Source organism: Paenirhodobacter ferrireducens, from assembly GCF_004022265.1.
In the GTDB taxonomy this organism is placed as follows: domain Bacteria; phylum Pseudomonadota; class Alphaproteobacteria; order Rhodobacterales; family Rhodobacteraceae; genus Rhodobacter; species Rhodobacter ferrireducens.
The window spans coordinates 56,631-102,355 of the sequence record NZ_SAVB01000023.1 but is presented as its reverse complement, the minus strand read 5'-3'; the positions used below and the strand labels follow the sequence as shown (position 1 = coordinate 102,355).

The 45,725-nt window shown below is 67.0% G+C and carries 43 protein-coding genes, 2 tRNA genes and 2 pseudogenes (1 of these 47 only partly in view); 19 read left to right on the top strand and 28 right to left on the bottom strand.

What is annotated here, in order from left to right:
- Window positions 1-414 precede the first annotated feature (414 nt).
- The 4 genes from EOW65_RS16110 (at window position 415) to EOW65_RS16095 (ending at window position 5,395) form a co-directional block, all read left to right on the top strand.
- Window positions 415-1,113, top strand: coding sequence for a sugar transferase (locus tag EOW65_RS16110; RefSeq protein WP_128151164.1), 699 nt, complete (start codon window positions 415-417; stop codon window positions 1,111-1,113).
- A 193-nt stretch (window positions 1,114-1,306) separates the two neighbouring features.
- Complete coding sequence (locus tag EOW65_RS16105) at window positions 1,307-3,358, top strand: YjbH domain-containing protein (protein WP_164880128.1); 2,052 nt, start codon at window positions 1,307-1,309, stop codon at window positions 3,356-3,358.
- Complete coding sequence (locus EOW65_RS16100) at window positions 3,355-4,002, top strand: YjbF family lipoprotein (protein WP_128151160.1); 648 nt, start codon at window positions 3,355-3,357, stop codon at window positions 4,000-4,002. Before EOW65_RS16105 ends, EOW65_RS16100 begins: the two co-directional genes overlap by 4 nt.
- Window positions 4,003-4,027: 25 nt before the next feature.
- Window positions 4,028-5,395 (top strand): polysaccharide biosynthesis/export family protein, encoded by a 1,368-nt coding sequence (locus EOW65_RS16095; protein ID WP_369407176.1) that lies wholly within the window; start codon window positions 4,028-4,030, stop codon window positions 5,393-5,395.
- A 69-nt stretch (window positions 5,396-5,464) separates the two neighbouring features.
- On the opposite strand, the gene EOW65_RS16090 is transcribed toward EOW65_RS16095, so the two are convergent.
- Window positions 5,465-5,695 (bottom strand): hypothetical protein, encoded by a 231-nt coding sequence (locus tag EOW65_RS16090; protein WP_128151158.1) that lies wholly within the window; start codon window positions 5,693-5,695, stop codon window positions 5,465-5,467.
- 517 nt (window positions 5,696-6,212) lie between these two features.
- On the opposite strand from EOW65_RS16090, the gene EOW65_RS16080 reads away from it, so the two are divergent.
- Entirely contained in the window at window positions 6,213-7,385 is a 1,173-nt protein-coding gene (locus EOW65_RS16080; protein ID WP_128151156.1) for an IS5 family transposase, read from the top strand.
- 125 nt (window positions 7,386-7,510) lie between these two features.
- On the opposite strand, the pseudogene EOW65_RS16075 reads toward EOW65_RS16080, so the two are convergent.
- Both EOW65_RS16075 and EOW65_RS16070 read right to left on the bottom strand, forming a co-directional pair.
- A pseudogene (locus tag EOW65_RS16075) lies at window positions 7,511-8,014 on the bottom strand (integrase core domain-containing protein); the annotation flags it as partial.
- A gap of 577 nt (window positions 8,015-8,591) precedes the next feature.
- On the bottom strand, window positions 8,592-8,774 hold the full coding sequence (locus EOW65_RS16070; RefSeq protein WP_128151154.1) for a ribbon-helix-helix protein, CopG family: 183 nt from the start codon (window positions 8,772-8,774) through the stop codon (window positions 8,592-8,594).
- Window positions 8,775-8,892: 118 nt separating this feature from the next.
- On the opposite strand from EOW65_RS16070, the gene EOW65_RS16065 reads away from it, so the two are divergent.
- The 5 genes and pseudogenes from EOW65_RS16065 to EOW65_RS20460 form a co-directional block, all read left to right on the top strand.
- On the top strand, window positions 8,893-9,432 hold the full coding sequence (locus tag EOW65_RS16065; protein ID WP_128151152.1) for a hypothetical protein: 540 nt from the start codon (window positions 8,893-8,895) through the stop codon (window positions 9,430-9,432).
- Window positions 9,433-9,570: 138 nt separating this feature from the next.
- Window positions 9,571-10,509: a GIY-YIG nuclease family protein gene (locus tag EOW65_RS16060; protein ID WP_240664740.1), complete on the top strand. Its 939-nt coding sequence runs from the start codon at window positions 9,571-9,573 to the stop codon at window positions 10,507-10,509.
- 78 nt (window positions 10,510-10,587) lie between these two features.
- The gene (locus EOW65_RS16055) at window positions 10,588-12,747 is read left to right on the top strand and encodes an AAA family ATPase (protein WP_164880127.1); all 2,160 of its coding nucleotides are present in this window, start codon (window positions 10,588-10,590) and stop codon (window positions 12,745-12,747) included.
- Window positions 12,748-13,575: 828 nt separating this feature from the next.
- A complete protein-coding gene (locus tag EOW65_RS16050; protein ID WP_128151148.1) occupies window positions 13,576-13,875 on the top strand; it encodes a plasmid mobilization protein in 300 nt (99 codons plus the stop codon).
- Window positions 13,875-14,174: pseudogene (locus tag EOW65_RS20460) on the top strand (hypothetical protein); the annotation flags it as partial. The gene EOW65_RS16050 and the pseudogene EOW65_RS20460, both read left to right, overlap by 1 nt.
- 18 nt (window positions 14,175-14,192) lie before the next feature.
- On the opposite strand, the gene EOW65_RS16045 reads toward EOW65_RS20460, so the two are convergent.
- Window positions 14,193-14,495 carry a hypothetical protein gene (locus tag EOW65_RS16045; RefSeq protein ID WP_128151146.1) on the bottom strand — a complete coding sequence of 101 codons (303 nt, stop codon included), beginning with the start codon at window positions 14,493-14,495 and terminating at the stop codon, window positions 14,193-14,195.
- Window positions 14,496-14,691: 196 nt separating this feature from the next.
- Here EOW65_RS16045 and EOW65_RS16040 point away from each other — a divergent pair, with 196 nt between their 5' ends.
- On the top strand, window positions 14,692-15,027 hold the full coding sequence (locus tag EOW65_RS16040; protein ID WP_128151144.1) for a hypothetical protein: 336 nt from the start codon (window positions 14,692-14,694) through the stop codon (window positions 15,025-15,027).
- A gap of 279 nt (window positions 15,028-15,306) precedes the next feature.
- Complete coding sequence (locus EOW65_RS16035) at window positions 15,307-15,546, top strand: hypothetical protein (protein WP_128151142.1); 240 nt, start codon at window positions 15,307-15,309, stop codon at window positions 15,544-15,546.
- Here the strand turns inward: EOW65_RS16035 and EOW65_RS16030 are convergent.
- The 4 genes from EOW65_RS16030 to EOW65_RS16015 all read right to left on the bottom strand — a co-directional run bounded on the left by EOW65_RS16030 (window position 15,533) and on the right by EOW65_RS16015 (window position 18,783).
- On the bottom strand, window positions 15,533-16,804 hold the full coding sequence (locus tag EOW65_RS16030; RefSeq protein ID WP_128151140.1) for a tyrosine-type recombinase/integrase: 1,272 nt from the start codon (window positions 16,802-16,804) through the stop codon (window positions 15,533-15,535). The genes EOW65_RS16035 and EOW65_RS16030 overlap by 14 nt on opposite strands.
- A gap of 147 nt (window positions 16,805-16,951) precedes the next feature.
- Window positions 16,952-17,041, bottom strand: a tRNA-Ser gene (locus tag EOW65_RS16025).
- A gap of 149 nt (window positions 17,042-17,190) precedes the next feature.
- Window positions 17,191-17,814, bottom strand: a complete 624-nt coding sequence (locus tag EOW65_RS16020) for an FMN-binding negative transcriptional regulator (RefSeq protein WP_128151138.1) — start codon at window positions 17,812-17,814, stop codon at window positions 17,191-17,193.
- 60 nt (window positions 17,815-17,874) lie between these two features.
- A complete protein-coding gene (locus EOW65_RS16015) occupies window positions 17,875-18,783 on the bottom strand; it encodes a LysR family transcriptional regulator (RefSeq protein WP_240664738.1) in 909 nt (302 codons plus the stop codon).
- Between the two features lie 57 nt (window positions 18,784-18,840).
- On the opposite strand from EOW65_RS16015, the gene EOW65_RS16010 reads away from it, so the two are divergent.
- Window positions 18,841-19,773, top strand: a complete 933-nt coding sequence (locus EOW65_RS16010; RefSeq protein WP_128151134.1) for a DMT family transporter — start codon at window positions 18,841-18,843, stop codon at window positions 19,771-19,773.
- Here the strand turns inward: EOW65_RS16010 and EOW65_RS16005 are convergent.
- From EOW65_RS16005 to EOW65_RS15990, 4 genes are all read right to left on the bottom strand, one after another.
- Entirely contained in the window at window positions 19,767-20,738 is a 972-nt protein-coding gene (locus EOW65_RS16005) for a Csu type fimbrial protein (RefSeq protein ID WP_128151132.1), read from the bottom strand. The genes EOW65_RS16010 and EOW65_RS16005 overlap by 7 nt on opposite strands.
- Entirely contained in the window at window positions 20,735-23,086 is a 2,352-nt protein-coding gene (locus tag EOW65_RS16000; RefSeq protein ID WP_164880126.1) for a fimbria/pilus outer membrane usher protein, read from the bottom strand. The genes EOW65_RS16005 and EOW65_RS16000 overlap by 4 nt, the downstream gene beginning before the upstream one ends.
- Window positions 23,087-23,111: 25 nt before the next feature.
- Window positions 23,112-23,774 carry a fimbrial biogenesis chaperone gene (locus EOW65_RS15995; protein WP_206364087.1) on the bottom strand — a complete coding sequence of 221 codons (663 nt, stop codon included), beginning with the start codon at window positions 23,772-23,774 and terminating at the stop codon, window positions 23,112-23,114.
- Window positions 23,775-23,839: 65 nt separating this feature from the next.
- A complete protein-coding gene (locus EOW65_RS15990) occupies window positions 23,840-24,373 on the bottom strand; it encodes a Csu type fimbrial protein (RefSeq protein ID WP_128151126.1) in 534 nt (177 codons plus the stop codon).
- Window positions 24,374-25,651: 1,278 nt separating this feature from the next.
- On the opposite strand from EOW65_RS15990, the gene EOW65_RS15985 reads away from it, so the two are divergent.
- Window positions 25,652-27,460 carry a histidine kinase N-terminal 7TM domain-containing protein gene (locus tag EOW65_RS15985; protein ID WP_128151124.1) on the top strand — a complete coding sequence of 603 codons (1,809 nt, stop codon included), beginning with the start codon at window positions 25,652-25,654 and terminating at the stop codon, window positions 27,458-27,460.
- A gap of 184 nt (window positions 27,461-27,644) precedes the next feature.
- Here the strand turns inward: EOW65_RS15985 and EOW65_RS15980 are convergent.
- Window positions 27,645-27,721 (bottom strand) — tRNA-His (locus EOW65_RS15980).
- Between the two features lie 128 nt (window positions 27,722-27,849).
- Here EOW65_RS15980 and EOW65_RS15975 point away from each other — a divergent pair.
- Window positions 27,850-28,086 carry a DUF6324 family protein gene (locus EOW65_RS15975; protein WP_128151122.1) on the top strand — a complete coding sequence of 79 codons (237 nt, stop codon included), beginning with the start codon at window positions 27,850-27,852 and terminating at the stop codon, window positions 28,084-28,086.
- On the opposite strand, the gene EOW65_RS15970 is transcribed toward EOW65_RS15975, so the two are convergent.
- From EOW65_RS15970 to EOW65_RS15945, 6 genes are all read right to left on the bottom strand, one after another.
- Entirely contained in the window at window positions 28,070-28,540 is a 471-nt protein-coding gene (locus EOW65_RS15970) for an MmcB family DNA repair protein (RefSeq protein ID WP_128151120.1), read from the bottom strand. The genes EOW65_RS15975 and EOW65_RS15970 overlap by 17 nt on opposite strands.
- A gap of 317 nt (window positions 28,541-28,857) precedes the next feature.
- Window positions 28,858-29,208, bottom strand: a complete 351-nt coding sequence (locus tag EOW65_RS15965; protein ID WP_128151119.1) for a hypothetical protein — start codon at window positions 29,206-29,208, stop codon at window positions 28,858-28,860.
- A 119-nt stretch (window positions 29,209-29,327) separates the two neighbouring features.
- Complete coding sequence (gene nusB, locus EOW65_RS15960) at window positions 29,328-29,828, bottom strand: transcription antitermination factor NusB (RefSeq protein WP_128151117.1); 501 nt, start codon at window positions 29,826-29,828, stop codon at window positions 29,328-29,330.
- Complete coding sequence (locus EOW65_RS15955) at window positions 29,825-30,376, bottom strand: 6,7-dimethyl-8-ribityllumazine synthase (protein ID WP_128151115.1); 552 nt, start codon at window positions 30,374-30,376, stop codon at window positions 29,825-29,827. The genes nusB and EOW65_RS15955 overlap by 4 nt, the downstream gene beginning before the upstream one ends.
- 1 nt (window position 30,377) lies before the next feature.
- The gene (gene ribB, locus EOW65_RS15950; RefSeq protein ID WP_128151113.1) at window positions 30,378-31,511 is read right to left on the bottom strand and encodes a 3,4-dihydroxy-2-butanone-4-phosphate synthase; all 1,134 of its coding nucleotides are present in this window, start codon (window positions 31,509-31,511) and stop codon (window positions 30,378-30,380) included.
- Window positions 31,508-32,104: a riboflavin synthase gene (locus EOW65_RS15945; RefSeq protein ID WP_113898917.1), complete on the bottom strand. Its 597-nt coding sequence runs from the start codon at window positions 32,102-32,104 to the stop codon at window positions 31,508-31,510. Before EOW65_RS15945 ends, ribB begins: the two co-directional genes overlap by 4 nt.
- A gap of 291 nt (window positions 32,105-32,395) precedes the next feature.
- Here EOW65_RS15945 and EOW65_RS15940 point away from each other — a divergent pair, with 291 nt between their 5' ends.
- From EOW65_RS15940 to EOW65_RS15930, 3 genes are all read left to right on the top strand, one after another.
- Window positions 32,396-33,607, top strand: a complete 1,212-nt coding sequence (locus EOW65_RS15940) for a capsule biosynthesis protein (protein ID WP_394342753.1) — start codon at window positions 32,396-32,398, stop codon at window positions 33,605-33,607.
- An 80-nt stretch (window positions 33,608-33,687) separates the two neighbouring features.
- A complete protein-coding gene (locus EOW65_RS15935) occupies window positions 33,688-34,818 on the top strand; it encodes a polysaccharide biosynthesis/export family protein (RefSeq protein WP_128151109.1) in 1,131 nt (376 codons plus the stop codon).
- Window positions 34,818-36,845 carry a capsular polysaccharide biosynthesis protein gene (locus EOW65_RS15930; protein ID WP_128151107.1) on the top strand — a complete coding sequence of 676 codons (2,028 nt, stop codon included), beginning with the start codon at window positions 34,818-34,820 and terminating at the stop codon, window positions 36,843-36,845. The genes EOW65_RS15935 and EOW65_RS15930 overlap by 1 nt, the downstream gene beginning before the upstream one ends.
- On the opposite strand, the gene ribD is transcribed toward EOW65_RS15930, so the two are convergent.
- The 5 genes from ribD to EOW65_RS15905 all read right to left on the bottom strand — a co-directional run bounded on the left by ribD (window position 36,842) and on the right by EOW65_RS15905 (window position 39,693).
- Window positions 36,842-37,930, bottom strand: a complete 1,089-nt coding sequence (gene ribD / locus EOW65_RS15925; RefSeq protein WP_128151105.1) for a bifunctional diaminohydroxyphosphoribosylaminopyrimidine deaminase/5-amino-6-(5-phosphoribosylamino)uracil reductase RibD — start codon at window positions 37,928-37,930, stop codon at window positions 36,842-36,844. The genes EOW65_RS15930 and ribD overlap by 4 nt on opposite strands.
- A complete protein-coding gene (gene nrdR / locus EOW65_RS15920; RefSeq protein WP_113898914.1) occupies window positions 37,927-38,394 on the bottom strand; it encodes a transcriptional regulator NrdR in 468 nt (155 codons plus the stop codon). The genes ribD and nrdR overlap by 4 nt, the downstream gene beginning before the upstream one ends.
- Window positions 38,395-38,533: 139 nt before the next feature.
- Window positions 38,534-38,950, bottom strand: coding sequence for a secondary thiamine-phosphate synthase enzyme YjbQ (locus tag EOW65_RS15915; protein WP_128151103.1), 417 nt, complete (start codon window positions 38,948-38,950; stop codon window positions 38,534-38,536).
- Complete coding sequence (locus tag EOW65_RS15910; protein WP_128151101.1) at window positions 38,950-39,270, bottom strand: hypothetical protein; 321 nt, start codon at window positions 39,268-39,270, stop codon at window positions 38,950-38,952. The genes EOW65_RS15915 and EOW65_RS15910 overlap by 1 nt, the downstream gene beginning before the upstream one ends.
- A 57-nt stretch (window positions 39,271-39,327) precedes the next feature.
- Window positions 39,328-39,693, bottom strand: a complete 366-nt coding sequence (locus EOW65_RS15905; RefSeq protein WP_128151099.1) for a winged helix-turn-helix transcriptional regulator — start codon at window positions 39,691-39,693, stop codon at window positions 39,328-39,330.
- Window positions 39,694-39,798: 105 nt separating this feature from the next.
- Between EOW65_RS15905 and EOW65_RS15900 the strand changes: the two genes are divergently transcribed.
- The gene (locus tag EOW65_RS15900; RefSeq protein ID WP_128151097.1) at window positions 39,799-40,662 is read left to right on the top strand and encodes an SDR family oxidoreductase; all 864 of its coding nucleotides are present in this window, start codon (window positions 39,799-39,801) and stop codon (window positions 40,660-40,662) included.
- Between the two features lies 1 nt (window position 40,663).
- Here EOW65_RS15900 and EOW65_RS15895 read toward each other — a convergent pair whose 3' ends face one another.
- The 4 genes from EOW65_RS15895 to dnaG all read right to left on the bottom strand — a co-directional run.
- Entirely contained in the window at window positions 40,664-41,056 is a 393-nt protein-coding gene (locus EOW65_RS15895) for a hypothetical protein (RefSeq protein WP_128151095.1), read from the bottom strand.
- Window positions 41,057-41,169: 113 nt separating this feature from the next.
- The gene (locus EOW65_RS15890; protein WP_128151093.1) at window positions 41,170-41,682 is read right to left on the bottom strand and encodes a mismatch-specific DNA-glycosylase; all 513 of its coding nucleotides are present in this window, start codon (window positions 41,680-41,682) and stop codon (window positions 41,170-41,172) included.
- A gap of 31 nt (window positions 41,683-41,713) precedes the next feature.
- Window positions 41,714-43,729: an RNA polymerase sigma factor RpoD gene (gene rpoD, locus EOW65_RS15885; RefSeq protein WP_128151091.1), complete on the bottom strand. Its 2,016-nt coding sequence runs from the start codon at window positions 43,727-43,729 to the stop codon at window positions 41,714-41,716.
- Between the two features lie 135 nt (window positions 43,730-43,864).
- Window positions 43,865-45,725, bottom strand: partial view of a DNA primase gene (gene dnaG, locus EOW65_RS15880; protein ID WP_128151089.1) — the 3' portion only. Its footprint extends 134 nt past the window's final position; only the last 1,861 of its 1,995 coding nucleotides appear in the window; its start codon lies off the right edge, out of view; the stop codon is at window positions 43,865-43,867.

Genomic DNA, 45,725 nt, shown 5'->3' with positions numbered 1-45,725 from the left:
GTAGCTGAACAGCGACCCGCTCGTCTCGTCCGATCCCCGCATCGCTTTCCCCCGCCAAACCGCCCGGAAAGTGAATCATGTTCCGATTTCGGCGTCCAGCGTGGGGTTTTTCAGCAGCGTGTTAATCCCCGCCGCAAGATAATGAACCGGCGCGGCAGGGGGCGTTAGCAATTGCACCTGCCTGTTTTTTGTGCGAACGGCAGCATTGTTATGATTGATCCAGTCGCACCCCGAGGCGTCGCCAAGATTCTAGTGTTACAAAGATTACACAAGGGATTTGTAACGTTTGCCAACTATCAGCCCGTGCCCGATCACAACAAGAGGTGATACACGTTGCTGTGGGGCTTCTACTGAAAGTAGAAGCAGCCCGTAATTTGGAATTTGCAAGCGATTTCCCACCAAGGAGATTTGGGCATGACCTTTCATGACACCCCCGCAACTGATGGCGTTTTTCCGGCTCCGCACCCGGAAGTCGACGGTAAGAGGCGCCGTCGGCAAGGGCTTTATGCCACCTCCGGCAAGCGAATCATCGATCTGTTGATCAGCATGTTGCTCCTGCCCATGCTTCTTCCGGCGATGCTGGCAATCTGGTTCGCGATCCGGCGCGACGGCAGCTCGGCGATTTTCACGCAGCCGCGCGTCGGGCGCGACGGCCGGATCTATGCCTGTTACAAGTTTCGCACCATGGTCCCGAATGCCGAGCAAGTGCTGGAGGAGATGTGCGCCCGCGACCCAAAGATCGCCGAGGAGTGGGGCACCTATCAGAAGCTCTCGAACGATCCGCGCATCACCTCGGTCGGTCGCATTCTGCGCAAGACCAGCCTTGACGAGCTGCCGCAGATCCTCAATGTGATCAAGGGGGACATGAGCCTCGTGGGCCCCCGCCCCTTCCTGCCCGCACAACGCGAGATCTACGATCGTGCCGGCGGCCGCGCCTATTACGCCCTGCGCCCGGGTGTGACCGGACTGTGGCAGGTGCTCAGCCGTCACGACACCACTTTCGCTTCTCGCGTGCGTTTCGACGAGGCATATGGCGCCAATCTCTCGATGCTTGCGGATTTGAGCCTGATCCTGCGCACCGCGAAAGTGGTCCTGCTGCGCACCGGAGTCTGAACGGATCATGACCTGCGGCGAGCCTTAAAATAGCATGCTCCGAACCTCGGAGCAGACTCGCAATCAGGCTCTACCCATGCTACCGGAACACAAGCCATGCCGTTGAAACTACTGTTCGGATTGCCTCCAGCGAATGCTTGATCTTGTCGAACCGCGTCTGCGGCCCATGCGTATACTGTGTTGTTCGGCAGCTATGGCGATTGCGCTCAGCGCGGGCGCACAGGCCGACGGGATTTCGAGTTACGGCACCCCGGGGCTGATCGACATGCCCAGCGCCACCACCCCCCGGGATGGCACGCTAACATGGACCACCTCTCACCTGTCGGATCACACGCGCAACACGCTTCATTTTCAGATCACGCCGCGGCTGTCTGGGGTGTTCCGCTACTCGATTCTAAATGGCTACTTTCCGCCCAACGGCGATCTGAAGGACCGCAGCTTCGACCTGCATTACCAATTCCGTGACGAGAGCACCTTTTTCCCTGCTCTTGCCATGGGTCTGCGCGATTTTGGCGGTACCGGCATTTTCGGGGCCGAGTATCTGGTGGCATCGAAGCACTTCTACGACAACCGCCTGACATTGACCGGCGGCATCGGCTGGGGTCGGCTCGGCTCTTATGGAAGTTTCTCCAACCCGCTCAGCGTATTCGGCGACCGCTTCGATCACCGTCCCGGCTTTACCGGCATCGAAGAGACCGGGCGCGTCTCGTTCAACCGCTTCTTCCGTGGCGACGCGGCCTTGTTCGGCGGCATCGAATACCAGGCCAGCCAGCGGCTGCGCCTTGCGGTGGAATACTCTTCCGATGCCTACACGGAAGAAGTGAAGCGCATGGGCTTCGAACATCGTACGCCGCTCAATTTCGGTCTCGATTACCGCACCACGAAGAACCTGACCTTCAACGCCTTCGTCATCGGCGGCGCGCAGGCCGGCTTCGGCTTCACCTATGTGATCGACCCGCGCGCGCCGCAATTCCCCGGCGGGATCGAACGCAACCCCCCTGCCCTGATGCCACCAGCCGACATCTCCGCGCTCGGCTGGAAAGCTGGCGACATCGACAGCAGCCGGCCCCGGCTGTCGAGGGCGCTGAAGGCACAGGGGCTCGAGCTCGAAAGCTATGCCGAAAGCGGTGCCACGGCACGCGTGGTGCTTGCCAACCCGACCTATCCCAACACCGCCGAAGCTCTTGGCCGCGCCGCGCGGGTGATGGCCAACACCCTGCCCGCCACGCTTTCCGCCTTCGAGATCACGCTTACGGTCCAGGGCATGCCGACCTCGCGCAGCACCTTCCGCCGTGCTGACCTGCATGCGCTCGAGACCGCCTGGGACGGCAGCTGGCAAAGCTTCGTGCGCGCCGACATCGCGGATGCGCCGACCCGGCTTGCCCCGGACGCCGGCATCTATCCCCGGCTCGACTGGGCGCTCACCCCCTATTACAGCACCGAACTCTTCGACCCGGACAATCCCCTGCGCATCGACGTCGGCGCGCAGGCCAGCCTGCAGTACACCCTGGCCCCGGGCCTGTCGCTGACGGCGATCATGCGCCAGAAAGCCTTCGGCACGCTCGACCAGTCGATCCGCCTGTCGGATTCGGTGCTGCCGCATGTCCGCTCGGATGCGGCGCTCTACGACAAGTTTTCCGGGCCGCGCGTCTCGATCCTCACCGCCGATTACCTGTTCCGGCCGGCCCCCGCGCTCTATGGCCGGCTTTCGGCCGGCTATTTCGAGGCGATGTTCGCAGGGGTTTCGGGCGAGCTGCTCTGGTATCCGCAAGGCAGCCGCCTCGCCCTCGGGGCCGAACTCAATTACCTCGGCCAGCGCGATCCCGAGAGCCGGCTCGACCTGACCGATTACCGCGTGGCAAGCGGTCACCTCTCGGCCTATTACGACTTCGGCCAGGGCTACCGCGGCGAAATCGACGCCGGGCGCTACCTCGCCAGGGATTGGGGCGCCACGATCTCGTTCGATCGCGAGTTCGACAACGGCTTCCGGGTCGGCGCCTTCTTCACCCTCACCGACGTGTCCTTCGACGACTTCGGCGAGGGGTCCTTCGACAAGGGCATCCGGCTGTCGATCCCGATTTCCTGGCTCTCAGGCGAACCGGGCCGCGGCGCGCTGTCGCAAACCGTCCGGCCAATCCAGCGCGACGGCGGCGCCCGCGTCGAGATCGCGAACCGGCTTTATGAGCAGGTGCGCGTCACGAACGAGAGCGAGATGCAAAACCAGTGGGGCAAGTTCTGGCGATGAGACCAATCTTCCTCGCCCTCGCCGCGGTGCTCCTAGCCGGATGCGCCTCGGATCCGCAGCTCGACGCGCGCTACCGGAACCTGCTGCCGCTCGGTCGATCGGCCGAACGCCTCCCCGTACCCGAGTTCCTTGCCGCCCGGCAGGCCCGCGCCCCGAGCCTCGCCGGCGCGGTCGAAAGCCGGCCCGAGACGATCGGCATCTTCCTGCGCCAGCGCCGCGCCAATGCCGCCGGCGTCAGCACCTGGATAGGCACCGACGGCGCGCAGCTGCTGCTGCAGGATGGCATCCTGGTCGGCACCCGCGGGTTCGGGGCCGATGTGATGGCCTCGGACGTGTCCGAGAGCGCAGCCCTGATCCACGGCCTCGGCAGCGGTACCACGACCCGGGTGATGACCCTGCTCGACGGTGACGATCACGCCGTCAGCCGGGCGCTGCGCTGCACCATCGCGCCCTACGGCACCGACACCGTGCCGCTGCGGGATCGCACAGTCACCACCCGCACCATGACCGAAACCTGCCGCAACGCCGACATCCAGTTCTCGAACTATTACTGGGTCGTTCCCGGCAGCGGCGAAATCCTGCAGTCCAGCCAGTGGGCTGGAGAGTTGACGCAAAAGATCTCCCTGCGCGTCTACGCGCGATGACAGCCCCGCCGACGGAGGATTGACCGTGAGAAGACTGACGATTGCCCTGCTTTCCAGCGTGGTGGCCCTGCCGCTTGCCGCCTGTGGCGTGGTCTATCACACCACGTCGGTCTCGCAGGGGATCAGCTCGGAAGGCAAGGTGCGGGTGCTGCCGCTCACTGCGGAATCGGTTCTGGTGGCGAACCGCGCCCCCTATCAGCCGCGCCAGCTGCCGGCCTATTTCAACCAGAGCGCCGGGATGTCGGGCACGATGTCGGGGCCGGTCACGGCCCCGACCGGCGCCTTCGAACAGATCGCGCGCACCGATCAGGTCGACACCCGGCTGCCGCCGCCCCTGCCGCCCTCGAGCTACAAGATCGGCGTCGGCGACGTCGTGCTTCTTGCGACGCCGAAAAGCGGTTCGACGGTCGAACAGCTCACCGGCATTCTCGCCGCGCAGAGTTCCCGCCAAGGTTACACCGTGCAGGACGACGGCTCGATCTCGATCCCGAATGTCGGGCGCGTCATGATTGCCGGCCAGACCGTCGACGATGCCGAGGCGACGCTATTCCAGAAGTTCCTCGACAAGCAGATCGACCCCACCTTCTCGCTTGAGATCGCCGAGTTCCACTCGAAGAGGGTCGCAGTGGGCGGCGATGTCGCCGCCCCCACCGTGGTGCCGATCACGCTCACCCCGCTCACTCTCGACGAGGCGCTGGCCGCCGCCGGCGGGGCGCGCACGGCGGACACCAACACCGCCGTGGTGCGGCTCTATCGCGCCGGCAAGCTCTATCAGATCCCGCTGAAATCGCTCTACGACGGCAATGCCCGGATCCAGCTTGCCCCTGACGACAGCATCTTCGTCGACAGCGCCTATCAGCTCGACAAGGCCGCGTCCTATTTCGAGGAACAGATCAAGCTTGCCAACTTCAAGCAGGTCGAGCGCACGAGCCGGCTGCAGGCGCTCGAGACCGAGGTCACCCTGCGCCGCGCCGAGCTCGACGAGAAGCGACAGACCTTCAACACCCGCCTGCAGCTCGAGTCCGAGGCGCGCGACTACGCCTATCTGACGGGCGAAGTGGCCAAGCAGTCGCGCTTCCCGCTGCCCTATGACCGCAAGGCATCCCTTGCCGATGCGATCTACGGCTCGGGCGGTGGCCTCGTGACCGCAAAATCGGACCCCAAGCACATCTACGTGCTGCGCGGCTCTGCCGAACCGATGGAATACGACTCCATCACCGCCTGGCACATCGACGCGCGCAATGCCGCCTCGCTGCTTCTGGCCACCCGCTTCGAGTTGCACGCGAATGACGTCATCTTCGTGGCGACCCAGCCGGTGGCGCATTGGGGCAATGTGGTCAACGCGATCACCCCCTCGCTCATCGTGTCGAGCGCAAACGCAGCCGCGAACTGATCCGCACCATGCAACGGAAAACGGCGCCCGAAGGGGCGCCGTTTTCATTCCGTTTGCGGCGCTTTCGCCTCAGTTCGTGGTCGAGGGCGTCGACGTGGTCGAGTTCGTCCCGCCATTGCCGGCGATGATCAGGATGCCCAGAATGCCCAGGGCCGGGGTCAGATCTTTCAGGTTCTGCTCCATGTCATCGGACAGAGGCCCGCCCGGCAGCACGGTATTCGGCGCGGGATCGGCGCTCACGAACGCAGGCGCCACGGCAAGGATCAGGCTCAGGGTCGTCGCAGTCAAAATCCGGGTCATTGCGGCCCCTCTCAATGAATTGCACTTACATCTATAGTGTGTAGCAAATATTGAAGACATGTCTACGAAAAGAACGCAAAAGCGCCCGCCCCAAGCTCAAGTTTTCCTGCTGCTTTGGCTGTGATGGTGTGACCGCCCCCCGGCGGCATCGATGTGCCAAGGTGGATCTGCGACGATCCACAGAGGAGGACGGTCATGTCGGAGATTACTACGGCCGGGCTCGATCTGGCGAAGAATGTGCTCCAGGCACATGGGGCTGATGCCTTTGGACGAGTTGTGCTTCGGCAGAAGCTTCGGCGCGACTAGGTGCTCGACTATTTCGGCCGGTTGCCACCTTGCGTCGTAGCGATGGAAACGTGCAGCGATGAGTGCCCCTAGTTTCCTAGACGCCCGCGGCGTTGATGATTGATCCGCACCCCAGATCTCTACCGCCCTTAGCAGGGTGCTGAAAAACTCCGGCCTCGACGCGCTTCGTGGAACATGATTCATCGCGACCACGGCATGGACGGAGGTGGCGATGCGTGGATCAGACCAGGTTACGGGATCGCTGTTCAGCTACGTCGATCTCGAGGAGCGCATCCCTGCGCGCCACCCGCTGCGCAAGATCAGGTCCGTGGTCAACGATGCGCTGCGCTCGTTGGATGCTGAGTTCGACCGGCTCTATGCCGGCGAGGGCCGTCCCTCCATCGCGCCGGAGCGGCTGATCCGGGCGAGCCTCTTGCAGATCCTTTGCTCAATCCGGTCCGAGCGACAGCTGATAGAACAGATGGATTACAACCTGCTGTTCCGTTGGTTCGTGGGCCTAGGTATCGACGATACCGTCTGGGTCCCTACGTTGTTCACGAAGAACCGCGACCGGCTGCTGACGACGGACATGTCGCGCAAGATCATGGCTGCTATCCTGGCACATCGCGAGGTGGCGCCGCTGCTGTCCGACGATCACTTCTCGGTCGACGGCACACTGGCGAAAGTGTGGGCCTCAATGAAGAGCTTCCAGCCGAAGGTCAACGAGGCACCCAACAGGGGCGACGATCCGGGGGATCCGCCAGATGACCGTGTATCGCCAACATCCTCCCCTGACCAATCCACCGCCGAGCCCGAACCGATGACCCGTCCAAGACACCGCAGCCGCAACGCCGAAGTCGATTTCCGGGGTGCAAGGCGCTCCAACACGACCCATGCGTCGATGACCGATCCCGAGGTCCGGCTGTTCAAGAAGTCGCCCGGCGCAGGCGCGGTGCTATGTTTCATGGGGCATAGCCTGATGGAGAACCGCTCCGGCCTGATCGTGCAGGCGGAACTGACGCAAGCGAATGGTCACGCCGAACGCCGTGCCGCCATCGACATGCTCCACCGCCACGCGCCCGGTTCAACTCGACGTCTGACCCTGGCTGCGGATCGGGGTTATGACAGCGCCGACTTCGTTGCCGAGTTGCGCCAGATGGTGGTGACGCCACATGTCGCACAGAAGTCTCGGCACTCCGCAATCGACGGCAGAACCACCCGGCACCCCGGCTATGCCAAATCCCAGCGGCGCCAGAAGAAGATCGAGGCCCCCTTCGGCTGGGTCAAGACCGTCGGAGGGATGGCCCAAACCATGTATCGCGGTATCGATCGGGTGCGCGCCCGCTTCACGCTGACAATGGCGGCCTGCAATCTGGCAAGGCTCCCGAAACTGCTTGCGGCCTGACGAGGGAAGCCGCCGCTAGGGCTGATCGCCCATGATCGAGCACCACCCAGTATCAGCGTAGAGAGAAGCCGTTCCTCACAGCGGACTTTTTCAGCACCCTGTTAGGCAGAGTTTCCCGGCTTTGCTCAGGGTGACGGGCTGGTGACGCCCCCCGTTTTCGTCAGCGTGATCGGGGCCTTGTTCCCGATCGCGCCGTGTGGTCGTTCCTCATTGTAGTATCTACGCCAAGCCTCCAACTTTTCGGCCGCATCCACAAGTGTGAGGAACCAATGCTGGTTCAAGCACTCGGTCCGGAACCGGCCGTTGAACACTTCGATGAATGCATTGTCGGTTGGCTTGCCGGGGCGCGAGAAGTCGAGGGGCAGGCCACGCTGATAGGCCCAGAGATCCATGTCGCGAGACACGAACTCGGTGCCCTGATCGACTCGGATAATCTTCGGATAGCCTGTCTGTCGGCACACCCGGTCCAGCGTTGCGACCACGTCCTCGCCGCGGTAGCTGAACCGAACATCGAGCACTGGCACGTAGCGTGAGAAGGTGTCAATGACTGTCAGAACCCTCAGCTTCTTGCCGGTCGCAAGCTGATCGTGAACAAAGTCCATTGCCCAGACGTCGTTCGGGCCGCCCGCCTCGGCCGCAATAAGTGAGGGAGGTGCTCATGCTCCTGCCCTCCCTGCTAGTTCCGAAATCCGGCTTGCCTAGCGGCACACCGCACGGTAGGTTCAGCTACGGAGTGATTTTCCATTTGGTCGTCGGAGCGAGGTGCAGCCCTCTGGCGACTTTTTGTTTTGGGATCCTTTCATCCAGAAAAACGCTTTGGAAAAGCGTTCACCGCATCCTGATTTTCTTTAATGAAATCAATTGGCGTTTTTTTCGGGTTCACCACTCCAAGCCATCGGATTTAGAAAGCTTTTTACTCCCTCGAGGTCCCCCAGGGATGCGGTTCCGGTGATGCCGTAGTCAGGACTGATGCCGACGCGGCCGAGCACGCCAATGAGATGGGCACATCGGAAGTGCATTGAACCAGCATCATGTTGGCGGCCATCGCGCCGACCACGGACCGAAGCATGCCCCCGGGATGATCTCACAAGAAGAGGGCCGAACAGAACGGCCGCCGAAATTAAGAGGCAAACCGCAGCCCACGCGGCCGGCGGCGCATGCGCAAAACCGCTTGCCGGAGGCGGCCCCGTTACCGAAGTCCCGAGCCTAATTGTCTTCGGCCCCGGTCAGCTCCAGCCACTGCAGCAGTGCCCTGCGGATCATTTCCGGCCGTGTCGGCAGGTCAGGCTCGATCCGTCGCCGCTCGTCAATCGCATCTATGAGTTCGCGGGGCAATCGCAAGTTCACTGCCTCAGAATCGACGCTAGGACGTCCTCGCTTCTTTTCCATCGCCAGTATTTTCCATCTTGATTTTTCGGTTTTTTAGAACCATATAATTCAGGCGAGGGCAAGGGCTCCTACCCCCTTCCCCACGCCCTGACCCTGAATGATCACTCGGAGATCACCCATGGCTACATTTTTGGCTAACACGCCTTCGCCTGCGACGGAAGCGTGCGACCGTTTCTCGCACAGCCTCATCTCTCTCGCGTTCACGCAGCTGAACGCGGCCGTGGCATTGTACATCGAGTGCGAGCGCGACCTCGAGCATGCGGATTGCTTCGACCCGGCATTCCTGTCCTGGAGCGCGGACGCGGAGGAGGCCCGGGCTCGGGTGCTGGGCCTCGCCGCGACGATCACGGCGCAGCCGATGATGCGCGCGTCAGACAAGCCGCTCAAGCGCAGCGCCATGCTGACGCGCCTGCTGATCGAGAGCGACAGCGCCGCGACGTTCACCTCCCTGCTCCGCCTTCCCGGCAGCCATGCGGAGCTGTTCGCCTGCTGCGACGCCGGCGCGGTCGGAGCACGGGTGCGGCAGATGCTGGAGACCCATCAAGTGCAGCTCGAGGCCCTGGCCGACCTCGACGAGTTCGACGATGTCGGGACGCATTGGCCTGATGCCCCCGCTGCCGAAATGCCGGAACCGCTGACCGTCGCCTGCGCGCTCTGATCCAGTCACCCTGACGCATCCAGGCCCTGCCCGCGCTTTCCGCGCCGGGCTCGGCCCGCTTGCCCAATCCCTGTCCGCGTCCCGCCCCAGCACCTGCCATGGCTGCGGCCGGATGCGGCTTGCCCGGAGGTATCCGCCATGAACACTCATCCGCACGTCTCCCCCGACACCCCTCACGACCGCCCGGTTCCGATCGGCATGCCGATCCACGAGCACTGGCACGCCACGGCCGCGGCGAAGGGCTTCGAGATCACCTGCCGCGTCGACGACCGCTATCACCTGATGCTGCGCTGCGAGGCCTGCGGGCAGGAGCATCGCAGCAAGCTCCATGTCCTGATGACGAGCCAGCCACTCTGCCCGCATTGCATGGACGCGCGCTGGCGGGCGGACGCGGAAGCGGCAGGCCTCGTCTGGCTCGGGCGTGACCCGGAGGATCGCCATTACGGCTTTTACCAGGCGCCCTGCGGGCACAGGCTCCGGCGTCAGTTCGAACTGGTCAAGCGGATCGCAGCGGGGGAGTGCGCGCATCGCTGCGAACGATGCCAGAACGAGAAGGAAGAGGCCGAGGCGAAGGCACGGGGCTGGTCCCTGATCGGCCCCGCCCCGACGAAGGGGCCGGGCCACCGGCGCTATCGCCACAGCTGCGGCCACGAGCAGGAGATCGCACGCGCCAACATGCAGTCCGGGCGCTTCAACTGCGCCAGCTGCGGCGAAGGCTGGTCCACGGCGCCGAGCTTCATCTACTGCATGCGCTTCGCGCTTCCGGGACTGGCACCGCTCGTCAAGCTCGGGTTTTCCCGGAACCCGGACAGCCGACTGCACTGGCAGCTGAAGCGAAGCCCGGATCTTTCCGGACACATCCTCCGCAGCGTCCCGATCCGCAACGGCCACACCGCACAATCCCTGGAGAAGAAGATGCATGCCGCGCTCAGGCGCGACCATCGGGACAGCGTCATCCCGTCAGAGCGGTACCGTCCCTGGCTGCGCGTGAAGTCGGAGATCTACGCGGCAGGGCTGCAGCCCGTGATCCTGAAGCTGCTGGACGACCTCGACACCGGCCTTCGCGCCACCGACTGATCCCGCCCCTGCTCCCCCCCTTTTTCCGGAATGAACCGGCGTCAGCCGGTTCCCTTTCCATGCCATGGAGGCAACGACATGCCTAAGATCTCCAACACACATCCCCTTTGGGCGCCCTATGCGCGCAGCCTTCTGCGCCGCCTGCGCCAGGCCGAAGCCGAGAGCAGCTTCGATCCCGATATCGACGCGGAGGGCGAACGGATCAGACCGGTATTCGGCGGCAAGACACCTTCCGCCGCCGGCCTGCTGGGCGAGCTCGAGCACAGCCAGCACCAGGACTCGCGCGACATTGAAGACATGCGGGCCGCCGGTATCGATGGCTATGCCATGGATGATCGCGGCTCGGATCGGCCAAAGGTTGTCATTGCTCCGGACAAAATCCTCATGACGTTGCGTCTGGCGGCGACTTTCGGCAGCCGGGAGCGGTTCGGATCCGCGCTCGATCAACGCGCCTGCACTGTCATCACAGGGTTCGAGCCCATCCAGCTCTCTGGCGCAGCCACCGCGATCGGCCGTCTTTTCCTGCCGGACGGCTGGACATCGCAAACGCGCCCCCCGCGCCACAGGGACTCCGCTGTGCTCCAGCTGCTGCGCCCGACGGAGACCGGCAGCAACAAGATCACCGAGCACGCGATCGCGAAGATCGAACACGAGATCCTCGCAGCTTTGGCGCGGCCGTATCCGCTGATGATCCTGCTTCCTGATACGGCATCGCTTCCGGCCAATCTCCGGCGCGTACTGCCGCCTGCCCTGCAGTTGCCCCCCATTGACCGGGAGATCATGCTCCGGCTGCTCGGGCAAACGCATTCCGCCACCGGTAAGGTTGATCGCACGCTGATCACTCCGCTTTTGCCGGAGAACGACGCCCTCGCGACCATGGATATGCCGAGCCTGATGTCCGCCTTGCGCGAGCCGAACGCGCCGGCTGCGGCCCGCAAGCTGGCGGCGCTTCTGGCGCCGATGGCCAATGCATCTTCCGACATGACGCTCGCCGAGATCGGCGGGGACAGCCCGGCGCACCGGGCCGCGGCCGATCTCGTGGCCGACCTGACCGCATGGCGGCAGGGCACCGCCCACTGGAGCGAGCTGTCGCACGCGCTCCTGCTCTCGGGCGAGCCCGGGACCGGCAAGAGCGTGCTGGCCCGGGCCATCGCGACGAGTGCCGGCGTGCCCATCGTCGAGGCGTCCTTCGGCATCTGGCAATCGCATGGCCATCTCGGCGACATGCTGCGCGAGATGCGCCGCAGCTTTGCCGAGGCCATCCAGCGGCGTCCCTGCGTGCTCTTCATCGACGAGATCGATGCGGTCGGATCGCGCGACAGCGCGGACCGGCACGCGACCACGTACAGAGCCCAGGTCATCAATCAGTTCCTTGCCGAGATCGATCAGCTCAATCGCGCCGAGGGCGTGCTCCTGGTGGGCGCCACCAACCATCCCGAGGCATTGGACCCCGCAATCCTGCGCCCCGGCCGCTTCGATCTGCACGGCGTGCTCGGCCGGCCGTCCCTGCAGCAGATCCGGCACATGCTGCGGCGTGCGCTCCCGGAGGCCGGCGAGGCCGATCTGCAGGCCCTGGCCCGAGAGGTCGCGGGCGAGACGCCGGCCGCGATCGACGCCCGGCTCCGCGCCGCCCGGTCGGCGGCACGGCGCGCGGCACGGTGCTGTGATGCCGCCTGGATCCGGGCCAGCCTTCCCGCCCGGGATCCGCAGACGCAGGCGCGCGACCGCCGCATCGCGCTCCACGAATGCGGCCACGCGATCGCCGCCACACGTCTGGGCGCCGCTCCCGTTCACCGCATCCAGCTGTCGGCCAATGGCGGCGCGACCAGCCGGCCCCACCTGATCCGGGAAGGCACCGTCGCCGAATTCGAGGCCGAGCTGACGATCCTGCTGTCGGGCCGCGCCGCCGAACGGCTCGTCCTCGGGTCCATCAGTGCAGGCGCGGGCGGCGGAGAGGGCAGCGACCTCCATCTCGCCACCCGGCTGCAGCTGCGGATCGACCGCGAGGCGGGCCTGGGCGTGAATGGCGGCGCATGGCTCGGCCCCGCGGACATGCGGCGACTGTCGCCGGAAGAGCGCAACCGCGTGCGGGTCAGGCTCGACGTCTTCGAGCGGCGCGCCCGTCAGCTTCTCGAGCTGCAGCGGGACCGCCTGGAGAAGATGGCGGATCATCTTCTGCACCACCGCGAACTGAATGAAGAGGAGCTGAAGCCCTGGCTCGCCGACCTTGGCCCCTGATCGCGCGGCCCGCCCCCTGCCGCCAATCCGGCGTGTCAGGGCCCGGGGGTGCCATAAAGGAATTCGCAAAAATGGTTGGCGCGGATGCTGCCCCCCCCTTCGACCTGAGCTTTCCGTTTTGCGGGTCGCGAGGCGCGCCAGATCCCGCGCACATCCTTTCCCTTTTCCGCAAGTGACCTGCCCGTGACGCGCCGGGGGTTTCCCGACAGACGCAGATCGCCAGCGCGCAAGAATGCATCTGGAAAAGGCAGAGCGCCGTGCCACCCGGCTTCTTCAGCCCCATACGCCCGCATCACAAAGCCCGCAGATGCGACGGGTGAGCACGCGTGAGATGAAAGGTACAGAGCTGGAAGGCTGACCTGCACCGGCCCTCAATCGCACCACACCCAGAGGCGCCTCCATTGATCTCGGACAGACCGAACCAGCCCGTGGAAAATCCGGATTTTCCGCGGGCTGCGGTCTGTTCCGGACGTTGCTGCGCGCACCGTATCTCTCCCAGCCGTCGCTCCGGGACCACCCAAAGTTTTTCCTGGAGAGAGCCTTCCGGAAACCGGGCGAGGTTATCCACATGTTTGGGGTTTCGCCTGACAATATCAGCCTTATCAGTCAGTTACCCAGCATTATTCTGAGAGCATGACCCGCCTCCCCGACACGGTACATCTCTTCATGCTCCTTGCGACACGCACAACTCGAAATCAGCGCCGACCACGAAACGGGCCCTCCCCCTTTAGGTTCTAACGCGCGCGTCGCCCCGGACGCTCGATAAAAAACGCTCCACGCCCTCCCGGCCCGAACGCAGATGTTCTGCGAAAGGAGAAGATCATCCAAATGACCGCCAAGAGTAATTCCGATGCCCACCAGCGCCGCACGATCATTGCAAAGGTTCGACTGAGCGCGGCCGAAGCCCGTGAGATCGATCAGCGAGCCCAAGCGACAGGGAGCGGAAAGCGGGCAGATTATCTGCGCAGCTCCGCTCTTCAGGGCGGTGGCCATGACGCACTCGCCGGAATGATCGGCCAAGTGGGGCTGAGCCTCAATCAACTGGAGCACGCGCCCGCGCGGAGCATCGGGCGCATCTCCCGGCAGCTCGACGAGATCATCGCCCTGTTGCGCGGAAAGAGCATGTGATGCGCGCCCATACAGTCGTACACACTGACTCGAAGTTCATCGAAAATTATGACCTGCGCGATGGCGCGGAGTTGATCGGCGGCACGGTTCCCGGCCTTGGCCGCCATGATCTGCGCAACCGGTTCGATCGGCTCTCGAATGGCACCGGGTTCTTGCACATCACATTGTCCTTGCCCGAAGGCATCAAGGCAAGCCGCGCGCAATGGCTGATGGTTGCGGCATTCCAGCTGCAGCTGATGGGGATCGATCCGACCAGGACGGGGTGGATCGCGGTGCGTCACACCGACAGCCGCTGCGATCACATCCACATCGCCCTGTCACGTCGAGCGTTCAGCGGAGTGATCGTCTCTCCACGCCTGTCTGCCCTGCAAACCGAGCGCAATCACGTCAGGATGGCCACTCGTCTCGGTCTGGATCGGCCGGTCTATTTTGATCCCGCAGTTCCCACCCTCACACCGCCGGTTCCGGCACGGCGACTGCGCGATCCACGCGCGGCGAAACTGGCCACCGATCTGGAGCAGGCCATTCGCCGGCATTGGCCATGCAACCTCGATGAACTCGATGCCTGCCTCGCGCATTGTGAGCCTCCGGTTCTGCGCCACGTCAGTCAGAACCGCCATGGCCGCGCATCATGGAGCTTTGAGCAGGGCGGTTTCACCTGGCGTGGCGGGGCGCTCGGCCCCGCGTTCGAGCCGCGCCACATCAGGGCCCGGCTCACGCTTTGCAAGGCCCTGGATCGCACGCGCCTCGCTCTGGACCTCGAACAGCTCTTGTCTGCCGTCGCTCCGTATTCTGCAAAACTCAAGGGACTTTCTGATGCACATCACCACCGAAACGCTGATCTTGCCCAAAGAAGCCGAGATCCTGCTGTCAGCGCTGCAACTGATGGATGGGAAAGTGGACCGGCTCCTGCCGCTCCTCGCTCTCCTGCAGGCCGAAACCGGGGAGCGGTCGGAACTGGGCGAGGCGCTCCTCAATGCGTTGCATCTGATCCAGAGGGAGCTCAACGCATTCCAGATCCTGCGTCAGGATCTGGAGAAGCGCATGGCTTCCCTGACCGGAGCGCTGACCGCGCTCGAGGCCGAACACCGCAAGACCGCGGAGATGATCGGCGAGATGCACGGCCTTCTGATGGCACCGGCAGAAGACTGAGCTGGGGCCATTGGCTCGGGCACCTGCTGCGACACCTGAGGCGCGACTTCAGCGGCTGGCACTGGCACCGCGTTTCCGGGCAGAGGATCCGGGTATGCTTTGGAGACCGAAGTGAAGTGCTCTGCGTGCCGGGTGAGATCACGCAGAACATTCCGGGAAACGACGCGCAAGCATTCCGGGAATCGGTTTCGCCGGGGGCTCTCGAGCACACCCCCTTCCCGGAAACACCCTCGCCGGGCCCGTGAACGCCCCCGAACCAGAGCTTTCCCGCCTCGAGAGATGAGCATTGATCCGCGCATAAACCGGCCCTCGGCCTGCAGCTGCGAGAGCGATCTCGCCCGGCTTCAGGCGGCACTGCAGGTCGTGGCCCGTCTGTTGCTCGATGATCTGGCCTATGTACCGCTTTTCGAAAGGCTGGAGGAAGACATCCGTCAGGAGGAGGAGCGCCAGTCCAACGGGCCGCAAGCCCGGGCTCGCGCGTTGCTCGCCCGAACCGAGGTGGATCTCAAAACGAGATAGGCGCGAGACGGTTGGCCACATCGGCCATGGAGCCGCCCTGACCATAGCGCACCCGACCAAGCGCATGCCCCATGAGATCGCGCCGGATACGCTCGTCAATGTGCGCCGCGAGCATGCGATCCTCGAATGCGTGCCGCAACCCGTACATCGTATGACCGTCCGTCTCTTTCAGGTCATTGTTGCGCAGGAACTTGTTGACCGTTGCGCTCAGCGTCGCGGAATTCGTTCGATACCGATCAAACCCTCCCGGGAAAGCCCTGAGGGCCTCAAGAGACACCCCGAGAAGCGGGATCCTGCGCTCGGCATTCGCGCTCTTGAGCTGTCGGTTCTCCCCTTCGATCGTGATATAGGGTGTCGTTGCATGAAGGTGGATCGTCTGCGCACTCAAGGCTGCCAGCTCACTCGGCCTCGCGCCCGTATTGATCATCACCAGGAAGATCGCCCGTGCTTGATCATTGAGCCCGTCGAGCGCGCCCGGTGCCAGAAGGTGATCGCGGATCCACGCGGATGAAAACGGCAGGCGGGGGCGCGCCTTGCCTTCCTTGAGCGACAGGTCGCTGAGCGGCAAGACCAGCCCGAGACGCTTCATCTTGTTGACCGTCTTCAGGACATCGCCCAGATGGATGAGATCCTTGTTCGCGGAATTGGCGCTGAGCCCTTCGTCGTCGATCCGGTCGAGCCACCAGGCGCGAAAAGCCAGCATGTCATCACCCGAAATCGCCGGGATGGGCTTGTCTCCGATGAGCGTGATGAGGTTCCGCACAGCCTTGATCCGCGGGTTGCGCCAGCGACGAAGTTGATCCGGGGACTTGTCGGTGACCCGGTCGCGGGTAAAGCCCCAGTAGAGGTCAAGCGCGCGTGACACGGTGATCTCCGGCGCCGACACTGCCCCGAGGATCGCGGCGGCCTCCTGGCGGTTCGGGACCTGCCCATGGGCAGGGATGGCCTCGATCCGCTCGAGAAGCTCCTCGCGCGGCAGACGCGTCACATCCTTGAGCGGCAGCCATGAGAACCCGCGTTTGGCGGCCAGATCCTGCGCGGCCTGAAATCGCCTCTCTGCATCCTCCGATGCCCCGGCCAGGCGTGCCTCCCAAGCCTCGATCTGCGCCCGCCAGATCGCGGGGGCCTTGGCCTCGGCCTCGGCTCTCGAATCCGTGTGAAGGCTCAGCCAGATCTCCCTGCGCGGCTCAACTTCGCCGTAGCGGACCGGCACACGCTTGCGCAAATTCCACGTCGCCCCGCGCAACATGACTGCCATGTGCTACCCCTGCCGAAAACCTCGTGTCAGAGCAAAATGTGGGGCAAGTTGTGTAGCAAAACAAGGCGCCAAGCACGTGCGATCAAGGCCGCACAAATCTAACGCACTGTATTCGCATGAGAAATAGTTGCGCCCTACAGCGGGCGATGGCGGAGACGAAGGGATTCGAACCCTCGAGACCCTTCCGGGCCTGCACCCTTAGCAGGGGTGTGCCTTCGACCACTCGGCCACGTCTCCGCCGACCCGTTTAGCGGCACACCGCACCGTCGGCAAGTCGAAATCGTGCACCGCCGGCGTGTCGCGTCGCCGCGCGAGGCAACCGCACCCGGCCGACCGGGTCAGCGGCAAGGCAACGGTCCGAAACCGCCACCGCCAGATCCGGGCGGTCACTCGCTGCGGGGCAGGCGGGCCTCCATGTCGGCGGCCATCGCGGCGTGGCCGGTGCGACGCAGGCCCTCGATGGTGCCGCGGTAATCGCGCGCCTCGCGGTTCTGGCTCAGCTTCGCCTCGGTTCGCGTCACCGCGATGCGGAAGGCAACGATTCCGGCCAGCATCTGCGCCATGTACTCGGCCGGCGCATCGGCCATCCGCCAGGCGTCCTTGCCGTTCACGCGCCGCTCGTGGCTGCGCGTCAGCAGCCCGACGGCCGCGCGCCTGGCCTGCTCGTCGTGCTGGAAGGTGATCGTGCCATGGACATGGACCACCTCATAATTCCAGGTCGGCACATGCCGGTGATGCTCGGGCTTCGAGGGGTAGAAGCCGGGCGAGACATAGGCATCCTCGCCGCGAAAGATCGCCAGAACCTCGCCCCCCTCCGGGATCAGCCGGTGCATCGGGTTCGCCGCCGCGACATGGCCGATGAGCGCCCCGTCAGGCGCCCTCAACACGGGGATGTGGTTCGCGATCAGCCCGTCCTCCGTCTGCGCCACGATGCAGGCAAGCGGCGCGGCCTCGATCAGCGCAGCGATGCGATCTGCATCAAGTTCCTGAAACTGCGGGGGAACATACATCGGAGCCTCCGTCTGGCCGGAGCCGCAGCATAGGACAGTCTTGCGGACCTGTCGCCCCCTTCAGGGCTCTTCCAGCGCGCGGCGCTGCGCGGTGATCGCCGAGGCGATCGCATCGGCCACCGCCCGCACCCGGCGCGAGGCGGCGAGATCGGCGTGAATCGCCAGCAGCACCGGCCGCGCCATCCGCCCGCCCTGCGGCAGGGTCTCGGCAAGCAGCCTCAGCCCGGCACGGCGGGCCAGGAAATGCGGCAGCACGCCAACCCCCAGCCCCGCCGCCACCGCCGTCACCTGCGCCTCGAGCGTGTTGACGGCGAAGCGGCCGCCCTCCCCCGCCCCGAAGGCGCGCGACCAGGCGAGCGGCGTGCCGAGGCTGGCAAGATCGGGCCAGCTCACCTGCCGCGCGGGCCGCGCCCCGTCCGCCGGGCCGTAAAGCCCGAAGCCCATCACCGCGAGCCGCCGCACCGTCAGATTGCCGCTTTCCGGCTCGACCATGCGCAAGGCAAGGTCGGCGTCGTGGCGGTGCAGGTTCACCGTCATCGGCGAAAAGCTGATCTCGACATCAAGCCCCGGATTCGCGGCCAGAAGCGGGGCGAGCGCCGGCACCACGAAGGGCGAGATCAGGCTCTCGATGCTGGCCAGCCGCACGAGGCCGCGGATCTCGACCTGCGCCTCGGCCTCGCGCCGCATCTGCTGGGCGGCAAGTTCCATCGCCTCGGCCCGCGGCAGCAGCGCCGCGCCCTGATCGGTCAGGTCATAGCCCTGCTGATGGCGCAGGAACAGCGGCAGGCCCATGCCCTGCTCGACCCGCTCGATCCGGCGCGAGATCGTCGCCACCCCAATGCCAAGTTGCCGCGCCGCCCCCGACAGCGTTCCGTCCCGCGCCAGCGCCAGAAAAATGCGGATGTCGTCCCAGTTCAGCCGATCCATGGTCTTTCCGTTTTCGGAAAACAGGTGAAAGAAGCTTGCCATATTCAGCACACGAACGGAATGGCAGACAGGGGCATTCCCACCTGATGGAGACCCGAGATGTCCCTCACCGACCTGACCGACAGCCCCCACGCCGAAACCCGCCGCACCGAAGGCTCCGCCTTCGTGCTGAGCGCGCTGGCCGCGGTGTTCTGGGGCTCGAATTTCGAAGCGACGCGGATCGTGCTGCAGGAGCTGCCGCCCTGGACAGCCGCCGCCGGGCGCTTCGTCTTTGCCGCGCTTGGCATCCTGCTGTGGCTGCGCCTCGCCGAGGGGGCGGGGCTGCGGGCGCTGCGGCGCAATGCCCTGGCCTTCCTCGTGCTGGGCGTGGTGGGGGTCGCGGGCTTCAACGCCGCACTTTTCCTTGGCATGCGCACCTCGAGCCCGGTCACCGCGGCGCTGATCATGGGGACGAGCCCGCTCACCACCAACCTGCTCGAGGCGCTGATCGGCCGACGCTGGCCAGCCCCGCGGGCGCTTTTCGGCATGGCGATCAGCCTGATCGGCGTGGCGCTGACCGTCGGTGCCTTCTCCGGCGCGCGCTTTGCCCCGGGCGATCTGCTGATCTTCGCGGGCAGCCTGGCCTGGGCGCTTTACACCATCGGCTGCCGTCGCTGGGTGCGGGACGCCAGCCCGCTCGAGACCTCGGCCTGGACGATGCTCGCCGGGGCCGTGACGCTGCTGGTCGCGGCCTTCGCCCTCGAAGACCCGCTCGCGATCGCCACGACCGCCTCGCCCACCGCCTGGGGCGCGACGCTGTGGATGGCGCTGATCGGCTCGGTGCTGGCCTATCTGTTCTGGCAGGTCGGAATCTCGGTGCGCGGCCCCGCGGCGACCTCGGTGCTGTTCAACCTGGTGCCGGTCTCGGCGCTGCTGATCGCCGCGGCCTTCGGCCGGATGCCGCACCTGACGCAGGTGATTGGCGTCGCGGTGGCGATCTTCGGCGTGCTGCTGGCAAGCGGGCGGATCGGCCGTCGCCCGCGCGCTCAGTAGGTCACCGTCACCACGACCGTATCCGAATAGGCGCCAGGCGGCGGTGTCGCCTGCGCCGGGACCCGGCCGTAGACGGTGAAGGCCTGCGCCGCGCCCTGCCCCGCGCCGGCCTGCGCCAGCCCGTCGGCAAGCGTGCCCCAGTCGAGGCTGCGCGCCGCATCCCGGTAAAGGCGATAGCTCACCGCATCGCCCGCGGTGCTGCGCATCTGCCGGTCTCCCGGGCCGCTGCCGTAGAACCCGTAGTTCAGCCCGACATCGAAGGCCGAGCCGAGCGTGCAGGTGACGCTGATCGCACTCGTCGCATCGAGCGCGGCACTCAGCACCCCGGTCGTGCCGAAGTCGAGATCGCCCGCGGTGACCAGACAATCGGGCGGCACCGTGGCCGAGACGGTGAAGCTGAAGCTCGCGCTACGGTTCACACACAGAAGCAGCAGGTTGCAGGTGCGATAGTCGACACGCACATCGGTCGGATCGCGACTGAAGACCGAGGCATAGCTGCCGGGTGCTACCCCGGCCTGCCCGCCCGACACCCGGCCGTAAATCGGGATATCGAGGCCGGTGGTGGTCAGCAGATTGAGCAGCGAAGCATCGTTGAGGGTGATCGGCGCACCGCCGTAGCTCCAGTAATTCGAGCCGAGCACCTGGCTGCGCGCCGCGTCGCGATAGAGCTGATAGTTCAGCGCCGTCGCGGTGGTGCCGCTGACCATCTGCCGCGCGCCGGAGCTGGCGCCGCCCAACCCTTCGCCGATGCTGATTGTGAGGGTGATCGAGGACAGGAGACCGAGGAAGGTGGAGCAATCCGCGTGGATGATGCCGCTGCTGTCGGTGGGGCTGCCGCCCAGCACATCGACCGCGCCGAACACCACATCGGTCGCGGAGAAGCTGCAGCTCTGCGCCCGTGCGGCGGCGGTGGCGCCAAACCACAGCAGCAGGGCACTCAGCAAAGCAGCGATCGCGCGTCTCATTGGCACAGCACCCCGCGGATCTCGGGGATCGTGCCGGGCGTGTCGACATAGGGAAACCGTGCACGGCAGCTGTGGCCGTCGGGATAGCTCACCGCGATCTCGTTCTCGGCACCGAGGCCAAGCGCGTAGACGAGCCCGTCATAGCCCACGAGGATCGGCTCGCCCGTGCCATTGACCCGTGCCGCCCCTCCCACCGGCAGCGGCACGCCTGCAGCATCGATGAGGCCGATGAGCGCGCCATGCGCCTCGGTCTCGACGCCGAAATCGACGGTGACGCCGTTGCGATAGGCCGGGCGGACAATGCGCCGGGTCTCGCCTGTCACCGCATCCAGCGGCAGGCTCGCGGTGTCGATGGCAAGGCTGTTGCCCTCATAGGAACGCAGGTCCGGCACCAGAAGCCGCCCGCCCGGCCCGGTGCGGCCGACGGCGCGGTTCTCCGCCTCGACCGCGACACCCGGCGCGCCGGCATCGACCACGGCGAAGGCATCGTCGATCCGGCGCGACAGGAACAGCCCACCCCCCGCCGCGACCAGCGCCCCTTCAAGCCGCAGCCCGGCGCCCGAGCTTTCGCCATAGCGGCGCAGCGCCACCTCGGCGCGGCCGAGCCGGCCGGTGCGCGCCAGCCGCGCATCGGCGAGCGCGCCGCCATCGGTGTGGCCAAGCTGTCCGCGCCAGTCCCAGCCCTCTTCGCGCAGGCCGCTGCGACCCGAGGCATAAAGGGTGCTGCGCGCCGCGCCGCCGCGGCTTTCGGTGTTCGCCCCGGCGCTGCCGCGCCGCCCGAAGGGCAGCGACAGGCCAAGCCCGACCACGGTGTCGGCGCCGTCGCCCTGCACCGAATAGGCCGAAAGGTTCAGCGAACCCTCGGCCAGGATCGGCCGGCTGTAGCTGAGCCCGAAGCTGCGCTCGGCGCTGCCGTCGGTGCGGCCGAGATCGGCAGCGAAAAGGCTCATGCTCGTCCCGCCGGCGACGGTGAGCGGCACCGAGAGCGCAACCTGCCCCAGATGGCGCAGCGGCGCCGAACTGACGCTCCCGGCCACGGTTTCAGCGCTGACCGAGGCAATGTCATCGAACTGCCCCCAGCTGCGCTGGAACCGGCCAGAAAGCTGCACCCGGCCAAGATGGAACCGCCCCGAAACCTCGGCAAGGCGGCCGTGATCGGTGGCGGTGCGGCTGTCGGCGAAGGTCAGCCCAGCGGTGCCGCGCGTGCCGATGCGGAAGGTGGCGCCCAGCCCTGCAAGCTGCAGCCCCTCGCCCGCCTCGCCGTGAAACTGCAGCGTGACCGCATCGCTCAGCCCATAGCGCAGCGAGGCGACGCCATATTGCCCGTCGCCATAGCGGTCCTCGCCGGTACCGAGCCCGAGCCGCGGCCGGCCGAACGCCAGCGCGTAATCGAGCGTGCCGTGGCGCAGCAGCTCGTCCGAGACGAGGAAGGGCAGCGCCACCTGCACCTCGTGGCCGGTGACGTCGCGCAGCACCACGGTCGCGAGCCCCGAGCCCGTCGGCAGCGGCAGATCGGAAATCGAGAACGGCCCCGCCGGCACGTCGGCGGCATAGGTGCGGATCGAGCCAGAATAGACCTCGACCGTCGAGGGCACCTCGGCGCTGCCGGAATAGGAGGGCAAGGGCAGCGTCACAAGATCGGGGCGAAGCGCGAAATTGCGCTCGATCATCACCCCGCCAAGGCGCACCGGGCGCGACCAGCCCGGGCCGCGGCTGGTGACATCCCCGAATTGCAGCTGCGCGGCGCGGCCCGGAAAGGCCGAGCGCCAGAAGGTCTCGAGCCGGCGATAGGCGGTTCCCGCGCCGGCGTCGCCGGTCAGCACGAAACCGTGGCTGATCGCCCCGAAGGGGGTGAAGAGGCGGGCATCGAACGTGCCGGACTGGCTGCTGTCGCTGCCACCGGCCCCGCCATAGGTCTCGAAGTCGAGCTGGTAATTCAGCACGAGCCCGGTGCCGGTATCGACCGGAGGCAGCCCCTCCTCCGCGGCCAGCGGGTCAGGCGCGCGGGCATTGAGGGCGCGCGGTGCGCGCGCGGCGGGCGCGGCCTCGAAACGGATCGTCTGCGCCGGCTCGTCGAGCGTCCAGTCGAGTCCGGGCAGCGCGTCGAGCGGCACGAGGCCGCTGCGCGCCACCGCGTCAGGCAGGATGCCGCTGTCGCGCAGCTCTCCGGCCTCGGCGCACAGCGTGCCGTCGACGCCCTCGCGGAACTCCGAAATCAGGTTCATCGGCGCGCCGTTGACGAAAACCTCGAGATACAGCGCGCGGGCCTGCAGATCGGCGCAGGCCGCCTCCTCGGCGCGGGCCGGGGCAGCAAGGGTCAGGGCAGCAAGGGACAGGAGCAGATGCACGGACAACACCCGAGGGCGCTGCCGCTCACTCCCGCCCGAGCGGCACATCGAGCGTTCCGAAGTTGGTCTGCGCCCTGAGCCGCATCGCGCCGCTGCCCAGCCGGCCCGAGCCGATCGGCCATTGCATCACCGAACCGCCGAGCACGTAGCCGAGCAACCCCGGCCGTCGCACCGCACCGCCAAGCGTCACATCGGCGATGCGCAGATGCAGATCGCCCGTGTTGCGCGCGACCAGAACAGCGCCCGCACCGCTGCCGCGGATCGACCAGCGCAGCTGTGGCGCCGTCGCACCGGCACCGACGAAGAACACCGGCAGCCGCAGTTCGGTGGCGAAATTCACCCGCCCGCTGCGGGTCATGCGCCGGTCCGGCACCTCGTCGACGATAACGCGATAGGCCTCTTCGCCGCGAATGCGTCCCTTCGCCGTGCGCACCACCCGCAGCGTCTGACTCGCGCCCGGGGCGATGCGGGTCATCGGCGGGCTGACCACCACATCGCGCGTCGGCTCGAGGCGCTCGGTGCCGTTGCGCTGCACCCAGCGATAGACGCGGGCCTGAACGGTCATCACCGCGCGCCCCTCGTTGCGCAGCATCAGCTTGCCCGCCGCCGCAGGTGCCGCCACCTCGAGCAGCACGGGCGCCACCCGCAATCCCTCCGCCGCCGCGGCAAGCGGCAGCAGCGATGCCAAAACGGCCGCGCAGACTGCGCGGCACAGAAACGACAGCCTCCCCATGTCTCCTCCGGGCCGTTGTCTCAGAAGGTTACCGTGACCGTCACGGTGTCCGTGTAGGTCCCCGTGGCGGGCGTGGCCTGCGCCGGAACCCGGCCATAGATGGTGAAGCTCTGCGTCGACCCGGTGCCGGTGCTGCTCACCGTATCGGTGGCCACGGTGTCGCCCCAGTTCGTGGTGTGCGCCGAGTCCGAGAACATCTGATAGTCAATGGTTGCGCCGCCGCCGGTCATCTTGCGCGTCGTCGTCGTTGCCCCGCTGCCGCCGCCCGCGCTCAGGCCGATGTCGTAGGCGGTGCTCGGCGTGCAGACGACATCGAGCGTGCTGGTGGTGTCGACCGCCGCCGTCAGCACGCCCGTAGTGCCGAAATCGAGGGTATTGGTCGCGGTGATCTGGCAGTCGCTCTGAATGGTGATGGTGACGCCGAAGCTGTCGGTCACGGTCGCCGCTGACGCGCCGGTTGCCGCGGCCAGCAAACCAGCCACAACGACCGTCGTCCTCGGGAGGGCCCCGGCCAAGGCGGCAACGCCGGGAAGCACTTGTTCAAGGGGTTTCATGGGAACTCCTGTTCGCGAAGAAAATCCGTCGGGCACAAAACGCGCGCCATGCTTACAAACCTGTGGGAAGCTTACCCCCAAAGCCTCCCGCTTGGCCAGAAGTTGCCGCAAGGGAAGGCAATTCCCAGGCACTGCAGCACGGCGGCATCACCCGGCCCGGTCACGCGAAGAGGCCGCCCTGCGCGCCAGATCGGGCTGGCAGCTTTCGCACCCTGCCGTCCCGCCGAGCAGCCGAGCAGCCGAGATCCTCGAGGATCGGGCAATCGGGCCAGTCGCGCCGCAGCAGGCCTCGGCGAGATGGCACAGCGTCGCCAGACGCCTGCACCCGCCCGAAGCCGGGACCAGCACCAGATCGGTGAGCTGCGACCGCCCCCTCGGTCAGGGTGCCGGTCTTGTTGAACGCCACCATGCCGACGTCGTGCAGCCCTGCAGCGGCTCGCCTGCGAGGCGCGCCCCTTCACCCGCCCCCCCCCGCCCCGCGCCCGAACAGGATCGGCGCAACGAGAACCGCCGCCGCGACGGCCCGGATCAGCGCCGCGCGGTCAAGCCCATGGCCCGAGACAGCGGCCTGCTCGGTCGTAAGGTTGACCGGGACCGCGAAGCCCCCCGGGACCGCCGTAAACGCCCTTCCCCCCGCCCGAGAGGTCAAGGTGAAGACCACGGTGCCGGCCGCGGCGCTGGCAGATGCCGGGTTCGCCCCCGCCGAAGCCTGAGCCGTCACAGCGCCGACGCGCTCTCCCGGAACGGCGGGGGAGAAAGGGGCCGGGGCTTTCACCGCACGCCGGCGACACGATCACGCCAGGATCGCCAGGGCCGATGGCGAGAGGCGCGCGCGGACGCCTGCGCCGTACCGACCGGACATCTTCGGGCTGCGCGGCACAGGCTGCTGCCGCGGCCGTCCAAAGTCGCGGTGAAAGCGCGCTGACGGCGCATCGCGGCAGGGGCCGGCCGGGGCCGCGACACACAACCTGTCGAGGAGTGGCCGCCCCCGGCCAAAGCCGCCCGGGCCCGCATATCCGGACCGGAAAAGCGCTCCGGACCATACCCGAGAATCGGTCGCGGCCGCATTTCCGACCCGCGAGAAGGCCCGCATGAACTGGCCTTTCTGCCTTGTTTTCAAAACCTTCGCGCTGTACCGTCGGCACCGTTGACCCAACGGCATCAGGCCCCGCATCTTGCATCCGAGGCGAGAGGTCTCTGGTGCCAACCCAAAGAAATCTCGACATGATCTCGCCTCCACACTGCCCAACGTGCAAACCTAGGTTGTCGAAGTAGACCATGAGCTGCCTGACGAGTCTGGAATTCACCTTCGCATCTGCGTTTGCGGCGGCGCTGTGGGCGGCCTGCGCCCTCATCCTGGTCTGGGTCGTCAGGAACAACCGTTTCGCCGGCAGACCCGCCTTCATCCTGACATTGCTGGCGATGCTGTGGTGGCTGTTCACCGTCACCTTCGACCTGGCCTCGCCAGACGAGACCTGCAAGGTCGGCTGGTCGCTGGCCGCCTGGCCCGGGATCACCCTGCTGCCCATCGCCTGGGCGTTCTTCGTCTTCGACTACACGATGAACACCCGCCCGGGCCGGCAGCCGGTCCGGCTTTTGCTCTATCTCGGCCTGCCATCCCTCGTCAGCATCATCGCCCTGACGAACAGCCAGACGCACCTGCTCTACGGCACCGGAACCCGGCTTGTGACACAAGGTGCGCATCGGTTCGTCTTCTTCGACCACGGCCCGCTCTTCTTCGCCGTCGCCGCCGGCCTCTATATCTTCGTGAGCAGCGCCCTCGGCGTGCTCGCCTATGCCTTCCTCAGGGCAAAGAAGATCATCCGCCCCTTCCTCGGGGTCCTGATCGGCATCACCGCCGTGCCGCTGGCCGGCAACCTCGCCTATGTCGGCTGGGGGGTCACCATGTTCGGATACGACCCGACGCCGTTCATGTTCGCGGTCGCGCTCATTGCCCTGAGCTGGCTGCTGCTGAACAACACGATGATGGACACTGCCGCGCAGGGTCGGAACCTGCTGTTCTACGCCACGCAGGACCCGGTGATCATCCTCGACGCCGAGGGGCGGTTCGCCGGCGCGAACCCCGCCGCCAAGGCACTGTTCGGCAAGAAGATCCCGCGGCGGGGCGAAACCCTCGATCAGCTGGAGAAAATCGGCCCGGTCCTGAGCCCCTTCATCCGCACCGGCGAGCTCGGGAGTGCGGATCCGATCCGGCTGCGGGGGCGCGCCTTCGACCCGCGCGTTCTGCCGATTGAAAGCCCGATCCAGACCAAGCGGCCCCTGCTCGGCTGGTCCGTCTCGCTGGTGGACATCACCGAACGGGAACAGTCGGCGGAGGCGCTGCGCGAGGCGCTGGCCCGTGCGGAAGCCGCCAATCATGCCAAGTCGCAGTTCCTTGCCATGATCAGCCATGAATTACGGACCCCCCTGACCTCGGTGAAAGGCGGGCTGGATCTGGCACTCCATGGCGCGGCGGGAGAGGTCAGCCCTGCACTCATGACCTTGCTGACCATCGCCCAGAGGAACAGCCTGCGGCTGCTGAAACTGGTGGATGATGTCCTTGATCTGCAAAAGCTCGACCTCAGCACGATCACCCTGAGGCTGCAGGATCTGGACGCAGACGCATTCCTGCGCGACGTCATGGAGGAATACGAGGCCTATGCCGCGGAAACCGGCGTCCGGCTGACCACCACCTCGGCGCAGGTGCACCGGCAGCTGCGCGCCGACCCAGACCGGCTGAAACAGGTCGTCGGCAACGTGATCTCCAATGCCGTCAAATTCTCCCCCGAGGGAGGGCAGGTTGCGTGCTCGACCCGGCTGATCGGTTCGCGCCTGCGGATTTCCGTGCAGGACAGCGGGATCGGCATTCCGGACAACAAGGAAGACCAGGTTTTCGGACGGTTCAACCAGGTCGAGAGCGGTTCCTCGAAAGTGTCCGGGGGCTCGGGGCTCGGGATGCATATCGCCAAGATTCTGATCGAGCGGATGGACGGCGCGATTTCCTATGAAAGCCGCCTCGGCATCGGCACCACCTTCCACATTGATGTCCCGCTTGGCCCGCAGACGCACGCGCCAGTAACCGCCTGAGCCCGGGGCCTGTCATCGGCCCTCCCCCGCGACGGGGCGAGCCCCGGAGTGCCGGGCCGACCGGCGCCGCGCGCGGTGCGTTCCGGACGCACGGCGACAACCGGCCTTTGCAAACAGTCTGCAAACCGTTTCCCGGTCAACCGGCAACGGTCCTCGCAAAGCCAGCACAGTGTGAGGAGAGAAATGGTACCGCCTTCCCGGTTCGAACGGGAGACCCCCAGATCCACAATCTGGTGCTCTAACCAACTGAGCTAAGGCGGCACTGCGCGAGGATTTAGCGGCAGCCGCGCGGGATTGCAAGGGGCGGAAACACCCCATTCGGCATTTTCCGTTGCTTCGCGCCCGGCTTGGCGTTAGCCGTCGGGCTCGAGAGTTGCGGAGGCCACCCCATGAGCATCAACAAGCAAAGCGACATCGCCGGTGACCTGCAGATCGGGCCGACCGATCACGGCATGGTGCGCATCTACATCGTCGGCGAGGATTTCGAGTTCCCCTTCGACTTCGACCCCGAAGAGGCCGAAGACATCGCCGAAGAACTGATGGCCGCGGCCGAACAGGCCCGCGCCATCGCCGAGGACCAGGGCGGCAAGTCCGCCAAGGGCCAGAAGCCTAAGGGTAAAAAGTAACCCCCGCCGGCCCCGGCGCCAGCGGCAGGCCGGGGTCTGTGCGCCCCTGCAGCCGCAGCGCCGCGGTGCGGGCAAAGCCCTGCGTCACCGCCTTGCGCCGCGCCGGCGCCAGCCGCACCTCGGGCGCCATCCGGGCGATCTCGCCGCCGAAGCGGTCAGCACGGATCAGCCCGGTGTCGGCGGGCAGGATCTCGGCCGGGAAATCGGCATCCACCGCCCAGAAGAATCGGTCGGCATAGTCGAGATAGCCGCGCCACTTGTGGTCCGAGGTGAAATCAGCCCGCCCCGACTTGCATTCGACCACCCAGATCTCGCCCTTGCGGCCAAGCGCCATGACGTCGACGCGGAGCCCCGGCTTCGGCACCAGCTCTGTGACGCAGGCAAAGCCGTGATCGACAAGGCAACGGCAGGTGCCGCGGGCGAGAAGCTGACCGGGGGTGAGATCCTGGGACATGGGGCGAATGTGAACGAAACGTAAACATTTGTCCAGCCGGCAAAGCGCGTGCCCTCCCCCTTGCCGAAGCGGCATCACGCGCCTATCTCTGGCCTCGGCGGTTACTGCTCTTCGCGTCAATGGGGCCCTTTTCCAGTGGCCGATAACCATTCCTGAGGGGGCTGGCTCTGTCGAGATCCTGGTCTCGTTACCTGGCCCCCACCTGACTTGTCAGGCTCTCGGGAAATTCACGCCCCGACGGTCGCTGCGGTTTCCGCCACCCAATGAAAAAGCCCCCCGCAGCGCGGAGGGCTTTTTCGTTCCGGGGTGCGCCGGCATCAGCGCGGCAGGCGCTGTGCCTTGCGGCTGGCCTTGACCTCGACCGGCACCGGAATCGGCGCCATCTGCACCGCGGTGTCGAGCCCGGCCGGGATCGCGTCGCGCTTGCCGCCGCCCGGGGGCGTCTCATCCTCGGCCATGCGCATGATGGTGATCGCGAACTGCACGCCGGCAAAGACCACGGTATTCGCCAGGAAGAGAATGGCCAGCGCGATATAGCCGATGTCAGACGACAGGATCAGGTGGCGCAGATGCGCGACGTCGAAGCCAAGCAGCAGGCCGACGAAGGCCGCCGAGAGGCCGGCGCCGAAGATGATGTTGCGGATATAGAGGCGGACGAGTTCGGGCATGACGATTCCCCTTTCGTTACATGCAATGTAACGCATGTCTGACGGATTCAAACAGTCCGGAATGCCGCAGGGGAAAATTCTTTTCCCCGATGCGGCAGATGCCCGCCAGACGGGCAGGCTCAGAACGCCTCGGGCCGGATCTCGCGCGCCATGTGGTCAAGCACGGCGTTGACGAATTTCGGCTCCTTGCCGTCCGGGAAGAAAGCGCGGGCGACCTCGACGAACTCGTTGATGACGACGCGGGCGGGCGTCGCCGGGTTCACGAGTTCCGCCCCCGCGGCGCGGAACAGCGCCCGCAGCACCGGGTCGATCCGGTCGATCGGCCATTTCGCCACCAGCGCACGGTCGGTCGCCTGGTCGATCTTCGCCTGCCACATGACCGCATCGTCAAGCAGCCGGCGGAACAGGTTCATGTCGCCTTCCGCCAGCGCCTCCTCGCCCTCCTCGAGGGCAAGGCCGAAGCGATAGCTCTCGAATTCGAGCGCGACGCGGTCCACCCCCTGCCCCGAGGCCTCCATCTGGAACAGCGCCTGCACCGCATAGAGCCGCGCGGCGGATTTCATCCGGCGTTTCTCGTCAGAGGTCAGCTTCTTCGGGGTCTCGGGGGCGGTATCGGTCATGCTTGGCTCGGTCCTTCGGTCTCGCCGGCAAGGCGGATCGACTCACCCTGCGGGCGGAAGCCGATCCCCTGCGTCCGGCCCGCCCATTTGCGCGACAACGCGACAAGATGCAAGGCCGCAGCAGCAGCACCGCCACCCTTGTTCTGATCGGCCGGGTCGGCGCGGACCTCGGCCTGAGGCCGGTTCTCGACGGTCAGGATGCCGTTGCCGATGCACACGCCCTGCAGGCCGAGCATCGTCAGCCCGCGCGAGCTGTCGTTGCACACGGTCTCGTAATGCGTGGTCTCGCCGCGGATCACGCAGCCGATCGCGACGAAACCGTCGTAATCGGCCATCCGCGCCGCCATGCCGATCGCCGTCGGGATCTCGAGCGCGCCGGGCACCTCGATCACATCGACACTCGCGCCGGCCTCGGCCGCAGTGGCCTTCGCGCCGGCGATCATGTTGTCGGCGATGTCGCGATAATAGGGCGCGACGACGATGAGCAGACGCACCGGCTTGTCGAAGACCGGCAGCGGCAGGGTGTAGTGCTGTTCGTTCGCCGCCATCTCAATACCCCCGCGTGCCGTCGATCTCGAGCCCGTAGCCATCCAGCCCCACCACCTTCGGCAGGCCCGAATTGGTCAGCAGGATCAGCTTAGACAGGCCAAGCGCCGACAGGATCTGCGCGCCGAGCCCGTATTGGCGCAGCGTCTGCGGCGAGGTCTCGCCGGGCTGGGCCATCTTCATTGAGGTCTCGCGCAGCAGCACGACGACGCCGCGCCCCTCGGCCGCGATCGCCTCCATCGCGCGCCCCATCTCGCCGGCCCTGGCCGGGGTGAGGCCCAGAACGTCGGCCATCGGGTCGAGCGCATGCATGCGCACCAGAACCGGTTCGGGCGTGGTGATGTCGCCCTTGGTCAGCACGATGTGCTCAGCGCCCTCGGTCTCGTCACTGAAGACGCGCATCGACCAGTCGCCGCCGAAAGCCGAACGCACCGGCTTCTGCGCTGTCTCGCGCACCAGGTTGTCATAGCGGCGCCGATAGGCGATCAGCTCGGAAATCGTGCCGATCTTCAGCCCCTGACGCTGCGCGAAGGCAACGAGGTCGGGCAACCGCGCCATCGTGCCGTCTTCGTTCATGATCTCGCAGATCACGCCGGCGGGGTTCAGCCCGGCAAGCCGCGCGATGTCGACCGCGGCCTCGGTATGGCCGGCGCGGACGAGCACCCCGCCCTCGCGGGCGCGCAGCGGGAAGACATGGCCCGGCGTCGCGATATCGGCCGCGCCCTTGGCCGCATCGATCGCCACCGCGATGGTGCGGGCGCGGTCATGCGCCGAGATCCCGGTGGTCACGCCCTCGCGCGCCTCGATCGAGGTGGTGAAGGCGGTTTCCTGCCGCGAGGAATTGTTCGCGCTCATCAGGCTCAGCCCGAGCGCATCGACGCGCGCCCCGGTCAGCGCCAGGCAGATCAGCCCGCGGCCATGCGTCGCCATGAAGTTGATCGCGTTCGGCGTCGCCATCTGCGCCGGGATCACGAGGTCGCCCTCGTTCTCACGGTCTTCGTGGTCGACAAGGATGAACATCTTGCCGTTCCGCGCATCCTCGATGATTTCCTCGATCGAGGAGATCACGTCGGAATAGCGCTTTTCCACCGGACCGGGCGTATCGTGAAGGCCGGACTTGTCCACCGGTTGGGTCATGCGTTCCACTCCTGCAGCCGCGCGACATAGCGTGCGAGCGTGTCGATTTCGAGATTGACCGGGTCGCCGGGCTGCGCCGCGCCCCAGGTCGTCGCCGCCTTGGTGTGCGGGATGATGTTGACGCCGAAGGTAGTGCCTTCGACCTCGTTCACGGTCAGCGAGGTGCCGTTGAGCGCCACCGAACCCTTCGGCGCGATGTATTTTGCCAGCGCCTCGGGGGCGCGGAAGGTGAAGCGGGTGCTGTCGCCCTCGTCGTGCATCGCGACGATCTCGGCCACGCCGTCGACATGGCCCGAGACGATGTGCCCGCCAAGCTCGTCGCCGACTTTCAGCGCCCGTTCAAGGTTGAGCCGCCGGCCAATGTGCCACGAGTTCCGCCCGATGCTGGTCTTCGACACGGTCTCGGCCGAGATCTCGACGTCGAACCAGTCCGCGCCCTTGGCGATCACCGTCAGGCAGACGCCGTCGCAGGCGATCGAGGCGCCGATGTCGACGCTCTCCATGTCGTAGTGGCAGCCGATCCGCGCGCGCAGATCGCCCGCCTGATCGAGCGCCCGGACCTCTCCCATATCGGTCACGATTCCGGTGAACATCCCATCCCCCTTGTATGGCTGCCCCTGCCTAGCCCGCACCGCCCCGGCACGCAAGACCTGCGCCCCGGGCCCGCCCCGCACAGCCCCTCTGCAAAAACGCCGGCATTGTCCCGGTCTTGCCGCATTGGTGCCGCGAACCGGCGCGAGACTGACAAGAATTCCCCGTGACAGCTGCGGCTTTTCGGCCCAGAAGAAGAAGAGTTCCGGAACCAGTTCATGCATCGTCACTCCAGTCACACCTTCCTCTTGCTGCAGGGTCCGCACGGCCCCTTTTTTCACCAGCTGGGGCGGATGCTCGGGGCCGCCGGTGCGGGCGTCTGGCGCGTCGCCTTCAACCGCGGCGACGAGGCGTTCTGGTTCAACAAGGCAACGCTGATCCGCTACACCGGCACCCCCGAGGACTGGCCCGCCCGCATCCGCGCGCTGCTGGCAGAAAAGGGCGTGACCGACCTTGTCCTTTACGGTGACACCCGCCCGATCCACGCCGAGGCGATCGCCGCCGCCCGCGCCGCCGGGGTGACGGTGCATGTCTTCGAGGAAGGCTATCTGCGCCCCTACTGGGTAACCTACGAGCGCGGCGGCTCGAACGGCCATTCGCGGCTGATGACCCTCGGCGTCGCCGAAATGCGCGCCGCGCTTGCGCAAAGCGAGATCGAGTTCCCCGAGGCCCCGCCCCGCTGGGGCGACATGCGCCACCACATCTTCTACGGCGCGCTCTACCATTTCTTCGTGATGGCGCTGAACCGGCGCTATCGCGACTTCCGCCCGCATCGCGACATAACCGTAATCGAGGAGTTCCACCTCTATCTGCACCGGCTGCTGCTGATGCCCGTCTACCGCATCGAACGGGCGCTCGCCACGCTGCGGGTGCGGCGGGGCGGCTTTCCGGTGCATCTGGTGCTGATGCAGCTCGAGCATGACTCGAGCTTCCGCATGCACTCCTCCTTCGCCTCGCAGACCGAGTTCGTCGAACTGGTGATGGAGGGCTTCGCCGCCGGCGCCCCCGCCCATCACCATCTGGTCTTCAAGGCCCACCCGCTCGAGGACGGGCGCGCACCGATCACCCGCGCGATCCGCGAGGCGACGGTGCGGCTCGGGCTTAAGGGGCGGGTGCATTTCATCCGCGGCGGCAAGCTTGCGGGCCTGCTTGCACAGGCGCGCAGCGCCGTCACCGTGAACTCGACCGCCGCGCAGCAGGTGCTGTGGCGCGGCCTGCCGCTCAAGGCCTTTGGCCGGGCGGTCTTTGACAAACCTGAATTCGTCTCGGCCCAGCCGATTGCCGAATTCTTCGCCAGCCCCCGCCGCCCCGACACCCGCGCCTATCGCGACTACCGCCACTATCTGCTGGAAACCAGCCAGGTGCCGGGCGGGTTCTACTCCACCCGCGGCCGACGGATCCTGCTGCGCCAGGTCGTGGACATGATGCTGTCACCCGAGGACCCCTATGACGCGCTGACCGCGGGGAACGCGGCGCCCCGGCAACAGTTGCGGGTGGTGCGCTGAACAGACTGGTTTTTTCTTGCGGTTTTCGTTAACTTCAGCCGCAAAAGCCTAAAAGCGCCCCCGCGAGAGGAGCACGAGCAGTGAACGTCAATCCGTCCCGCAGGACCCTTCTTCTGGGCCTGTCTGCGGCTCTTCTGGGCACCGCCTCCTGCGGCCTGCCCCGGTCCGGCCCGAACAAGCGCGAGATCTTCGCCGGCTCGGTGATGAAGCAGGGCGACGCCTTCGTCGTCACCGTCAACGACCACGTGGTGCGGGCGACCGCGGTGCAGCCGGCACTCGGCTTCACCTCCTCCTTCATCAAGGCGGGCGTGCTCGGCTCTGACACCATCAACCCCGGCGACACGCTGACCCTGACGATCTGGGAAAACGTCGACGACGGCGTGATGAGCAAGAAGGGCGTGCCGACGCAGCTGACCGAGGTGCAGGTTGACGGCGCGGGCTATATCTTCATCCCCTATGCCGGACGCATCAAGGCCGCGGGCAATTCGCCCGACGCGCTGCGCAAGGTCATCACCGAGAAGCTCGATGCGCAGACGCCGGACCCGCAGGTCGCGGTGGCGCGCGCGCCCGGCGACGGCTCGACCGTCTCGGTGATGGGCGCGATCGCCGGTCAGGGCGTCTATGCGATCGAACGGCCGACCCGCACCCTCTCGGCGATGATCGCGCGGGCGGGCGGCGTGACCGTCAAGCCCGAGGTCGCGAAGATCACCGTCACCCGCGGCACCAAGACCGGCACGGTCTGGCTCAAGGATCTCTACGAGAACCCGAAGATGGACATCGCCCTGCGCGGCGGTGACGTCATTCTGGTCGAACAGGACACCCGCTCCTTCACCTCGCTCGGCGCCACCGGCTCGCAGGCGCGCGTGCCCTTCGAGACGCAGACGCTCAGCGCGCTCGAGGCGATCGCCACCGTCGGCGGGCTGCAGACCGGTCTGGCCGACCCGACCGGCGTCTTCGTGTTCCGCAACGAGCCGGCCGAGATCGCCGCGGTCGTTCTGGGCCGCAACGACCTCGTGGGCGACCAGCGCATGGTCTATCTGCTCGACCTGACCAGCCCGAACGGCATGTTCCTGGCGCGCGATTTCGTCATCCGCGACGGCGACACCGTCTATGTGACCGAAGCGCCCTACGTGCAGTGGCAGAAATCGCTCTCGGCGATCACCGGCTCGCTCGGCCCTGTCAACTCGGTCAGCAACCTCGCCGGGAACTGATGCCCGGCGTCACGCCCGATCCGGCCGCCGGGGAGCCTTCCCGGCGGCTTTTCTTCTACAACGGCGGCTTCCTGCGCGAACGCCGGCTGCGGCAGATCCTGCGCGCCGCGGGCTGGTCGCTGCATCTGGGCCTTCCCGGCCCCACCGACCGCGTCGTGGTCTGGGGCCGCTCGCCCTATGCGCACCGCGGCGAGGCGGTGGCGGCGCGGCGCGGCGTCGGACTGGTGCGGCTCGAGGACGCCTTCCTGCGCAGCGTGCATCCCGGGCGCGCGGGTGGCGACGGGCCGCTCGGCCTGCTGATCGACCCCGAGGGCGTGCATTTCGACAGCGCCCACCCGTCGATGCTGGAGCGCCTCCTGGCCCGCCATCCGCTCGACGACACTTACCTTTTGCAACGGGCGCGCGACGGAATCGGCCGGCTGAAGACGCTCGATCTGTCAAAATACAACAATTTCGACGAACGCCTCGAACCGCCGCCGCCGGGCTATGTACTGGTGCTCGACCAGACCGCGGGCGATGCCTCGATCACCCATGGCGGGGCCAGCGCCCGCACCTTCCGCGAGATGCTGGCCGTTGCGCAGATCGAGCATCCGGGCGCGCGGATCCTGCTCAAGACCCACCCCGAGACCCGCGCCGGGCTGCGCCCCGGCCATTACGGCCCCGAGCATTGCGATGCCCGCACGCAGCTGTTCACCGACCCCGTCTCGCCCTGGCAGCTGCTCGACGGCGCGATCGCGGTCTATACCGTCTCCTCGCTGATGGGGGTCGAGGCGATCCTTGCCGGCCACCGGCCCCGCGTCTTCGGCCAGCCCTTCTATGCCGGCTGGGGCCTGACGCAGGATGAGAATCCCGTCGCCCGGCGCGAACGCCGCCTGACCCGCGCCCAGCTGTTCGCCGCAAGCCACATCCTTGCCCCGACCTGGTTCGCCCCGTGCCGGCAGCGGATCTGCAGCTTCGAGGAGGCCGTCGATCAGCTCGAGGCCGAGGTCCGCGCCTGGCGGCAGGACCGCGCCGGCCATGTCGCCAGCGGCATGCGGCTGTGGAAGCGACGCCCGCTGCAGCAGGTCTTCGGCCGCGAGACGCCGCTGCGCTTCGTCGATCCGCCGGCGCGCGCGGCGCAGGTGGCACGCGACAGCGGCCGCAGCCTGCTGGTCTGGGCCGGCAAGGCGCCCCCTGACCTGCCCGCGCTGCGGGTCGAGGACGGTTTCCTGCGCTCGCGCGGGCTGGGCGCCGAGTTGATCCCGCCGCTGTCGCTCGTCACCGATGCGCAGGGCATCTATTACGACCCCACCCGCCCCTCGGATCTCGAGACGCTGATTTCGCACGAGCCGCCCCCCGGCGGGCGGCTGCGGGCCGAGCGCCTGCTCGCGGCGATCCGCAAGGCAGGGGTGTCGAAATACAACCTCGGCGGCGCCCTGCCCCCGCTGCCCGAAGGCCACCGGATCCTGGTGCCCGGACAGGTGGAAGACGATGCCTCGATCCGGCTGGGCGCTGGCAAGACTTGCAGCAATCTGGCATTGCTGGCGCGGGTTCGGGCCGAAAACCCCACCGCAATTGTCCTTTTCAAACCTCACCCCGATGTCGAGGCGGGTCTGCGCCCGGGCCGCGTGGAACCGTCCGAGGCGCTGCGGTTCGCCGACCAGATCGTCGAACAGGCCGATCCCGTCGCCCTGATCGGGGCGGTGCACGAGGTCTGGACGATGACCTCACTTCTCGGCTTCGAGGCGCTGATCCGTGGGGTGCCCGTCACCGTGACCGGCGCGCCCTTCTATGCCGGCTGGGGGCTGACCCGCGACCTGGGCAGGGTCCCGGCCCGACGCAGCGCACGGCCCGACCTGCTCGCCTTCGTTCATGCCGTGCTGATCGCCTATCCGCGCTATTTCGACCCGGTCTCGCGCCGCCCCTGCCCGCCCGAGGTCGTGCTCGACCGGCTGGCGAACGGCCCGTTGCCTGCGCCCGGGCCGCTGAACCGCAGCCTCGCGAAACTGCAGGGGGCCTTCGCCGCCTGGGCCTTCCTCTGGCGCTAGCGCCGCCAGCGGTGCAGCACGTTACCGCCCAGCGTCTCGACCGAGGCAAGGGTGAAGCGCGGCGCATCCGGCAGATGCGCCAGCCCCAGCGGGCCAAGCGCCGGGCGGGCATCGGCGCCAAGCGCCACACCCGCGGTGAAGCCGATCAGCTCGTCGACCAGCCCCGCCCGCATCAGCGCCGCGGCGAACTGGCCGCCGCCCTCGCAAAACACCCGGGTCAGGCCGCGCGCGCCAAGCGCCACACTCAGCGCGGCGACGTTAAGCCCTTGACCCGCAAGAGGAACCTCGATCAGTTCAGCCCCAATCCCGGCCCAGAAGGCACGCGCCTCAGCACCCGCGTCGGGCCCATGCACCAGCCACAGCGGCGCCTCGGAAACCGAACCCGCCAGCCGGTCGCGCGGCAGGTCAAGCCCGGCGGAAGCCACGACCCGCACCGGCTGCCGCAACGGGGTGAAGCTGCGCACGGTCAGCAGCGGGTCATCCGCCCGCGCCGTGCCGCCGCCGACCAGCACCGCGTCGAAGCGCGCGCGCAGCGCATGCACCCGCGCCCGTGCCGGGGCCGAGGTGATCCACTGGCTCTCACTATTCGCAAGCGCGATGCGGCCATCGAAACTGGTCGCGAGTTTCAGCGCGAGCCAGGGCCGGCCACGAGTGATGCGGCTGAGAAACCCCGCCTGCAGCGCCCGCGCCTCGGCCTCCATCAGCCCGACATCGACCGCAAGCCCCGCCGCGCGCAGCATCGCATGGCCACGGCCCGAGACCCGCGGGTCGGGGTCTTCCTGCGCGCTGACCACCCGGGCAACGCCGGCGGCGATCAGCCCCTCGGAACAGGGCGGGGTCTTGCCGTGATGGGAACAGGGTTCGAGCGTGACATAGGCGGTCGCCCCCCGCGCCGCCGCCCCGGCCATGTCGAGCGCGCGGCGTTCGGCATGGGGCCGCCCGCCCGGCTGGGTCCAGCCGCGACCGACGATGCGGCCCTCGTTCACGATCACACAGCCCACCGCCGGATTCGGCCAGACATTGCCAAGGCCCCGCGCCGCAAGGCCAAGCGCAAGCGCCATGAAGCGCCGGTCGGCGTCGCTCACTCGCTCTCGCCCGTCTGCGGCCGCAGCTCGGAGACGAACTTGTCGAAATCGTCGGCAGCCTGGAAGTTCTTGTAGACGCTCGCGAACCGAACATAGGCAACGGTGTCGATCCGGGCCAGCGTCTCCATCACGATCTCGCCGATGGTGCGCGACGGGATGTCGGTATCGCCGAGGCTTTCGAGCCGCCGCACGATGCCGGAAATCATCTGGTCGATGCGATCGGGCTCGATCGGGCGCTTCTGCATGGCGATGCGGATCGAGCGTTCCAGCTTGTCGCGGTCGAAATCCTCGCGCTTGCCCGAGGATTTGATCACCACGAGGTCACGCAGCTGCACCCGCTCGTAGGTGGTGAACCGACCGCCACAGGCCGGACAAAAGCGCCGGCGCCGGATCGCCACATGGTCCTCGGCCGGGCGGCTGTCCTTCACCTGTGTGTCGACATTTCCGCAAAACGGGCAGCGCATGGCTTCTCCCTTTTCCTGTTCCCGCCGCATGTGGGGCCTGGTGCCCCGGTTATCCACAGGACTATAGGGGCGGGCCGAGCTTTTGGGTAGCACAAATGTGAGACCACCAGATCCGGTGGCACGGTGTGGCGAGCGGGACTCAGCGCAGCAGCGCCACCACCTCGCGGCGGTGCGGCGCCCGCCGATGTTCGAAAAGGTATATTCCCGGCCAGGTTCCAAGCGCCATCCGGCCAGAAATGACGGGAATCTGCAGGCTGGTCGGCAGCAATGCCGCCTTCACATGGGCCGGCATGTCGTCCGGCCCCTCGTAGGTATGGGTCATCCAGGCGCATTCCGGCTGGTCCGAGGGCGGCACCAGCCGGTGCAGCGCCTCGGTCAGATCACGGCGCACCTCGGGGTCGGCATTCTCCTGGATCACCAGGCTCGCCGAGGTGTGGCGCACGAAGAGGGTCAGCAGTGCTTCCTCGGGGGCCGCCTCCGCGATCCAGGCGCGCAGCTCGTCGGTGAAGTCGTAAAGCCCCGGGCCGCGTGTCGCGATCTCGACGCGGCGGTGCATCACGCGCCGGGCTGCGCAGCCTCGCGCCCCTTGGCATAGATCGCCAGACACTCGGGGTTGATGTCCATGATCGCGCGTTCCCTGGCGAAGGCCTTGTCGACCGCCGCGGCATCGAGCCCGGTCTTCGGCACGCCCACCGGCGCTTTCGAGCCGTCGGCGATACCGGTCATCAGGGTATAGCTGCCATCCTTCTCGGCCGTGACCAGGGCAAAGCAGGTGCCCGCCTTGTCGAGGCTCGGCGCGGTCGGGTCGGTCGACATCCCCTCGAGCGTGCAGGCACCAAGCAGCATCGGGAAAAGCAGGAACAGGCGCGCGGTCATCGGATCCTCCGGAAGTCTTTTCCCAGAGGTAGCAGGCCCGCGCGCGCGGCGAAAGCCCTAGGCTTGCGCGGCGAAGGCCGCGCGCGCGGTGGCGATCTCGGGGGCGGAGGCCTTGGCCCAGTCGATCAGCGCGCAAAGCGGGCCAAGCAGCGAGCGGCCCAGATCAGTCAGCGCATATTCGACGCTCGGCGGTTTCGTCGCGAAGACCTTGCGCGCGATCAGCCCGTCGCGTTCGAGATCGCGCAGCGATTGCGTCAGCATCCGGCGTGAGATGTCGGGCAGGCTGCGGGCGAGCGCATTGAACCGGCACGGGCCCGGCTCGAGTTCGAGCAGGATCAGTGTCGTCCATTTCGCCGCGATATGGTCGAGCACGTGGCGCACCGGGCAATTGGCGAGGTCCATCTGGTCCAGCATGTCGCGCATCGGTTCCCTCCAGGTAACCTTGGCAGGAAAACCTGCCTCCTTTCCGCAGATCGTTGCGGTCTCTAAAAGAGACTTATACACGATTCGCAACCGGAGGAAACGGAGATGAGCGAACAGACTTACATGGTGACCGGCGCCAACGGGCAGCTGGGCCAGCTGGTGATTGCGGCGCTGCGGGCGCGGGTTGCGCCCGGCCAGATCATCGGCCTGGTGCGGCGCCCCGAGGATGCGGCGGCGCTCGAGGCGCAGGGCCTCGGTGCGCGCCTTGGCGATTACGACGACGTCGACAGTCTGACCGCCGCCTTTGCGGGGGTTGATCGGCTGCTGCTGATCTCGGGCTCGGCCGTGGGCCAGCGCGCGCGCCAGCACGGCAATGTCGTCGCGGCGGCGAAGGCGGCGGGCGTCGGTTTCATCGCCTATACCTCGATCCTGAACGCGCAGGGCTCGGCGATGGCCCTGGCGGCCGAGCACAAGGCGACCGAGACGATGATCGCCGAGAGCGGCATCGCACACAGCTTCCTGCGCAACGGCTGGTATTCCGAGAACCTGCTCGCCTCGCTCGACACCGACCTGAGCCTTGGCAAGCATTTCGGCGCGGCCGGCGCGGGGCGGTTCTCGACCGCGCCGCGGCACGATTATGCCGAGGCGGCGGCCGTGGTGCTGGCCGGCAGCGGACACGCGGGCAAGACCTATGAGCTTGCCGGCGACGCCAGCGTGACGCTCGCCGACTTCGCGGCGCTGCTGTCGCAGGCCTCGGGCAAGCCAGTCGCCTATGTCGACATGCCGGAAGTGGACTATGCCGCGGCGCTGATCGGCGCGGGCCTGCCCGAGGGCTTTGCGAAGATCCTCGCCGACAGCGATGCGCAGGCGGCGAAAGGCGCGCTTTACAACGCGAGCCACACGCTCTCGGCGCTGATCGGCCATCCGACCGAGCCGATGGCCGAAACCATCGCCCGCGCGCTGGCCTGACCTAGTTGAAGGGCAACAGCGGCACGAGCGGGCAATAATGCTGCGCGGCGGCCGCGCTCAGCCCCTTGTCCTTGGCGCCGAAGCGGGTGAAGCCGCTGTCGGTCGCCCTGGCATCGCTGAGCGAGAAATCCACCCCCTCGCCCGCGTGGCGCGGCGGGGGGGTGGTGCGGTAGATCCGCGTCGAGGGGGGCAGGCCGCGCCCGCGCAGGACGAAATCGCCCGCGGCACACCAGAAGTCGTCATTGCCGGTGAGGCCACCGAAGGCGACGTGGAACTCCTGCCCGCCGGTGGGCGCGACGCGCAGCCCGTTCAGCGCGAGGAAATCGCCGGCCGAAGCGGAGCCGGCAGCAAGGGCGAGACCGGCGGCGGCGAGGGTTGAGACAAGGACACGCATGGGAAACTCCCTGAAGCCACCCGACGCGACCGGGCAAGGGAAGGGTAGACCTGCAGGGGCGGAAGTCCAAGGGGAAGCGAAGGGGCGCCGCCCCCTCTTCGGCTGCGCCGAATTCACCCCCGAGGTATTTCCGGCAAGGAGAAAGGGATTTCGCGCAGGAAGGTGCCGAAGGCGCGCCAGATCCCCTCGTCCCAGGCCCCGTTCGCCGCGCCCGAGGTCGAGGGCAGGATCCAGACCGGAACGCCGTCGAGCTCGATCGGGCCAAAACCGACGCGGGGTGCACCGAGGAAGCGGCGCGCCGCGTTCTTGCCGTTGAAGGCGAAGCTGTGCGGGCGGTGCTGCGCAAGGAAGGCCCGCAGCCGCGCGGGATCATAGGCCTGTGCCGGGATCTGGGCGTCGCCGCCCGACACGCCCTTGGCGAGATCGGTCAGGCCGATGCCGAAGTGCAGAAGCCGCGCCTCGTCACCGACGGCGAGCGGCTCCGGCACGAGGCCCGCGCGGTGCAGCACCGGCCAGAACTTGTTGCCCGGCCCCGCATAATAGCGCCCGAGCTCGGCCGAGCGGCGGCCGGCGGCGGTGCCACAGATGATGGTGCGCAGGCCGGGGGCGGCGAAATCGGGCAGCATGGCAAAACGCCCCCTTTCGGGGGCGCCTGTCTCACTGATCGAGGAAGGAGCGCAGCTTGCGCGAGCGCGAGGGGTGCTTGAGCTTCCTGAGCGCCTTCGCCTCGATCTGACGGATACGTTCGCGGGTGACCGAGAACTGCTGGCCGACTTCTTCGAGCGTATGGTCGGTGTTCATGCCGATACCGAAGCGCATGCGCAGCACACGTTCCTCGCGCGGCGTAAGCGAGGCCAAAACCCGCGTCGTCGTCTCCTTCAGGTTTTCCTGAATGGCCGAATCCAGCGGCAGGACCGCGTTCTTGTCCTCGATGAAATCGCCGAGCTGGCTGTCTTCCTCGTCGCCGATCGGGGTTTCGAGCGAGATCGGCTCCTTGGCGATCTTCATCACCTTGCGGACCTTCTCGAGCGGCATCTGCAGCTTCTCGGCCAGCTCTTCGGGCGTCGGTTCGCGGCCGATCTCGTGCAGCATCTGGCGGCCGGTGCGCACGAGCTTGTTGATCGTCTCGATCATGTGCACCGGGATGCGGATGGTGCGCGCCTGATCGGCGATCGAGCGGGTGATCGCCTGCCGGATCCACCAGGTCGCATAGGTCGAGAACTTGTAGCCGCGGCGATACTCGAACTTGTCCACCGCCTTCATCAGGCCGATGTTGCCTTCCTGGATGAGGTCGAGGAACTGCAGCCCGCGGTTGGTGTATTTCTTCGCGATCGAGATCACGAGGCGCAGGTTCGCCTCGACCATTTCCTTCTTGGCCTGACGCGCCTCTTTCTCGCCCTTCTGCACCTGGTTCACGATGCGGCGGAATTCGGAGATGTCGACGCCGACATACTGGCCGACCTGCGCCATCTCGGCGCGCAGATCGTCGACCTTGTCGCCCGACTTCTCGAACAGCGTCGCCCAGGTCCGACCGCCCTTCGCCTGCATCCGGTCGCCCCAGGTCGGGTCAAGCTCGTAGCCGCGGTATTCCTCGATGAACTCGCGGCGGTTGACGCGGGCAGCATCGGCAAGCTTCACCATGCCGCTGTCGATCGACATGATCTTGCGGTTGATGCCGTAGAGCTGGTCGATCAGCGCCTCGATACGGTTGTTGTGCAGATGCAGCTCGTTGACGAGGCCGACGATTTCCGAGCGCAGCTTCTGATAGGCCGCCTCTTCGGCGACCGAGAAGGTGCCGTCCTCGTTCAGCGTCGCCGACATCCGCAGGTCCTGCATCTCGGCCAGCGTCGCATAGTCGCGCGCGATCACCTCGAGGGTTTCCAGAACCTTCGGTTTCAACGCCGCTTCCATCGCGGCGAGCGACATGTTCGAGCCTTCGTCGTCTTCCTCGTCGTCGTCCGAACGCATCAGCGGGTTGCCGTCGGCGTCGAGTTCAGGCTCGTTCGCGGCGCGGCGCGGGGCCGCGGCGCCCACGGCGGGCGCCTCGCCGACCTCGCCCCCCTCGACCGGGGCCTCCATGTCGTCGTCATCGCCGTCACCGTCGAGCGAGCGCCCGAAGGTCGCCTCGAGGTCGATCACGTCGCGCAGCAGGATCTCTTCGCTCAGAAGCTCGTCGCGCCAGATGGTGATTGCCTGGAAGGTCAGCGGGCTTTCGCACAGGCCCGCGATCATCGTGTTGCGGCCGGCCTCGATGCGCTTGGCGATGGCGATTTCGCCCTCGCGCGACAGCAGCTCCACCGACCCCATCTCGCGCAGATACATCCGCACCGGGTCGTCGGTGCGGTCGAGGGTCTCGCTGGTCGAGGTGGCAACCGCGATCTCGCGCGAGCCGGAGCCGGTCTCGGCCACGGCACCGCCCGCCTCGGGTTCTTCACTTTCTTCCGCCTCGACGACGTTGATGCCCATCTCCGAGAGCATCGACATCACATCCTCGATCTGGTCGCCCGACACCTGCTCGGGCGGCATCACGGCGTTCAGCTGGTCGTAGGTGATATAGCCACGTTCCTTCGCCTCGGCGATCATCCGCTTGACCGCGGCTTTGCTCATGTCGAAGGAGGTGTCCTCGTCCGCGGCGGTGTCGGGCTTGTTCTCGTCGATGTCCTTGGCGGCCATGTGCGCTCCTGCTCGGGCTTTCTCGGGCGTCGTCACGCCGGTGGGCCGGGGCGCGACGGGATCGAATCGGTTGATCTGTCTTATCGAATCATGGGGTCGAATCACAGGGCCGAATCGGCCCTTTTGCGCAGCGTCTCAGGGAGTGCCGTTTCCACCGCCATGTTTTTCCAGAAGAGACTGCAAAAAGGCAGACATCGCTTCACGGTCCTCGCCCAGATCACTGGTGTCCTCCAGTCTCGATTTCCCGGCCTGATGCAGCGCCTGGGTCGCCTGGGTGATTCGCCAGGTGAGCCCCTCGTCGGCCAGGCCGGCCAGTTCTTCCATCGCCTCCTCGGTCTCGCTGCGCACGGCACGCGCCGCCTGCAGCTTCGCCAGTTCCTCGGCCAGACACATCCGCGCGAAATCGGTGTCGTCACGGCGCAGGACCGGGGGGGCGGTGCGCACATGGGGCTGGGCGAGCAGCTTTTCAAGGTCATCGCCCGCACGCCCAAGCGCCGCGGCGATCGCCTCGGGCGGCTCGGCGCAATGGGCAAGGATCAGGCCGCGCAGCCGCTCGTGCGCCGGATCGACAAAGAGGATCCGGTCGAGCCGGGCCTCGAACTCGGCCACCAGCACCGGATGCGCGACGAGAATGGCCAGGATCATCGTCTCGCGCAGCGCCTCGGTCACGCGCTCGTCGGGGGCGGCGGCAAGCAGCGTCGAGCGGGTCGCGGGCAGCGGCAGCGCCGGAGCGGCAGGCCGGCCGAAGCCGGTCCCGCGTGGCCGCCAGGCACCGCCCTCGCGCGGCGCCTCGCGCCTGCCACCGCCGCCGCTTCCGCCGCTCTCGCGCATCGCGCGCGGCCGGTTCATGCCGAAGAGGTCCTCGCGCAACCGCTTGATTTCATCGCCGTAATGGGCGCGGATCGAGGGGTCCTGGATGCGTCGGATGGCGGCACGCAGGCTCTTGTCGAGGGCGGCGCGGCGTTCGGGGCTGTCGAAGACCTTGCCCTCGATCTCGCGCGCCCAAAGCAGGTCGACCATCGGCCGGGCGCCGGCGATCACCTGCTCCATCGCCGCGCGCCCGCCCGCCTGGATCAGCTCGTCAGGGTCCTGCCCGCCCGGCAGCATCGCAAAGCGCAGCGCCTTGCCCGCCTCGAGAAGCGGCAGCGCGAGGTCGATCACCCGCAGCGCCGCGCGCATCCCCGCCGTGTCGCCGTCGAGCGCGATCACCGGCTCGTCGTGGATGCGCCACATCAGATGCAACTGCTCCTCGGTCACCGCGGTGCCAAGCGGCGCGACGGCACCGCCGAAGCCCGCCTCGACCAGCGCGATCACGTCCATGTAGCCTTCGCAAACGATCAGCGGCGCGCCCTTGCCACAGGCCTCGCGCGCGGGGCCGTGGTTGTAGAGGTTGCGGCCCTTGTCGAAGAGCGCGGTCTCGGGCCCGTTCAGGTATTTCGCCCGCGCGTTCGGGTCCATCGCCCGCCCGCCCAGACTGATTGCCCGCCCGCGCGCGTCGCGGATCGGATAGATGATGCGACCTCGGAAGCGGTCGTAGGGCGCGCCGCCGTCCTCGGGGCGGGCGCAGAGCCCGGCCTCGACGATCAGGTCGGGGGCGATCCCCTTCGCCTTCAGCGCGTTGAACAGGCCCTGACGCTGGTCGGGGGCGAAGCCGATCTCGAAGCGCGCCTGCGCCTCGGGGCCGAGGCGGCGACGGGCAAGGTAATCGCGTGCGACCGCCCCGCCCTGCATCGACAGCTGCAGCCGGTAATGCTTCACCGCCTCTTCCATCACCTGCGCAAGCTCGGTGCGCCGGTCGGCCTTCTGCGCCGCGACCGGGTCGCGCGCCGGCATCTGCATCCCGGCCTCGCGCGCAAGGATCTCGACCGCCTCGATGAAGCTGACGTTCTCGGTCTCGCGCAGGAAGGTCAGCGCGTCGCCCTTCGCCTGACAGCCGAAGCAGTAGTAATAACCCTTGCGGTCGTCGACGTGGAAGGAGGCGCTCTTTTCCTGGTGG

Bases quoted from the DNA above. Each gene is read 5' to 3' on its own strand.
- EOW65_RS16110 (WP_128151164.1), top strand. From the start codon at position 415: ATGACCTTTCATGACACCCCCGCAACTGATGGCGTTTTTCCGGCTCCG.
- EOW65_RS16105 (WP_164880128.1), top strand. From the start codon at position 1,307: ATGGCGATTGCGCTCAGCGCGGGCGCACAGGCCGACGGGATTTCGAGT.
- EOW65_RS16100 (WP_128151160.1), top strand. From the start codon at position 3,355: ATGAGACCAATCTTCCTCGCCCTCGCCGCGGTGCTCCTAGCCGGATGC.
- EOW65_RS16090 (WP_128151158.1), bottom strand. From the start codon at position 5,695: ATGACCCGGATTTTGACTGCGACGACCCTGAGCCTGATCCTTGCCGTG.
- EOW65_RS16080 (WP_128151156.1), top strand. From the start codon at position 6,213: ATGCGTGGATCAGACCAGGTTACGGGATCGCTGTTCAGCTACGTCGAT.
- EOW65_RS16070 (WP_128151154.1), bottom strand. From the start codon at position 8,774: ATGGAAAAGAAGCGAGGACGTCCTAGCGTCGATTCTGAGGCAGTGAAC.
- EOW65_RS16065 (WP_128151152.1), top strand. From the start codon at position 8,893: ATGGCTACATTTTTGGCTAACACGCCTTCGCCTGCGACGGAAGCGTGC.
- EOW65_RS16060 (WP_240664740.1), top strand. From the start codon at position 9,571: ATGAACACTCATCCGCACGTCTCCCCCGACACCCCTCACGACCGCCCG.
- EOW65_RS16055 (WP_164880127.1), top strand. From the start codon at position 10,588: ATGCCTAAGATCTCCAACACACATCCCCTTTGGGCGCCCTATGCGCGC.
- EOW65_RS16050 (WP_128151148.1), top strand. From the start codon at position 13,576: ATGACCGCCAAGAGTAATTCCGATGCCCACCAGCGCCGCACGATCATT.
- EOW65_RS16045 (WP_128151146.1), bottom strand. From the start codon at position 14,495: ATGGCGGTTCTGACTGACGTGGCGCAGAACCGGAGGCTCACAATGCGC.
- EOW65_RS16040 (WP_128151144.1), top strand. From the start codon at position 14,692: ATGCACATCACCACCGAAACGCTGATCTTGCCCAAAGAAGCCGAGATC.
- EOW65_RS16035 (WP_128151142.1), top strand. From the start codon at position 15,307: ATGAGCATTGATCCGCGCATAAACCGGCCCTCGGCCTGCAGCTGCGAG.
- EOW65_RS16030 (WP_128151140.1), bottom strand. From the start codon at position 16,804: ATGGCAGTCATGTTGCGCGGGGCGACGTGGAATTTGCGCAAGCGTGTG.
- EOW65_RS16020 (WP_128151138.1), bottom strand. From the start codon at position 17,814: ATGTATGTTCCCCCGCAGTTTCAGGAACTTGATGCAGATCGCATCGCT.
- EOW65_RS16015 (WP_240664738.1), bottom strand. From the start codon at position 18,783: ATGGCAAGCTTCTTTCACCTGTTTTCCGAAAACGGAAAGACCATGGAT.
- EOW65_RS16010 (WP_128151134.1), top strand. From the start codon at position 18,841: ATGTCCCTCACCGACCTGACCGACAGCCCCCACGCCGAAACCCGCCGC.
- EOW65_RS16005 (WP_128151132.1), bottom strand. From the start codon at position 20,738: ATGAGACGCGCGATCGCTGCTTTGCTGAGTGCCCTGCTGCTGTGGTTT.
- EOW65_RS15990 (WP_128151126.1), bottom strand. From the start codon at position 24,373: ATGAAACCCCTTGAACAAGTGCTTCCCGGCGTTGCCGCCTTGGCCGGG.
- EOW65_RS15985 (WP_128151124.1), top strand. From the start codon at position 25,652: ATGAGCTGCCTGACGAGTCTGGAATTCACCTTCGCATCTGCGTTTGCG.
- EOW65_RS15975 (WP_128151122.1), top strand. From the start codon at position 27,850: ATGAGCATCAACAAGCAAAGCGACATCGCCGGTGACCTGCAGATCGGG.
- EOW65_RS15970 (WP_128151120.1), bottom strand. From the start codon at position 28,540: ATGTCCCAGGATCTCACCCCCGGTCAGCTTCTCGCCCGCGGCACCTGC.
- EOW65_RS15965 (WP_128151119.1), bottom strand. From the start codon at position 29,208: ATGCCCGAACTCGTCCGCCTCTATATCCGCAACATCATCTTCGGCGCC.
- nusB (WP_128151117.1), bottom strand. From the start codon at position 29,828: ATGACCGATACCGCCCCCGAGACCCCGAAGAAGCTGACCTCTGACGAG.
- EOW65_RS15955 (WP_128151115.1), bottom strand. From the start codon at position 30,376: ATGGCGGCGAACGAACAGCACTACACCCTGCCGCTGCCGGTCTTCGAC.
- ribB (WP_128151113.1), bottom strand. From the start codon at position 31,511: ATGACCCAACCGGTGGACAAGTCCGGCCTTCACGATACGCCCGGTCCG.
- EOW65_RS15945 (WP_113898917.1), bottom strand. From the start codon at position 32,104: ATGTTCACCGGAATCGTGACCGATATGGGAGAGGTCCGGGCGCTCGAT.
- EOW65_RS15940 (WP_394342753.1), top strand. From the start codon at position 32,396: ATGCTCGGGGCCGCCGGTGCGGGCGTCTGGCGCGTCGCCTTCAACCGC.
- EOW65_RS15930 (WP_128151107.1), top strand. From the start codon at position 34,818: ATGCCCGGCGTCACGCCCGATCCGGCCGCCGGGGAGCCTTCCCGGCGG.
- nrdR (WP_113898914.1), bottom strand. From the start codon at position 38,394: ATGCGCTGCCCGTTTTGCGGAAATGTCGACACACAGGTGAAGGACAGC.
- EOW65_RS15915 (WP_128151103.1), bottom strand. From the start codon at position 38,950: ATGCACCGCCGCGTCGAGATCGCGACACGCGGCCCGGGGCTTTACGAC.
- EOW65_RS15910 (WP_128151101.1), bottom strand. From the start codon at position 39,270: ATGACCGCGCGCCTGTTCCTGCTTTTCCCGATGCTGCTTGGTGCCTGC.
- EOW65_RS15905 (WP_128151099.1), bottom strand. From the start codon at position 39,693: ATGCGCGACATGCTGGACCAGATGGACCTCGCCAATTGCCCGGTGCGC.
- EOW65_RS15900 (WP_128151097.1), top strand. From the start codon at position 39,799: ATGAGCGAACAGACTTACATGGTGACCGGCGCCAACGGGCAGCTGGGC.
- EOW65_RS15895 (WP_128151095.1), bottom strand. From the start codon at position 41,056: ATGCGTGTCCTTGTCTCAACCCTCGCCGCCGCCGGTCTCGCCCTTGCT.
- EOW65_RS15890 (WP_128151093.1), bottom strand. From the start codon at position 41,682: ATGCTGCCCGATTTCGCCGCCCCCGGCCTGCGCACCATCATCTGTGGC.
- rpoD (WP_128151091.1), bottom strand. From the start codon at position 43,729: ATGGCCGCCAAGGACATCGACGAGAACAAGCCCGACACCGCCGCGGAC.